The 57,671-nt window shown below is 61.8% G+C and carries 51 protein-coding genes (1 of these 51 running past the window's edge); 14 read left to right on the plus strand and 37 right to left on the minus strand.

What is annotated here, in order from left to right; genetic code table 11:
• Positions 1 to 180: 180 nt before the first annotated feature.
• The 6 genes from CIK76_RS06630 to CIK76_RS06655 all read right to left on the minus strand — a co-directional run bounded on the left by CIK76_RS06630 (position 181) and on the right by CIK76_RS06655 (position 6,198).
• The gene (locus tag CIK76_RS06630) at positions 181 to 963 is read right to left on the minus strand and encodes a GntR family transcriptional regulator (RefSeq protein WP_096284686.1); all 783 of its coding nucleotides are present in this window, start codon (positions 961 to 963) and stop codon (positions 181 to 183) included.
• A gap of 84 nt (positions 964 to 1,047) precedes the next feature.
• Positions 1,048 to 1,449 (minus strand): cytochrome c oxidase subunit 4, encoded by a 402-nt coding sequence (locus CIK76_RS06635; RefSeq protein ID WP_096284688.1) that lies wholly within the window; start codon positions 1,447 to 1,449, stop codon positions 1,048 to 1,050.
• 2 nt (positions 1,450 to 1,451) lie between these two features.
• Entirely contained in the window at positions 1,452 to 3,170 is a 1,719-nt protein-coding gene (gene ctaD, locus CIK76_RS06640) for a cytochrome c oxidase subunit I (RefSeq protein WP_096284690.1), read from the minus strand.
• A 5-nt stretch (positions 3,171 to 3,175) separates the two neighbouring features.
• Complete coding sequence (gene coxB, locus CIK76_RS06645; RefSeq protein WP_096284692.1) at positions 3,176 to 4,066, minus strand: cytochrome c oxidase subunit II; 891 nt, start codon at positions 4,064 to 4,066, stop codon at positions 3,176 to 3,178.
• A 213-nt stretch (positions 4,067 to 4,279) separates the two neighbouring features.
• Entirely contained in the window at positions 4,280 to 4,654 is a 375-nt protein-coding gene (locus tag CIK76_RS06650; protein ID WP_096284694.1) for an iron-sulfur cluster assembly accessory protein, read from the minus strand.
• A gap of 134 nt (positions 4,655 to 4,788) precedes the next feature.
• Positions 4,789 to 6,198, minus strand: a complete 1,410-nt coding sequence (locus CIK76_RS06655) for a dipeptidase (protein WP_096284696.1) — start codon at positions 6,196 to 6,198, stop codon at positions 4,789 to 4,791.
• A gap of 69 nt (positions 6,199 to 6,267) precedes the next feature.
• On the opposite strand from CIK76_RS06655, the gene CIK76_RS06660 reads away from it, so the two are divergent.
• Entirely contained in the window at positions 6,268 to 6,861 is a 594-nt protein-coding gene (locus CIK76_RS06660) for a DUF3043 domain-containing protein (protein ID WP_096284698.1), read from the plus strand.
• Positions 6,862 to 7,235: 374 nt separating this feature from the next.
• Here CIK76_RS06660 and CIK76_RS06665 read toward each other — a convergent pair whose 3' ends face one another.
• Positions 7,236 to 8,300 carry a quinone-dependent dihydroorotate dehydrogenase gene (locus tag CIK76_RS06665; RefSeq protein ID WP_096284700.1) on the minus strand — a complete coding sequence of 355 codons (1,065 nt, stop codon included), beginning with the start codon at positions 8,298 to 8,300 and terminating at the stop codon, positions 7,236 to 7,238.
• A gap of 61 nt (positions 8,301 to 8,361) precedes the next feature.
• Here CIK76_RS06665 and CIK76_RS06670 point away from each other — a divergent pair, with 61 nt between their 5' ends.
• A complete protein-coding gene (locus CIK76_RS06670) occupies positions 8,362 to 9,399 on the plus strand; it encodes an alpha/beta hydrolase (RefSeq protein ID WP_176484118.1) in 1,038 nt (345 codons plus the stop codon).
• On the opposite strand, the gene CIK76_RS06675 is transcribed toward CIK76_RS06670, so the two are convergent.
• From CIK76_RS06675 to leuA, 3 genes are all read right to left on the minus strand, one after another.
• Positions 9,396 to 10,202, minus strand: coding sequence for an isoprenyl transferase (locus tag CIK76_RS06675; RefSeq protein WP_096284704.1), 807 nt, complete (start codon positions 10,200 to 10,202; stop codon positions 9,396 to 9,398). The genes CIK76_RS06670 and CIK76_RS06675 overlap by 4 nt on opposite strands.
• The gene (recO, locus tag CIK76_RS06680; RefSeq protein ID WP_096284706.1) at positions 10,199 to 10,948 is read right to left on the minus strand and encodes a DNA repair protein RecO; all 750 of its coding nucleotides are present in this window, start codon (positions 10,946 to 10,948) and stop codon (positions 10,199 to 10,201) included. Before recO ends, CIK76_RS06675 begins: the two co-directional genes overlap by 4 nt.
• Before the next feature lie 93 nt (positions 10,949 to 11,041).
• Positions 11,042 to 12,781 (minus strand): 2-isopropylmalate synthase, encoded by a 1,740-nt coding sequence (gene leuA, locus CIK76_RS06685; RefSeq protein WP_096284708.1) that lies wholly within the window; start codon positions 12,779 to 12,781, stop codon positions 11,042 to 11,044.
• A gap of 344 nt (positions 12,782 to 13,125) precedes the next feature.
• On the opposite strand from leuA, the gene CIK76_RS06690 reads away from it, so the two are divergent.
• The 3 genes from CIK76_RS06690 to CIK76_RS06700 all read left to right on the plus strand — a co-directional run bounded on the left by CIK76_RS06690 (position 13,126) and on the right by CIK76_RS06700 (position 15,824).
• A complete protein-coding gene (locus tag CIK76_RS06690; protein ID WP_096284710.1) occupies positions 13,126 to 14,298 on the plus strand; it encodes an FAD-dependent oxidoreductase in 1,173 nt (390 codons plus the stop codon).
• 92 nt (positions 14,299 to 14,390) lie between these two features.
• On the plus strand, positions 14,391 to 14,966 hold the full coding sequence (locus tag CIK76_RS06695) for a DUF4396 domain-containing protein (protein WP_255248378.1): 576 nt from the start codon (positions 14,391 to 14,393) through the stop codon (positions 14,964 to 14,966).
• A gap of 39 nt (positions 14,967 to 15,005) precedes the next feature.
• Positions 15,006 to 15,824 (plus strand): type II CAAX endopeptidase family protein, encoded by an 819-nt coding sequence (locus CIK76_RS06700; protein ID WP_096284712.1) that lies wholly within the window; start codon positions 15,006 to 15,008, stop codon positions 15,822 to 15,824.
• A gap of 166 nt (positions 15,825 to 15,990) precedes the next feature.
• Here the strand turns inward: CIK76_RS06700 and CIK76_RS06705 are convergent, their stop codons facing one another.
• From CIK76_RS06705 to CIK76_RS06725, 5 genes are all read right to left on the minus strand, one after another.
• Entirely contained in the window at positions 15,991 to 17,226 is a 1,236-nt protein-coding gene (locus tag CIK76_RS06705) for a serine hydrolase (protein WP_096284714.1), read from the minus strand.
• A gap of 254 nt (positions 17,227 to 17,480) precedes the next feature.
• Positions 17,481 to 18,443 carry a GTPase Era gene (era, locus tag CIK76_RS06710; protein ID WP_096284716.1) on the minus strand — a complete coding sequence of 321 codons (963 nt, stop codon included), beginning with the start codon at positions 18,441 to 18,443 and terminating at the stop codon, positions 17,481 to 17,483.
• Positions 18,433 to 19,725, minus strand: coding sequence for a hemolysin family protein (locus CIK76_RS06715; RefSeq protein WP_096284718.1), 1,293 nt, complete (start codon positions 19,723 to 19,725; stop codon positions 18,433 to 18,435). Before CIK76_RS06715 ends, era begins: the two co-directional genes overlap by 11 nt.
• 3 nt (positions 19,726 to 19,728) lie before the next feature.
• On the minus strand, positions 19,729 to 20,202 hold the full coding sequence (gene ybeY / locus CIK76_RS06720) for an rRNA maturation RNase YbeY (protein WP_096284720.1): 474 nt from the start codon (positions 20,200 to 20,202) through the stop codon (positions 19,729 to 19,731).
• Positions 20,199 to 21,227, minus strand: coding sequence for a PhoH family protein (locus CIK76_RS06725; RefSeq protein ID WP_096284722.1), 1,029 nt, complete (start codon positions 21,225 to 21,227; stop codon positions 20,199 to 20,201). Before CIK76_RS06725 ends, ybeY begins: the two co-directional genes overlap by 4 nt.
• A 398-nt stretch (positions 21,228 to 21,625) precedes the next feature.
• On the opposite strand from CIK76_RS06725, the gene CIK76_RS06730 reads away from it, so the two are divergent.
• The gene (locus CIK76_RS06730; protein ID WP_096284724.1) at positions 21,626 to 22,438 is read left to right on the plus strand and encodes a GerMN domain-containing protein; all 813 of its coding nucleotides are present in this window, start codon (positions 21,626 to 21,628) and stop codon (positions 22,436 to 22,438) included.
• Between the two features lie 81 nt (positions 22,439 to 22,519).
• Here CIK76_RS06730 and CIK76_RS06735 read toward each other — a convergent pair whose 3' ends face one another.
• Genes CIK76_RS06735 through hrcA form a run of 3 tightly spaced genes read right to left on the minus strand, consistent with a single transcriptional unit; the run spans position 22,520 to position 25,485 of the window.
• Positions 22,520 to 23,293 carry a 16S rRNA (uracil(1498)-N(3))-methyltransferase gene (locus CIK76_RS06735; RefSeq protein ID WP_096284726.1) on the minus strand — a complete coding sequence of 258 codons (774 nt, stop codon included), beginning with the start codon at positions 23,291 to 23,293 and terminating at the stop codon, positions 22,520 to 22,522.
• 2 nt (positions 23,294 to 23,295) lie between these two features.
• The gene (gene dnaJ, locus CIK76_RS06740) at positions 23,296 to 24,420 is read right to left on the minus strand and encodes a molecular chaperone DnaJ (RefSeq protein WP_096284728.1); all 1,125 of its coding nucleotides are present in this window, start codon (positions 24,418 to 24,420) and stop codon (positions 23,296 to 23,298) included.
• A 51-nt stretch (positions 24,421 to 24,471) separates the two neighbouring features.
• Positions 24,472 to 25,485: a heat-inducible transcriptional repressor HrcA gene (gene hrcA / locus CIK76_RS06745; RefSeq protein WP_096284730.1), complete on the minus strand. Its 1,014-nt coding sequence runs from the start codon at positions 25,483 to 25,485 to the stop codon at positions 24,472 to 24,474.
• A 125-nt stretch (positions 25,486 to 25,610) separates the two neighbouring features.
• Between hrcA and CIK76_RS06750 the strand changes: the two genes are divergently transcribed.
• On the plus strand, positions 25,611 to 26,480 hold the full coding sequence (locus CIK76_RS06750; protein WP_096284732.1) for a DUF3097 domain-containing protein: 870 nt from the start codon (positions 25,611 to 25,613) through the stop codon (positions 26,478 to 26,480).
• Positions 26,481 to 26,571: 91 nt separating this feature from the next.
• Positions 26,572 to 26,973: a DUF4870 domain-containing protein gene (locus CIK76_RS06755; RefSeq protein WP_096284734.1), complete on the plus strand. Its 402-nt coding sequence runs from the start codon at positions 26,572 to 26,574 to the stop codon at positions 26,971 to 26,973.
• Positions 26,974 to 26,990: 17 nt separating this feature from the next.
• On the opposite strand, the gene hemW is transcribed toward CIK76_RS06755, so the two are convergent.
• Both hemW and lepA read right to left on the minus strand, forming a co-directional pair.
• Positions 26,991 to 28,220 carry a radical SAM family heme chaperone HemW gene (hemW, locus tag CIK76_RS06760; RefSeq protein ID WP_096284736.1) on the minus strand — a complete coding sequence of 410 codons (1,230 nt, stop codon included), beginning with the start codon at positions 28,218 to 28,220 and terminating at the stop codon, positions 26,991 to 26,993.
• Positions 28,221 to 30,065: a translation elongation factor 4 gene (lepA, locus tag CIK76_RS06765; RefSeq protein ID WP_096284738.1), complete on the minus strand. Its 1,845-nt coding sequence runs from the start codon at positions 30,063 to 30,065 to the stop codon at positions 28,221 to 28,223. It lies immediately after the preceding gene.
• Between the two features lie 112 nt (positions 30,066 to 30,177).
• Between lepA and CIK76_RS06770 the strand changes: the two genes are divergently transcribed.
• The 3 genes from CIK76_RS06770 to CIK76_RS06780 all read left to right on the plus strand — a co-directional run bounded on the left by CIK76_RS06770 (position 30,178) and on the right by CIK76_RS06780 (position 31,770).
• Positions 30,178 to 30,744 carry a type II toxin-antitoxin system PemK/MazF family toxin gene (locus tag CIK76_RS06770; protein WP_096284740.1) on the plus strand — a complete coding sequence of 189 codons (567 nt, stop codon included), beginning with the start codon at positions 30,178 to 30,180 and terminating at the stop codon, positions 30,742 to 30,744.
• A gap of 170 nt (positions 30,745 to 30,914) precedes the next feature.
• Positions 30,915 to 31,175, plus strand: a complete 261-nt coding sequence (gene rpsT, locus CIK76_RS06775) for a 30S ribosomal protein S20 (RefSeq protein ID WP_096284742.1) — start codon at positions 30,915 to 30,917, stop codon at positions 31,173 to 31,175.
• 163 nt (positions 31,176 to 31,338) lie between these two features.
• Positions 31,339 to 31,770 carry an SRPBCC domain-containing protein gene (locus CIK76_RS06780; protein ID WP_176484119.1) on the plus strand — a complete coding sequence of 144 codons (432 nt, stop codon included), beginning with the start codon at positions 31,339 to 31,341 and terminating at the stop codon, positions 31,768 to 31,770.
• 17 nt (positions 31,771 to 31,787) lie between these two features.
• On the opposite strand, the gene holA is transcribed toward CIK76_RS06780, so the two are convergent.
• The 6 genes from holA to CIK76_RS19780 form a co-directional block, all read right to left on the minus strand.
• Complete coding sequence (holA, locus tag CIK76_RS06785) at positions 31,788 to 32,780, minus strand: DNA polymerase III subunit delta (RefSeq protein WP_096284746.1); 993 nt, start codon at positions 32,778 to 32,780, stop codon at positions 31,788 to 31,790.
• 34 nt (positions 32,781 to 32,814) lie between these two features.
• The gene (locus tag CIK76_RS06790) at positions 32,815 to 35,085 is read right to left on the minus strand and encodes a ComEC/Rec2 family competence protein (RefSeq protein ID WP_096284748.1); all 2,271 of its coding nucleotides are present in this window, start codon (positions 35,083 to 35,085) and stop codon (positions 32,815 to 32,817) included.
• On the minus strand, positions 35,082 to 35,714 hold the full coding sequence (locus CIK76_RS06795) for a ComEA family DNA-binding protein (protein WP_096284750.1): 633 nt from the start codon (positions 35,712 to 35,714) through the stop codon (positions 35,082 to 35,084). The genes CIK76_RS06790 and CIK76_RS06795 overlap by 4 nt, the downstream gene beginning before the upstream one ends.
• 21 nt (positions 35,715 to 35,735) lie before the next feature.
• Positions 35,736 to 36,668: a DegV family protein gene (locus CIK76_RS06800; RefSeq protein ID WP_096284752.1), complete on the minus strand. Its 933-nt coding sequence runs from the start codon at positions 36,666 to 36,668 to the stop codon at positions 35,736 to 35,738.
• Between the two features lie 9 nt (positions 36,669 to 36,677).
• Positions 36,678 to 39,197 carry a leucine--tRNA ligase gene (gene leuS, locus CIK76_RS06805; protein ID WP_096285279.1) on the minus strand — a complete coding sequence of 840 codons (2,520 nt, stop codon included), beginning with the start codon at positions 39,195 to 39,197 and terminating at the stop codon, positions 36,678 to 36,680.
• A 262-nt stretch (positions 39,198 to 39,459) separates the two neighbouring features.
• Positions 39,460 to 39,744 carry a hypothetical protein gene (locus CIK76_RS19780; RefSeq protein ID WP_255248379.1) on the minus strand — a complete coding sequence of 95 codons (285 nt, stop codon included), beginning with the start codon at positions 39,742 to 39,744 and terminating at the stop codon, positions 39,460 to 39,462.
• Positions 39,745 to 39,887: 143 nt separating this feature from the next.
• Between CIK76_RS19780 and CIK76_RS06815 the strand changes: the two genes are divergently transcribed.
• Complete coding sequence (locus CIK76_RS06815; RefSeq protein ID WP_096284754.1) at positions 39,888 to 41,678, plus strand: HNH endonuclease signature motif containing protein; 1,791 nt, start codon at positions 39,888 to 39,890, stop codon at positions 41,676 to 41,678.
• Positions 41,679 to 41,789: 111 nt separating this feature from the next.
• Here CIK76_RS06815 and glpK read toward each other — a convergent pair whose 3' ends face one another.
• Genes glpK through CIK76_RS06830 form a run of 3 tightly spaced genes read right to left on the minus strand, consistent with a single transcriptional unit; the run spans position 41,790 to position 45,793 of the window.
• On the minus strand, positions 41,790 to 43,310 hold the full coding sequence (gene glpK / locus CIK76_RS06820; RefSeq protein ID WP_096284756.1) for a glycerol kinase GlpK: 1,521 nt from the start codon (positions 43,308 to 43,310) through the stop codon (positions 41,790 to 41,792).
• 17 nt (positions 43,311 to 43,327) lie between these two features.
• Complete coding sequence (locus tag CIK76_RS06825; RefSeq protein WP_096284758.1) at positions 43,328 to 44,059, minus strand: MIP/aquaporin family protein; 732 nt, start codon at positions 44,057 to 44,059, stop codon at positions 43,328 to 43,330.
• A gap of 54 nt (positions 44,060 to 44,113) precedes the next feature.
• Complete coding sequence (locus CIK76_RS06830; protein WP_255248380.1) at positions 44,114 to 45,793, minus strand: glycerol-3-phosphate dehydrogenase/oxidase; 1,680 nt, start codon at positions 45,791 to 45,793, stop codon at positions 44,114 to 44,116.
• A gap of 231 nt (positions 45,794 to 46,024) precedes the next feature.
• Between CIK76_RS06830 and CIK76_RS06835 the strand changes: the two genes are divergently transcribed.
• A complete protein-coding gene (locus CIK76_RS06835; protein WP_343252117.1) occupies positions 46,025 to 46,909 on the plus strand; it encodes a sugar-binding domain-containing protein in 885 nt (294 codons plus the stop codon).
• Positions 46,910 to 46,918: 9 nt separating this feature from the next.
• Positions 46,919 to 47,785, plus strand: coding sequence for an alpha/beta hydrolase (locus tag CIK76_RS06840; RefSeq protein WP_096284762.1), 867 nt, complete (start codon positions 46,919 to 46,921; stop codon positions 47,783 to 47,785).
• Positions 47,786 to 47,792: 7 nt separating this feature from the next.
• Here the strand turns inward: CIK76_RS06840 and CIK76_RS06845 are convergent, their stop codons facing one another.
• The 8 genes from CIK76_RS06845 to carB form a co-directional block, all read right to left on the minus strand.
• Positions 47,793 to 49,754 carry a primosomal protein PriA gene (locus tag CIK76_RS06845; RefSeq protein ID WP_096284764.1) on the minus strand — a complete coding sequence of 654 codons (1,962 nt, stop codon included), beginning with the start codon at positions 49,752 to 49,754 and terminating at the stop codon, positions 47,793 to 47,795.
• A gap of 7 nt (positions 49,755 to 49,761) precedes the next feature.
• Entirely contained in the window at positions 49,762 to 50,967 is a 1,206-nt protein-coding gene (gene metK, locus CIK76_RS06850) for a methionine adenosyltransferase (protein ID WP_096284766.1), read from the minus strand.
• 77 nt (positions 50,968 to 51,044) lie between these two features.
• Complete coding sequence (gene coaBC / locus CIK76_RS06855; protein ID WP_255248382.1) at positions 51,045 to 52,271, minus strand: bifunctional phosphopantothenoylcysteine decarboxylase/phosphopantothenate--cysteine ligase CoaBC; 1,227 nt, start codon at positions 52,269 to 52,271, stop codon at positions 51,045 to 51,047.
• Between the two features lie 76 nt (positions 52,272 to 52,347).
• Positions 52,348 to 52,626 (minus strand): DNA-directed RNA polymerase subunit omega, encoded by a 279-nt coding sequence (gene rpoZ, locus CIK76_RS06860; protein WP_096284770.1) that lies wholly within the window; start codon positions 52,624 to 52,626, stop codon positions 52,348 to 52,350.
• The gene (gene gmk / locus CIK76_RS06865; protein ID WP_096284772.1) at positions 52,619 to 53,182 is read right to left on the minus strand and encodes a guanylate kinase; all 564 of its coding nucleotides are present in this window, start codon (positions 53,180 to 53,182) and stop codon (positions 52,619 to 52,621) included. Before gmk ends, rpoZ begins: the two co-directional genes overlap by 8 nt.
• A gap of 3 nt (positions 53,183 to 53,185) precedes the next feature.
• Entirely contained in the window at positions 53,186 to 53,521 is a 336-nt protein-coding gene (gene mihF, locus CIK76_RS06870; RefSeq protein ID WP_047119171.1) for an integration host factor, actinobacterial type, read from the minus strand.
• A gap of 133 nt (positions 53,522 to 53,654) precedes the next feature.
• Entirely contained in the window at positions 53,655 to 54,488 is an 834-nt protein-coding gene (gene pyrF / locus CIK76_RS06875) for an orotidine-5'-phosphate decarboxylase (protein ID WP_096284774.1), read from the minus strand.
• A protein-coding gene (carB, locus tag CIK76_RS06880) for a carbamoyl-phosphate synthase large subunit (protein WP_096284776.1) crosses the window boundary here: on the minus strand, positions 54,481 to 57,671 show its 3' portion. The gene runs 88 nt beyond the window's last position; only the last 3,191 of its 3,279 coding nucleotides appear in the window; the start codon falls outside the window, past its right edge; it ends in the stop codon at positions 54,481 to 54,483. Before carB ends, pyrF begins: the two co-directional genes overlap by 8 nt.

Raw genomic sequence — 57,671 nt, forward strand, 5'->3', positions numbered from 1 at the left:
TTAGCGTGAATTTCCGTACCGATCTTCCTCAGACCCCAATCTCGCAGAACAATAAAGCAGGAGCGAATGCATGATTTTTGATTCGGTAGTCAGCGCAGGAGAGCTACGGCGCTGAGGGCGGTCGGAAGCAATTAGGCAATGGTGGAACACTCGCCAGAGCCGCTGTACGCGATTCTAAGCCTAGAAATTCTCCGTATAGCGAGGTGTGCGCGTTCCGAGCCGTTGCAGCGGCACAAAGAGCTTGTACCGGTCTGAGCGATACAGCGAGACCGAATAGTCGGCAAGCCGCTCGCCAATGTAGGCATATCGGGTGATCTGCAGAAGTGGGAAGCCAGGTTCAACACCGAGCAGTAGCGCTTGCGCGCTGCTTGCGGCGGTGCTTTCAACCTGGTCTTCGCCCCACTCCAGCAAGATCCCGTAGCGCTCGTGGAGCGCCTGATAGAGCTTGGATGGCGGCGGTCCGTCGGTGAAGCCTGGCACCAGGTCCGCGGGCATGTAGTTCTCATCCAGGCTCATGGGGGTGCCGTCCGCAAGCAGCAGACGCTTGAAGCGGATCACCGCCGTGCCCTCGTCAACCATGAGCTGCGCGCTGAGGTAGGCCGAGGCCTTGAGTTCGTCGAACTCCAGCACGCGTGCGTCGGGCACCATGCCGCGGCGCATCATATCTTCGGAGTACGAGTGCAGCCGTACGCGGAGATCCATTTTTTCCGGGACCACGAAGGTGCCGATGCCGACCACGCGTTTGAGTACCTGCTCATCGACCAAGGCATCAATTGCCTGGCGGATGGTCTTTCGCGCCACGCCAAAGTGAGCGGCCAGCTCACGCTCGGGTGGAAGCTTATAACCTGGCTTGCAGGCCTCCCGGGCATGCGTCTTCAGAATGTCACGGATCTGGCGATACTTGCTCGTCTTGCTCTGTGCATCGAGTGTGGCGGTAACGGCTGGCGTCGGCGAGTAACGCACGAGGATCTCCTTTGACAAGGCGGTGCTGCTTAAAATACTAACGGGGTGACAAGTAAAAACTTGTCACCCCGTTAAGAGAACTACTTAGTGGGCGTGATCGCCGCGGCTGTATTCGTAAACCCAGCCAACAAGTGCGACTACCGATAGGCCTGCTCCAATGTAGAAGACCCACCATCCAACGGCCAAGCCGAGGAAGCCAATTGCTGCGGCACCGGCAAGTACCAGTGGCCACCAGCTCCATGGCGAGAACAGACCGAGGTCTCCGGCGTTCTCGTGGATTTCGCCATCAATGCGGTCCTCTGGACGAGCACCAACACGCTTGGCGGTGAAGAACAGGTAACCGCCGACCATGGCCGACAAACCGGTGAGCATGAGCAGAGCCAGCAGGCCTACCCATTCGTTCCAATTGGTCATGTAGCCATAGACAACTGCCACTGGGGTGAAGAAGAAGATTCCACCCAGGAAAAGCCAGGATTCAACTTTCATCTTTACAAGTCCTTCTGGTCAGCCGGTCCGAAGATCTTTGCGGCACCAGCAGTAGGAGTGGAACGACCACTCAGTTCTGGGTGGTGCAGATCCAGCGCTGGGCGCTCGGAGCGGATTCGTGGGATCGAGTGGAAGTTGTGACGTGGTGGAGGGCAAGAGGTTGCCCACTCCAGCGATGCGCCGAAGCCCCATGGATCGTCAACTTCAACCTTCTTGCCATTTCGGTGAGTGACCCACACGTTCCAGAAGAACGGAATCATCGACATGCCCAGGATGAAGGCGAACACGGTCGAAACCTGGTTCATGGCGGTGAAGCCATCTTCTGGCATGTAGTCAGCGTAACGACGTGGCATACCCATAACGCCCAGCCAGTGCTGGATGAGGAAGGTGCCGTGGAAGCCGATGAACAGCAGCCAGAAGTGGATCTTGCCAAGGCGCTCGTTGAGCATCTTGCCGGTCCACTTTGGCCACCAGAAGTAGAAGCCGGCGAACATTGCGAACACCACGGTACCGAAGACCACGTAGTGGAAGTGTGCCACGACGAAGTAGGTATCCGAAACGTGGAAGTCAAGCGATGGAGCGGAAAGGATGATACCGGTCAAGCCACCGAACAAGAAGGTGATCAGGAAGCCGATGCTCCACAGCATTGGAGTTTCGAAGGTAATCGAACCTCGCCACAGCGTGCCGATCCAGTTGAAGAACTTCACGCCGGTCGGCACCGCGATCAGCATCGTCATGAAGCCGAAGAACGGCAGCATCACGGAACCGGTCACGTACATGTGGTGAGCCCAAACGGAGACCGAAAGAGCTGCAATGGAGATGGTCGCGAAAACCAGACCCTTGTAGCCGAAGATCGGCTTACGGCTGAAGACCGGGAAGATCTCCGAAACGATACCGAAGAACGGCAACGCAATAATGTAGACCTCTGGGTGACCGAAGAACCAGAACAGGTGCTGCCAGAGAACGGCGCCACCATTATCCGGGTCGAAGATATGTGCCCCGAAGCGGCGATCTGCACCCAAGGCGAACAGCGCAGCTGCCAGCGGTGGGAAGGCCATCAGGACCAAGATCGAGGTGATCAAGGTATTCCACGCGAAGATCGACATGCGCCACATGGTCATGCCAGGAGCACGCAAGCAGATGATGGTGGTGATGAAGTTGACGGCGCCAAGGATGGTACCGAAGCCCGACAGTGCAAGGCCGAAGACCCAAAGGTCTCCACCGATGCCTGGCGAGAAGGTGGTGTTCGACAATGGTGCGTAAGCGAACCAACCGAAGCTAGCGGCACCCTGAGGGGTGAGGTAGCCAGCCAGGGCGATAGTCGAGCCCAAGGAGAAGAACCAGAAGGCCAATGCGTTCAGACGTGGGAAGGCCACATCCGGGGAACCGATCTGCAGTGGCATCATCACGTTGGCAAAACCTGCGAAGAGCGGGGTTGCGAACATCAGAAGCATGACGGTGCCGTGCATGGTGAACAGCTGGTTGTACTGTTCCTTGGTCTGCAGGATCTGCATACCTGGCTCGAACAGTTCCGCACGAATCAGCAGCGCCATGACGCCACCGATGCAGAACATGATGAACGAGGTGATCAGGTACATGTACCCGATCTTCTTGTGGTCGGTCGAAGTAATGTAGTCGACAAAGAGTCGACCCTTTGACTTCGGCACGACGGATGGGGCAATCGACTTGACGTCGTCGGTAGCATACTCAAACGTAGTCATAGCGATTACTCTCCTTCCTCTGCGTGACCGTGCTCCACAACGATGGAGTTGACCTTGTTAGGCTGACGGTCGTATTCCTCACCAATGTGGCCATCTTCCAGCTTGGCAAGTTCAGCCTTGAACTCTGCGTCGCTAACGACCGCAACGTTGAAGAGCATCTCCGAGTGGTACTCGCCGCAAAGCTCGGCGCACTTGCCATCGAAGTTACCCTCAACCTGCGGGGTCAGGTAGATGTAGTTGGTCTTGCCTGGAATCATGTCCAGCTTCTGAAGGAATGCTGGAACCCAGAACGAGTGGATAACATCGCGGCTGTTAAGCTCGAGCGTTACCGACTTACCTGCAGGCAGGTACAAGGTAGGCAGTGATTCCTTCACGCCAGCCGAGCCGTCCTTGTTCAGGTGAGCCTGTTCGCCAGCGAAGTACTTCTCCTGGCCCTGGTAGCTGTAGTTGAAGTCCCACGACCACTGCTTCGCGCGGACGTCTACGACGACCTCGGAATCCACAGGTGCGTTGATTGACTTCTCAACAGTGTTATTGAAGCTAAAGAAGACCAAAACAAGGACCAAAGGAATGGCCGTGTAGAAGATCTCCAATGGCAGGTTGTAGCTCAGCTGACGTGGGTAACCAGTATCGGTCTTACGGCGACGGTAAGCCACGACGCACCAAAGCATCAGACCCCAGGTCAGAATTCCGATAATGATCACGGCGATCCAAGAGTGAACCCATAGATCCTGGATTGCTCCAGTGTGGTTCGTGGTATCGCGCTCCACATTTGGGAGCCAACCGCGTTTAGCCTCCGCTGTACATCCCGTCAGCAGCAATGCGCCGGCGCCAACCAAGGCAATAACTTTTGCCTTGGCGGATCCGAGACTGCCGGTTCGGTGTTGCGAACTCACAGACGGCCCTTCCTCTTTGTTGGTGCAGAATGTGGTCTTCATAAGTCACCTCGCGGCTAAACGAGTTGCACGGTGAGGTGGCTCACGAAGGGAAACATAGTTTTACTACTTAATGTAGAGCTTACCCTCTTCGACCCCAGAATACCGAAAAACGCCGCCGTTCTAACGAGAAATTTCTTCAACGTTTGAACGGCGGCGTTAGTTCCCTAAGGCCTAGTGGAAGGAATCTCCACAGGCACAGGAGCCGGAGGCTGCAGGGTTATCAATGGTGAAGCCCTGCTTTGAAATTGTGTCTTCGAAATCGATCGAAGCGCCGGAGAGATACGGCACGCTCATCTTGTCGACGATGACCTCTACGCCGTCGAAGTCACGCAGCGCGTCACCCTCGAGCATGCGCTCGTCAAAGTAGAGCTGGTAAATCAGGCCCGAGCAGCCGCCAGGCTGAACGGCGATACGCAAACGAAGGTCGTCACGGCCTTCCTGCTCCAGAAGTGAACGCACCTTCTGCGCAGCCACGTCGGAAATTTCTACCTCGTGGGTTGGTAGCTCGGTTGAGTCACCCTTGGTCTGGTCAACTGCTGCAGTCATGATTTTCCTCCCATACTGCTTGGTGTGACACCGTCGGCCCGAATATCTTCAGGTTATATGGCGCCTTTTCTTGATTCAATACTACGTCGCGGTCGCTGAAAATGCTCTCAGAACTTCTCCTTGTATGACGCGGTTCACAGGCCTTCGGAATTAATCCGCGCCAACAGCAAGGCTTCTGCGACAATCGCCTTCTGGAAGTCCCCAATGTGAAGCGACTCATTAGCCGAGTGCGCCCGCGAGTCGGGGTCTTCCACGCCGGTCACCAGGATCTGGGCCTGCGGGAATACGTCGAGCAGATCTGCAATGAACGGAATCGATCCACCCAGGCCCATGCTGACCGGCTCAACTCCCCACGACTGCTCCAGGGCCCAGCGTGCGGTGCCATTAGCCGAAGCTTCAAGATCCGCCTGATAGGCGCTACCTGCTTCGGTAGCCACAAACTGCACCTCGGCACCACGCAGGTCCACGGAGTTCACATGAGCTTCCAGCGAGGCCAAGGCCTGGCTTGGTTCCTGCCCTGGAGCCAAACGCATCGATACCTTGAAGCGCGTTTGCGGGATCAGGGTATTGGACGAGCGATCAACACTAGGCATATCCATTCCAATGACACTGAGCGCTGGTTTATTCCACAAGCGGTCCGTGATCTTGCCCGTGCCTGCCAGTTGAACGGATTCAAGCACCGAGCTGTCGCGGCGGAACTCGGACTCATCGAAGTCAACCTCGGCGATATCGTTCGCCACCAACCCGGGCACGGCAACCGAACCATTTTCATCATGGAATGACGCAATGAGTTTCGCTGCAAGAACCGGTGCGTCGAGCACCGGGCCGCCAAACATGCCCGAGTGAACTGCGTGCCCCAGCGAGCGCACGGTGATTTCCGCGGCCGCCATGCCGCGCAGCGAGCTGGTCAGGGCGGGAGTTCCCACGGCCCAGTTAGAGGAGTCGGCCACTACGATAACGTCGGCGGCGAGCTTGTCCTGATGCGCCTCCAGGAAGTTCCTGAAGGACGGCGAACCAGCCTCTTCTTCACCCTCGAAGAAGTAAGTGACGCCGACACCAAAATCCGCCACGGAATCCAGCACCGCGCGCAGGGAAGCAATGTGCACCATGATGCCCGCTTTATCGTCCGCGGCACCGCGGCCATAGAGCCGCTCCCCCACCTTCGTGGCTTCAAAGGCCGGAGTGTTCCAGTCTTCTTCGTTGCCAGGAGGCTGCACATCGTGATGCGCGTAGAGCAGGACGGTTGGCTTGCCAGGCTGGGCCATGCGGCGAGCCACCACCGCCGGTGCGCCCATGACGCCATCCGCGGCTGGCTCGCGCAGAATCTCAACGCTCTCCATGCCAGCGTCACGCGCCAGCGCGGCCACGGCCTGAGCGCTTTCTTCCAGATTGGCCGGATCGAAGGATTCCCAAGCGACGCCAGGGATGGCTACCAGCGAACCGAGCTCTTTGAGGATCTTCTCAAAGTTCTTCTCGATATGACTTTTCAGGGCAGTGACATCGACGCCATGGTTCGAGGCGACGACTGAAGAATTATTTGTCATGACTTCAGCCTAGCAATGACCTAGGTTGCTAATGTCACTGTGCCGCAAACAACCCGGTAGGATAGGGGCGTGTTTGGACGTAAAAAAGATGACTCTCAATCCCCCGCAAATGAGGAGCCGACTGCACTGGCTCCCGAATCAACTGACGGCCGCAAGACTGGCCCGACCCCTAAGCGCAGCGCGCAGCAAGCCAGCCGCCAGCGCCCACTAGTGCCTACCGATCGCAAGGCAGCCAAGGAAGCCGATCGTCAACGACGCATCGAAGCCCAGAACCGCTTGCGCATCGCTAATGAGACCGGTGACGAACGCTACCTGATGCCTCGCGACAAGGGTCCGCAGAAGCGCTATGCCCGTAACTTCATCGACTCGCGCTGGATGTTCAGCGAATTCATGATGTTCGTAATCTTCGCATTCCTGATCTTGTCGTTGACGTTCAATCAGAACCTCTCGGTACAGATGTACGTGCAGGGTGCCCTGTGGGTTGTCATCGCCCTGGTGATCATCGAATTGATCGTCACTACGGTGCTGCTCAAGCGCCGCTTGGTCGCTAAATTCGGCTCCATGGATCGTGGAATCCGCATGTACGCGGCGATGCGCGGCATGCAGTTCCGCAAGCTGCGCCTGCCGAAGCCGCAGATTAAGCGCGGCGCCGACATCGACTAGTTTCATTGTCCAAATCTTCTTAGGGCGGATTCCTTATGGAATCCGCCCTTCTTTTATGTCGTTCAGCCCCGCATAAAGCGAGGCCTTTCACAAAATAGAAATCTTGTGAATCGCTTTACAAGGTTATAAAAGTCGAAAGCCTGTGCCACCACTGCTGCATCACATTTGCCCTTGTAAACGGGTTTACCAGCCCTTTGCGAGTATCCACAAGGTTTGGATTTGGTAACAGATGGTGCCGATGAGCACGGCCGCATTGGGCTGGCCAGCTTCTCCCCCAGCGTTGGGCGGTTTTTCATGCGGGAAATGGCACCCAGAGACAGCGAAGCTCCCGAAACGGTATTTCGGGAGCTTCAGACCGATCCTTCGACAGCAGATTACCGGCGGCTAGCTAGTTCCTTGTTGATGGCGCGTGCCCAGAACGGACCCTCATAGAGGAACGCGGTGTACCCCTGAACGAGATCGGCGCCCGCAGCGAGCCGTGTCTCGACGTCGGCGGCGTTCTCCACGCCGCCGACGGAAATGATGGCCATCTTCGAGGGGACCAATTCACGTAGCTGGCGAAGCACTTCCAGCGAGCGTTCTTTCAACGGAGCACCGGACAAACCACCGGCGCCGATTTCTTCGACCTTGGCGGCATCGCTGGACAAGTCTTCGCGTCCAATCGTCGTATTGGTGGCGATAATCCCGTCCAGGCCTAGCTCGGTAGCCAACGTCGCGACATCGACGAGATCTTCATCGCTCAAATCCGGTGCGATCTTCACCAATAGCGGGATGTGGCGGCCGGAGACCTGATCGGCCAACTGCCCGACTTCGCTGAGCAGCGGTCGCAGCGACTCAACGCTTTGCAACAGGCGCAGGCCCGGAGTGTTCGGGCTGGAAACATTGACCACCAAATAATCCGCATGGTTGGCCAGCTGACGCGTGGACTGCAGGTAATCGCCCACCGCATCGTCAAGTTCGACCAACTTGGTCTTGCCAATGTTCACTCCGATGACCGGGCGGGTGCCGGCATAGTCGGACTTGAGCCGCTGACGTGCGGTGGCGACGCGGGCGGCGACGACCTCGGCTCCTTCATTGTTGAAGCCCATGCGGTTGATCACCGCACGGTCATCAACAAGACGGAAAAGCCGTGGCAAGGGGTTGCCCGGCTGGGCCTGACCGGTCACGGTACCGATTTCGACATGGCCGAAACCGATGTCGCTCAGCGCCAAAATACCGGTGGCCCCCTTATCAAACCCGGCTGCCAGGCCGAATGGTGATGGAAAATCTATCCCCATCACGGTTCGCTGGAGTTTCGGATCGGGGGCAAAAAACTTTCGGGCTGCCTTGGTCAATCCCACACGTTGCATGAGCTTGATGGCGTCAAAGGCGAAGTAATGGGCCTTTTCAGGATCCATCTTGGTGAAAACATGCTTGAAGACCAGGGGATAAATGCGCATGGTTACTAGTTTCTCGTGAAGTTCCCGATTCAGACAACTTGCGGTCGGTATGCTTCAACATATGAAGGTCTCATCGAATTTACCTAGCGGGCAGTGGCCGGACTTCACCACCACGACCAACCCAGGGCAATGGGTGGCAGATCCGCTAGGCGAGGGCTTCGAATATACGACCTTGGACTTCGGTACCGATTCCGAGGGGCCGGCAGTGGGCACGCTCGTGCGCTACAAGCCCGCCGGTTGGCGCAACCGCCTACCGAGAAAGTTCAACGGGGTGGTGCTCAGCGTCCACGGGTGGAGCGACTACTTCTTCAACCGCGAACTTGCCGAATTCTGGCATCAGCGTGGATACCATTTCTACGCTTTGGATCTGCGGCGCTACGGGCGCAGTCTTCGGGCCGAACACGAAATTCCAGGCTTCGTCGATGACCTCGCGGTATATGACCAGGAACTAGAAGCCGCCATGGACCTGCTCGGCACGGCCCATCCCGACCTGCCGATCATCGGGCAGGGGCACTCGCAAGGCGGGCTGATCCTTAGCCTGTGGGTGGCACGCACCGGCCCGCGCATCCAGGCCCTGGTGCTCAATGCGCCGTGGCTCGAATTTCAAGGCACCGCATTTTTGCGCGTTCCGATGCATGGAATTCTCGAAGCGATCGGCCGCACCAATGGCCGGCGTAAATTGGCACTGCCGGAATTTGACCACTATTGGAATTCTTTGAGCGATCAAGGCGTCGGGGAATGGGACATCCATCGGCTATGGCGGCCGCGGCTGGCATTCCAGCCGACTACCGCTTGGATGAAAACCATTCTCGACGGACACGCCACCGTCGCCAAGGGACTGAACCTGACGCAACCTATATTTGTGATCAGTTCTGACGCTTCGCATTTCAGCACCAGCTATTCGCCGGCAATGCAGAGCACCGACTCGGTGATTGACATACACCAGATCCGATTGCGTGCCTTGAAGTTGGGAAGTTTCGTGACGCTCGCGCAAATCCACGGGGCCATGCATGACGTCTTCACCTCGGCAGAGCCTGCCAGGGCCGCCGCCTACCGCGATCTGGCGCTGTGGCTTCGGCTCCTCGACCGGCCGCGCTAATTCTTCGGCTTATCCACTGCCCCGCCGTAACGTCGATCGCGTTGCGCAAATTGCTCGACGGCGGTGAATAACGTCCTGCGGTCCACATCTGGCCAAAGCTGATCGAGGAAGACCATTTCCGCGTAGGCCGACTGCCACAACAGGAAGTTGCTGGTGCGCTGCTCGCCGCTGGTACGCAGGAAAAGATCTACGTCCGGAAGCTCTGGGGCGTAGAGGTATTTGCCGAGAGTTTTCTCCCCCACCGCCGAGGCCTTCAGCTTCCCGGCTGCGACGTCCTTGGCAATCGCGGACAGCGCATCGCCAATCTCGGCGCGGCCGCCGTAGTTCACGCACATGGTCAGCTGGCAACCGAGATTACCTTCGGTTAGCTCCTCGGCCGCACGAAGCTCGTTGACCACCGATTTCCACAGGCGCGGTTCACGCCCGGACCAGCGGATCCGCACACCCCAAGAATTCAAGGTATCGCGCTGGCGGCGCAGCACATCGCGGGAGAACCCCATGAGGAAGCGCACCTCTTCCGGGCTGCGTTTCCAGTTTTCCGTGGAGAACGCGTAGACGGAGACGTGCTTGATGCCCAGCTGCACGGCGCCGGCCATGACATCGAGCAACGCGGCCTCCCCGGCCCGGTGCCCTTCGGTACGCGGCAGGCCGCGCTGGTTCGCCCAGCGCCCGTTGCCGTCCATGACGATCGCGATATGCTCGGGGATCAGCGCCGCCGGAATGCTTGGCATCACCGGGTTATCCGGGTGCGGGTATGGGGCGACCGGACCTGGACGGCCGGTGATGGGGCGAAGCTTGCTCATGTTCTCTCCACGTGTCTTAATGACTTCACGGCACGTTCCAGGTGCCATTGCAGGTAACTGGCAACGATATCCGCTGCCTGCTTTTTCGCTCGAGGTCCCCCCTGGGCGACCGTGTCCCAGTCGCCGGTCAGCAGGGCTTGCAGGTACCCGATGGTGATCGGATGCGGGGCGAGCGATCCCGCTGGCCGGCAGGCGGGGCAAACCACCCCGCCCAGGTGCACATTCAGTGCCTCATGCGGCCCCGCTGCACCGCAGCGCACGCAATCGGTGAACGAGGGGGCCCAGCCGGCAATGGACAGAGCGCGAAGAATATAGGAATCCAGCACGGCTCCGTCATCAACCCGATGCTTGGAGAGCAACGCGATCGCACCATGCAATAACAGATACTGCTTATTGGTCGAATCGGCATCTGCTTCAAGCAGCTTCTCGGCAATTTCAACCATGGCGGTGGCTACCGTGTAGCTCGCATAGTCGGTGACCAGCTGCTGGCCGTAGGGGGTGCGCAGCTGTGCCTGGGAGACGACGTCGAGATTTCGTCCCATCACGATCAGCGCATCAACCTCCATAAACGGCTCGAGCGTGGCGCCGAGGCGCGAAGAGGTGCGCCGTACGCCTTTGGCGACGGCGCGGACCAAGCCCGTGGGGGTGATCAGCGTAATGATGCGGTCCGCTTCGCCAAGTTTATGGGTGCGCAACACCAGACCGCGGGTGCGGTAGCTGCGCGAGGCGAATCCGGAACGTGACACATCCCCAATTCTCCCACCTCAACCGCGCAGGACTAAAAACGCCACGGGGCGCAACCGAAGTTGTGCCCCGTGGCGTTCAGCATCTTCCAGCGGTTAGGCGGCGTCGCGGATTGCCCGGTTGACTGCCGAAATGACCGCCTTCAGCGCGGCGATGTTGGTGTTGGTGTCCAAACCGATCCCCCAGAGGATGCGATCTCCCACGGCGCATTCGACGAATGCCGCGGCGCGGGCGTTGCCGCCTTCGCTCATGGCGTGTTCGCTGTAGTCCAGCACGCGCAGGTCCACTCCGTCATCGTTAAGCAGCTTCACCAAGGCCGACAGCGGACCGTTGCCCTGGGCGCTGCGCTCGTGGGCGACGCCGTCGACGATCAGCTTGACGTCCAGCTGGAAGCTGCCGTCTTCGGCGGAGGCCGCGGTCGCCGAGGCGATCTCGTAGTAGCCCCAGGCATTCAGCCCGGAGTCCTCGCTGACCGGCAGGTACTCATCCTGGAAGACGTTCCAGATGGTGGACGAGGAAACCTCGCCGCCTTCGGTTTCGGTCTTCTTCTGGATAACCCCGGAGAACTCGATCTGCGCACGGCGTGGCAGATCCAAGTTGTAGTCGTTCTTCAGCAGGTAGGCCACTCCGCCCTTGCCGGACTGCGAATTCACGCGGATCACCGCTTCGTAGGAGCGGCCGATGTCCTTCGGATCGATCGGCAGGTACGGAACCGCCCAAACCATATCGTTCAGTTCCTTGCCGGCAGCCGAGGCCTTGACCTCCATGGCTTCCAGGCCCTTCTTGATGGCGTCCTGGTGCGATCCGGAGAAGGCGGTGAAGACCAGGTCGCCGCCGTACGGGCTGCGTTCTGCCACTGGCAGCTGGTTGCAGTACTCGACGGTGCGGCGGATGTGGTCCATGTCCGAGAAGTCGATCTGCGGGTCGATGCCCTGGCCGAACATGTTCATGCCCAAGGTCACCAGGTCGACGTTGCCGGTGCGTTCGCCATTGCCGAACAGGCAGCCTTCGATGCGGTCCGCGCCGGCCAGGTAGCCCAGCTCCGCGGCCGCGACTCCGGTGCCGCGGTCGTTGTGCGGGTGCAGCGAGAGGATGATCGAATCGCGGTTGGCCAGGTTGCGGTGCATCCACTCGATGGAGTCCGCATAGACGTTGGGGGTGGCCATTTCGACGGTGGCAGGCAGGTTCAAGATCATCTTGTTTTCCGGAGTCGCCTCCAGCACCTCGGCCACGGCCTCGGAAATGCGCTTGGCGAAGGCCAGCTCGGTGCCGGTGTAGGACTCTGGCGAGTACTCGTAGGTGATCTTGGTGCCGGTCAGCTGTTCTTCGTACTTCTTGCACATCCGCGCGCCCTGCACCGCGATGTCCACGATGCCGTCCTCGTCCTGGCGGAAGACGACTTCGCGCTGCAGCACCGAGGTGGAGTTGTACAGGTGGACGATGGCCTGCTTGGCGCCTTCCAGCGCCTCATAGGTGCGCTCGATCAGGTGCTCGCGGGACTGCGTGAGCACCTGGATGGTCACGTCATCCGGGATGCCGCGCTCGATGAGCTGGCGGACGAAGTCGAAGTCGGTCTGCGAGGCGGAAGGGAAGCCCACCTCGATTTCCTTGAAGCCCATTTCCACCAGCAGGTCGAACATCTTGTGCTTGCGCTCGGGGCTCATCGGGTCGATCAGTGCCTGGTTTCCATCACGCAGGTCAACCGCGCACCAGCGCGGGGCGGTGGTGATGTACTTATCTGGCCAGGTGCGATCGGGCAGGTTGACTTCGATCTGGTCCTGGAAGGGAACATACTTGTGGATTGGCATGTTCGAAGATTTTTGCATGTTCTGCATTTCGGTGTATCCCCTAGACAATGTTGGTGCTTAGTTGTGTGGGGCCAGACAAGAGCTACTCCGCGGCGAGAAGGTCGGCCGAATAGACCACTAACGGTCTCTTGGATCCTCGCAGCGGCAGATTAGAAGTAGAAGCTCGAAATGCACTTTTTGAGCATAACACCGCTTTGAACTGCGACGGGATTTGCTACTCAATTGTGTCAAATAGTGGACATCGGCCGGTGGAAGCGATCTTCGGGATCGGCTCGATGGCCATGGACAGCTCGGGGCAAACGTGCGAACAATGGGATTTCAGGCCCGGTTGCACGCGGGCCCGGGCGGTGGAGCTGAGGGAAGGGCTACGGATGAAGGCGATCATCATCGGAGCGGGAATTGCCGGGCTTGTGGCGGCGCGCCAGCTCGGGTTGGCCGGCTGGCAGGTGCTGGTGCTTGAACGCTCTAAGGAGCCGCGCCCCGAGGGCTACCTGATGGACTTCTTCGGCCCCGGCCTGCGCGCCGCCGAACGCATTGGGCTCTACCCCTATCTGACTGAGGTTGCCTACCGGGTGCAGGCCGCCGAATACGTTGACGCGAAGGGCCGGCGCACCGCAAGCCTGGATTACCAGAAGTTCTCGGACCTGGCAGGCGGGCGAGTGCTTACGCTCTTGCGCCCGGATATGGAAGGTGCGGCGCGCAAGGCCTTGCAGGATGTTGCCCCGGGCCGAGTGAGCATCCGCTACGGCGCGTGGGTTGAGCGGATCGAAACGACGGATGCTCGGGTACAGGTGCAGCTTGCAGGCCAAGAGCATCCGGAATCCGGGGAGCTCCTGGTAGGTGCCGACGGGATCCATTCAATGGTCCGGGCCGCGGTCTTCGGACCCGAAGAAGACTACCTGCGGCCCTTGGGGATGCGGGCGGCGGCCTTCATCGTTGAAGAGCCACAGCTGAATCGGGAGTTCAAGAACCGTTTGGTGCTCAGCGATACGGTCAACCGCACCGCCGGGATCTACGGGCTGCGTTCCACCGAGGTTGCCGCCTTCCTGGTGTATCGCCAACCGGAAGACGCGACGCCCAGCGATCCCCGGCAGCGGCTGCGCAAGGCCTTCGCCGGAGTTGATGGACGGGTGGATCGGCTTCTTCGGCTATGCCCGGAGCATCCCTACGACGATGCCGTAGCGCAGGTGGTCATGCCCGGCTGGCACCGCGGTCCGGTGGTGCTGCTCGGAGATGCGGCGGCCGCGGTATCGCTGCTTGCCGGTCAGGGCGGCTCCATGGCCATTGCCGGCGCCGCAGCCCTCGGCGAGGCCTTGGCCGCAGTCACCGAACCGGCGCGGCTGCCGAACGCGCTGGCCGGCTATGAACGGGCCATGCGTCCGGTCATCGCCACCGCGCAGGCCTCGGGGCGGCGTGCGGCGAATACCTTCCTGCCGAAGAACAAGCTGCAGCTGCTGGTGCGCCGTTGGATCGTTCGGGCAACCCATCTGCCCGTAGCAGACCGGCTGGTGGCCAAGCAGATCCTCAAGCGCATCGCCACATAGCGTGGGCACGTAGCCGGCCACGGTGCCGGCGGTATGATGCTGAACAACCGCGGAAGGCTAGCCGATTCCTGAAAGCACCCGGAAGGAGATCCATGGAACACGATACGAACGGTGGGCACGCCGGGCACGGCGCCGGGCATGACATGTCGTCGATGGCGGTGGGCGCAACGCTGCACTGCCTGACCGGTTGCGCCATCGGGGAAATCATCGGGCTGCTGGTGGGCACCGCGGCCGGATGGGCAAACCTGCCGACGGTGGCGCTGTCCATCTCGTTGGCCTTCCTCTTCGGCTACGCACTGTCGGCCATCCCGCTGGTGCGCGGCGGCATCGCCCTGTCCGCCGCCCTGGGCCTGGTCCTCGCCGCCGACACCCTGTCCATCGTGACGATGGAGATCGTGGATAACCTCGTCATGCTGCTCATTCCCGGAGCCATGGACTCCGGGGTCCTCAACCCCGTTTTCTGGGTTGCCATGGCCCTCGCCCTGACCGTCGCCTTCTTCGTCGCCTGGCCGGTGAACCGGGCCCAGCTGCGCCGCGGCAAGGGGCACGCGGTAACCCACCAGGCACTGGGCGGAGGCGCGGGCATGGACAACCGGCCGCTGGCCATCGGCGTCGGCGCTTTTCTGCTCGGCGGCTTCGTCGCCTCGCTCGGCACGCTGCTGCACTGAACCCTTTTGCGCCGCGGGCGGAGGTGGCATGCTGGTGGTGTGAAGCTCACCCTAGATGATCCGCCCCGCACCGCGCTCAGCTGGAAATTGCTGCCGGCGGTACTGCTCTCGCTCTCCGGCGTGCTGCTCTTCGCCGTAGCCAATGACCCGGCGGGCTACACTACGCTCGTGCTCAGCGTGCTCACGGCAGCATTTATCGATCGCCAGCTCGCCCGCCACCTGGGACTGATCGCGGCGGGGCTGGCGATCATCAGCTTCGTTCCGCTCAATGCCGATTTGAGCATCGGGCACATGCTCCAGATGGGTGGTGCGCTCGGCATGGCCGTGCTGGTGCCCTGGCTGGTCTCACGGTTTGCCTACCGCGAGCAGATCATCAAATTTCCGGTGAACACCGGACGTAAATGGCCGTTGGCCGCCAAACTGTATCTGCTCGGCGTGGTAGCGCTGGGCTTCCTCATTTTACCGGTGTACCTGATCAGCACGGGGGTCTTCCAGAACTGGCCGGACGCCTCGGATCCGACCATCTTCTGGCGGCTCTTCCTCGGAGTGAACGCCGTGGGCATCTGGGATGAGCTGTTCTTCATCTGCACCACCTTCACGCTGCTGCGACGCCACTTCCCCGACTGGCTCGCCAATATCCTGCAGGCGGTGATCTTCTCTTCCTTCCTCTGGGAGATCGGCTACCAGGCTTGGGGTCCGCTTCTCACGTTCCCCTTCGCCCTGCTGCAGGGCTATACCTTCAAGCTGACCAAGTCGCTGACCTACGTCGTCTCGGTGCATTTGATCTTCGACTTCGTACTGTTCCTCGCGCTGGTGCACGCGCACAACCGTGACTGGCTGCCGATTTTCTTCTACTAGGTTCCGGGGCGCACGTGCAGTTTCAGGGCAGCGGGCTGGCCATAATCCGTGCCCTCGTCTTTGGCTGAAGGCAGCCTTCGGCCAATTGCCCGATCCGCGCACGAGCGCTGCACTGCGGCATCGCGGCCGAATCGCTGGCCAACCTGGGATCCCGTATCCCGGGCAGCTAGTTGCCGGCTGGTGCCGCCGAGGCAGGTGGTGCGGTGTTGGCCTCCACCAATAGCGCCGCGGAGATAGCGTCGAAGGCGCGCAGCGTGCGGGAGAGCTTGGCAGGTCCCTGCGGGGTCGGCCAGCTGGAGAGCTTCACCGCCACCACCTCGGCGGGCCGGTTGATGTAGACCATCTGCCCGTGTATGCCCAGGCAGAGCACCACATCATTGCCGGGGTACGGGAACCACATCTGGTTCCGGTACATCCCGCCGGGCATGAGGTTGTCCACCGGGCCGTCGGCAAAGGCGTCGCGGGAGTCCGGGGCGCCGGCCAGCGTTTGGGCGATCCATTCTTTTGAGAGCACCCGTTCGCCGCTCGGCGCGAGTCCGTCGTTCAGGAAGAGCGAGCCGAAACGGGCCATATCGCGCATCGTGGCGTTGATCCCGCCGTCGAATATTCCGGTGCCGAACTGGTCGACGCCGATGGTGGCATCCGATTCGGCGCCGAGTTTGCTCCAGAGCAGCTCGCTCAGCAAGGTGGCCATGGGCTTCTTGGCCGCGGACTCGCAGATCCAGCCGAGCATGTCGGTCTCGCAAGATCGGTACTCGAAGACCCCGCCGTGGGCGGTCTTGCGCACCAGGGTTCTCAGGTACGGGTACATGCCGGTGGGCCCCGGGGCCTTGAGCGCAGACCATCCGATGGCCTGTCCTAGCATCCGCACCCCGGCGCTGGGGTCCAGGTAGTTCTCGGAGAAATCGATGCCGGAACGCATATCCAGCAACTGGCGCACCCTGGCCCCGGCATAGCCGTTCTCGGCTACCTCCGGCAGGTAATCGGTCAAGCGCGCGTCGGAGTCAAGCACCCCGGAATCGATCAACGCTCCGGCCACCGCGCCGATCAGCGACTTGCTCATGGACATCAGCAGGTGCGGGGTGTCGGCCTTCATCTGGCCGAAGTACTGCTCGGCCAGCACCGTGCCGCGGTGCATGAACATCCACCCGTCGGTTTCGGTGGCGGCCATCACCGAGCCCACGCTCAGCGGCGCTTCTGAAGGGAATGCCGGGGCCAGCCTCACCGAGTCCAAGTCACGGTGTGCCGCGGGAAGCGGCGCCACCGTTCCTTCGCCCCGGGATATCAGTGCCGTGGGCAGGAAGTCGGCCATATGTTGGAAGGACCAGCGCAGGTTCTTGGGAAGCCGCCAGTTGTTCATGTTCACTCCGGCGGGGGTGTGCTCCTGCTGTGTGCCGTCCATATGCGTTCCCTATCGATTGCTGCGCGAATTATTATCTGGACATTACCATCGAGTAATCTTTCCTCCCCCGTTCATTTTCGCGCCGTGCCGAGAACTACGGAATATGAAGCCGACCCAGTGCATCCAACTCGTGTCGCGGAGCGCCGAACCCGCTATCCCGCAGGGTCAGATCACTGGGGCCGGTTAAAAGCCAACCCCCGGATCGCCTCTCGAGGAGAGGGGATCCGGGGGTGGGGTAATCTACCGGGCTGAGCTTAGAAGCCCAAGCGGCCGAGCTGCTTCGGGTCACGCTGCCAGTCCTTGGCAACCTTCACGTGCAGGTCCAAGAAGACCTTGGTGCCCAGCAGCTTCTCGATGCCCTGACGGGCGTTGGATCCCACCTCGCGCAGGCGTGAGCCGCCCTTGCCGATGATGATGGCCTTCTGGCTCGAGCGTTCCACGAAGAGCGAGACGTGGATGTCCACCAGCTGGTTGCCTTCGCTGCGGCCCTCGCGTGGGATCATCTCCTCGACGACCACGGCCAGGGAATGCGGCAGCTCATCGTGCACGCCTTCCAAGGCGGCCTCACGGATCAGTTCGGCGACCATCTTCAGCTCGGGCTCGTCGGTAAGCTCGCCATCCGGGTAGAGCGGCGGTCCCTTGGGCAGGTGCTGGACCAGTACGTTGGCAACCTCTTCGACCTGGAATTCCTTCACCGCGGACACCGGAATGATCGCTGCGAAGCCGTCTTCGCCGAAGCTCTCCACACCCAGTTCAGCGACGGACATCAATTGCGCGGCGAGCTGTTCGCGGTCCACCAGATCGGCCTTGGTCACCAGGGCGACAATCGGCTTGCGCTGCAGCTGGGCCAGCTGGGAGGCGATGAAACGGTCGCCGGGGCCGATCTTCTCATTGGCCGGCAAGCAGAAACCGATCGCATCGACCTCGGAAAGGGTCTGCGCGACGAGGTCGTTCAACCGCTGCCCCAAGAGGGTGCGCGGGCGGTGCAGGCCCGGGGTGTCGACCAGGATCAGCTGCGCGTCATCACGGTGCACGATCCCGCGGATGGTGTGCCGGGTGGTCTGCGGCTTGGCCGAGGTGATGGCCACCTTCTGGCCCACCAGCGCGTTGGTCAGCGTGGATTTGCCAGCATTCGGGCGCCCCACGAAGGAGGTGAAACCCGAACGGTAGTTCTCGGGCCAGCCGCTGGTGGCCAGCAATTTGTCTTTATCGCTCATCTGAGGATTCCTCGTCGTTCTCTTTATGATCGGATGCGTCCGTTTCCAGACGCTCTACATGGATTTTGCCGATGCGGTTGCGGCGGCCGGCCAGGGCCACCACGGTCAGGCGCAGACCGTAGACATCGGCGGTGGATCCGAGCACGGGCACGGATTCCAACGCCTTGGAGAGCAGGCCACCGACGGTGTCTACATCTTCATCATCGATGAACACATCAAAATGATCTGCGACGTCATCGATGGATACCGAGGCCATTGCGAAGAGCGAGCCATCGGGGTTTTCGATCAGCTCGGTGCGCGAGCGGTCATACTCGTCGTCGATCTCGCCGACGATCTCCTCGAGCAGGTCCTCCAGGGTGATCAGGCCCGCGGTGCCACCGTACTCGTCGATGACCACCGCCAGGTGAATTGCCTCTTGCTGCAGTTCCTGCAGGAGTTCTGCAGCGTTTTTCGACTCGGGGACGAAACGCACCGGACGGGAGAGATCCTCGAGGCGCTCGGCCTGCTGCAGGCCGTGGATCTCGGAGATCACATCCTTGAGGTAGATGATGCCCTGGATGTCATCGGTGTCTTCGCCGATCAGCGGGATCCTCGAATAGCCCGAAGCCATGAACAGTTCCAGCGCGCCGTTGATCGTATGTTCGCCGGTGAGCACCACCATGTCTGTGCGCGGCACCATGACCGCACGGACGTTGGTTTCCTCCAGATCCATCACCGAGGAGATCAATTCCGCGGACTCTTCGTCCAGGTCCTCTCCCTCGCTGGCACGGTCCACTATGTCGCGCAGGCGCTCCTTGCCGAGGTAGCCGTCTTCATCGTTTCCGGGCCCCGGGCTCATCGCGGTGCCGATGCTCGCCAGCCAGTTGGTGATCGGGCCGAGCAGCACCCGCAAGAGCCGGACCATCGGTGCGGTTGCGCGCACGACATTGCGCGCATTGGAGCGGCCATAGCGCCGCGGGGAGACACTGACCAGGACGAATCCGAGGGCCGCCATAACCATAGTCGCCACCAAGCCGACCATCCAGATATTATCAATCCAACGGGCCACCAGCAGCGCGACGGCCACCGCGGAGGCCGTCTCGAACCAGATACGCCAGAAGCGGATCGCCTGGGCGTGCGATTCGCTGTCGTCCAGGATATGGCTTATCGCTTTGGAATTCGACTCGATCCGCAACCGTTCGGCCGCATTGCGGGACAAGGCGTAAAAGGCGGAATCGGCGGCGGTGAGAATTGCGGCACTGGCCATGAAGGCCAACGCCACGACTAATAGGACTATGCCCACCGGCTATTCCACCGTTTCCTTCGGCGCCGGGCGCCCGGTGTAGCTCTCGAGCAGACGGCGCTGCAGACCGAACATTTCGGCCTTTTCGGCAGGCTCATCGTGGTCGAAGCCCATCAAATGCAGCATGCCGTGGGTGGTGAGCAGCAAGATCTCATCGTGGACCGGGTGCCCACCGGCCTTGGCCTGGGCCTCGGCGACGGTGGGGCAGATCACGATATCCCCGAGGATGCCGCTTTCCGACGGGGCCTTCTCCGACCCCGGACGCAACTCGTCCATCGGGAAGCTCATCACATCGGTGGGACCTTCCAGGTCCATCCACTCCACATGCAATTCGCTCATGGCCTCTTCGTCGATGAAGACGACGGAAACTTCCGTTTCCGGGTGAATGAACATCGCCTGGGTGATCGAGTCAGCGAGTTTCTGCACGTCCTGCAGATCCACTTCGTAGTCTGTTTCGTTATTTACTTCGACGCTCATGACTTGTGCCGTCCCCGGGATTGTGCTTTGCGCTGTTGGGTGTCCCAGCGATCGTACGCCGTGACGATATCTGCAATGAGGCGGTGGCGCACCACGTCGCCGGCATCCAGCCGGCACAGGGCGATGTCGTCGATACCCGCCAACACGTCGATCACCATGCGAAGCCCGGAGACCGAGTTACCGGGCAGATCCACCTGAGTGACATCGCCGGTGATGACCATCTTGGAGCCGAAGCCCAAACGAGTGAGGAACATTTTCATTTGTTCGCTGGTGGTGTTCTGCGCTTCGTCGAGAATCACGAAGGCATCGTTCAAGGTGCGCCCGCGCATGTACGCCAAGGGAGCGACCTCGATGGTGCCTGCCTCCAGCAACCGTGGAATGGTCTCCGGGTCGATCATGTCGTGCAGCGCATCATAGAGCGGACGCAGATAGGGATCGATTTTCTCCGTGAGGCTTCCGGGCAAAAAGCCCAGTTTCTCCCCGGCTTCTACGGCGGGACGAGTCAAGATGATGCGGCTGACTTCTTTCGCCTGCAAGGCTGCCACGGCCATAGCCATGGCCAGGAAAGTTTTGCCGGTACCGGCAGGACCCACGCCGAAGGTCACCGTGTTGTCTTCGATGGCGTCGACATAGCTTTTCTGATTCAGCGTTTTCGGCCGGATCGCGCGTCCCCGTCCGGAGAGAATCTTCAGCCCGAGGACGTCGGTGGGCGCATCGGCACCACCGGCGGAGAGCATCTTGATGATCTGCTCAATGGTGTCTGCGCTCATCCGGGAGCCGCGGCTGGCAAGTGCACGGGCCTCTTCGGTCACACGCTGAGCCTTGCGCACCTGCACGGGCTCGCCAACCAGGGTCAAGGAAGCGCCATTGGGGCGAAACTGCACCAGCGGGTAGGCGCCGGTCAGAATGCGCAACAATTCATCGCTTGGACCCAGCGTGGCAACCATGAGTTCGGGAGTGTCGAAGGTGATCGTCAATGACGCGGGGCCGGATTCGACCGGCATCTTGTTCTGTTCAACCTGCATGCAGTGCTTAGTGCCCCTTTGCTGAGCTTGGCAATGATTATTGTTCTTGTCCCCTACAGTCTATCTAGTTCAGCACGCTTAGGGGATAATTTCGCAGGTAGCTAGAGCACAAAAATCTGAAGTGATTCTAAAGCATCTGTGGTGGTAAAGGTATAGATTTGGTTACGAATCCTTCGTTAGACTCCTTTTTGGCGATCCCGGGCGCCATCATGTGCCAAACTATTTGAGCGCCAGAGCTGGTTTACAGCAAGGTGTCAAGTGAATAATCAACGGATTGGTAAGTAGTGCAAGGAAGAATTACGAGGTTGATCTCCAAGCGGGTAACCGTCACCGGAGTCTGTTTAACTCTCGTCGTAGCAGCTGGCTGCGGTCTTGCCTCGCGCGAAGAATCCCACGAAATGCCGATCAGTACTGCCGCGGGTACCGTGGGACTGCCTCCTGCCAACGATTCGGTGGAGCACCATTCCCCGATCGACAGGCTCCCGATCTACTGGCTTGAAAATATGGACCTCGGGGTTTTCCTCTACCGCGAGTACGCCACAAAAAACGCCACTGGCGAGCCGATCGGCGATTCAATCTCCTACCTGCTCAACGAAAAGCCGGCCAATGCCGAGTGGTACACGCATCTGAAGCCTTCGGGTGAAGTTGGCGTGTCCATGAACCAGGACAATGTGATCACCCTGGACCTACCGGAGAAGGTCTTCGGTGCAAAGCTTGATCGTGGCCTTTCCGAACGCACAATTCAGCAGCTGGTGTTCACCGCCACCGCCGCCGCGTCCAACGCAGGCCTCCTCGTTGGCTCGCTGCCACCGAAAGTGAGAATTCTGGTTGACGGCCGGGCCAACGCCACGGTCTTCGGCGACTTGCGACTGGCGGACTCCTACGACCGCGATGCCTCATTCATGGCCCCGATTTGGATTATCGACCCGCAATACGGGTCGACCCGCAAGGCCGGTCAGATCCAGTTCAATGCTCGCGCCTCGAAGTTCAGCGACGGCATCTATTACAGCTTGGAGAGCAAGGACAAGTCGGGAAAGCTCACCGTGCTCACCGCCGAGAAGCCAATCCCGGAAGATAAGGTCAATCCCGATGGCTCCTTTGATTTCACCAAGCAGCTGAGCGTAGGCGCCTACAAACTCACCTTCTGGGGCAGGGAATCCGGATCCGAAGAAAAGATCGCCTCGGTATCCAGCGAGTTCACCATTAAATAGGCTGCGAATATTCGCTACCAATTAAAAAGTTCCGCAGGCCGTCGGCCTGCGGAACTTCTTAATTGCTGAACCTTTCGGCGGCTACAGTTCTCCGAGCAGATGCCGAACCAGAACGAGGGCTGCCGGCCCGGCCGTCGAAGCGCGTAGCACGTGCTCGCCTAAGAGCGCGGCCTTGGCTCCGGCGCCGACAAACTGATCGAGCTCCGCGTCGCTGATCCCGCCTTCGGGGCCCACTACCAACGTCACCCCCGCATGCGCCGGGGCCGAATCGAGCCACGACCGGGTTTCCTCGGCCACCGAGCATTTAGCTGATTCATGCAGGATCAGAACCAGCTCGCCCTGGGCAGCAAGCTGCGCGATCTGTCCGGCCAGAGCCTTGGACCCGAGCGGGTCCAAGACCTTTGGTTCGAAGGCGCGGCGTGACTGCTTCTGTGCCGAACGCACCTGCGAACGCCATTTAGCTAAGGCCTTTTCGGCCTTCGGCCCATTCCAACGCACAATCGATCGATCGGCCTGCCAGGGGCGGACCGTGAAAATTCCCAGTTCCACCGCCGATTCCACGGCCTGTAGATCCCGGTCGCCCTTGGCCAGCGCCTGCACCAGGCCGACCGGGTGGACCGGCGGCGCTTCTTCGATGCGTTCCACCACGGTCACGCTGAGCAGGTCCTTGGCCGCGGCACTGACCTTGACTCGCAACCGGAGCCCGGTGCCGTCGAGCAAGTCCAGCTCCTCGCCGGGCGCCACACGCTTGACCGCAACCGCATGGTGGGCCTCGGGCCCGGTGAGCTCCAAGCTGTCCCCCACCATGGCCTCAGCTGCTTGCTGAGCGTCGATCACGAAGCTGTGATTGCTCATGCTCAGCGTTGGTTCAACTTGTCACGCAGTCGCGAGAACATTCCACCGGACTGTTCGACGCGGCCGGCGGTCATCTCTTCGCCACGCAATGCCGCCAGCTGCTCGAGCAGCTCACGCTGTGCGGCGTCCAGCTTCGTCGGAGTCTCCACCTGCAGGTGCACCACGATGTCGCCACGCTTGCCACCGCGCAGGCGCGGCACACCCAGCCCTGGCAGAGTGATGGTGTCCCCGTCCTGGGCGCCCGATTCCACGGTGATCTGCTGTTCACCATCGAAGGTTTCCAGCTTCAGCTCGCAACCGAGGGCGGCGCCGGTCATTGGGATGGCCATCTTCGCGTGCAAGTCGGTCTGCGCGCGTTCGAAGACCTTGTGGCGGCGTACGTCGATTTCGACGAAGAGGTTTCCGTTCGGGCCACCGCCGGGACCGGCTTCGCCCTGTCCGCGCAGCTGGATACGAGTGCCGGCATCGACACCGGCCGGAATGTTCAGCGACTTCGAGACGTGCTCGCGCACGCGTCCCTCGCCATTGCATTCATTGCATGGATCCGGAATGGTCGTGCCAAAGCCACGGCAGGCCGGGCAAGTTTCCACGGTCATCATCTGGCCGAGGAAGGAACGCACCGGACGCTGGATCTGGCCCGCACCGCGGCAGGTTTCGCAGGTAACCGGGCTGGTGCCGGGCCGGCAGCAAGAGCCTTCACAGACCTTGCAGGTGACGGCCGTTTCCATCTCGAGCGGGTATACGGTGCCCTTGACAGCGTCGACCAAATCGATGGTGATGGTGATCAGCGCGTCGCGGCCGGCCTGCGTGCGCGAGGCCGGCCCTTGGGCTTGCCCGCCGCCGAAGAACTGTTCGAAGATGTCGCCGAAGCCACCGAAGTTCTGGCCTCCGCCGCCGAATCCCTGCTGGCCGTTGCCGTTCAGGTCGCCGGTGGCGTCGAAGTTGGCGCGCTTCTTTTCGTCGGAAAGGACTTCGTAGGCTCGTGTGACGAGCTTGAACTGCTCGGCTGCCCCCTCGCCTGGGTTGACATCGGGGTGCAGCTTGCGCGCCAGCTTGCGGTAGGCGCTCTTGATTTCCTGCGGGGTCGCGTCCTGGGCAACACCCAGCGTCTCGTAATGCGAGCTCACGATATTCGCCGTGTCCTTTCGTAAAAATATAAAACGTTGTTGCTGACGAAACTAGTTCGTCAAAATCTTTGACAGGTAACGGGCAACCGCCCGGACCGAAGACATGGAGGTTGGATAATTCATCCGCGTCGGACCGAGCACTCCAAGCTTGTTCCTGGTGTCCGAGCCATAGGTTGTCGCGATGACCGTTGCGTCGGAAAGCTGCCCGTAATGGTGCTCGGTGCCAATGGCTACCGCCACGCCCCGAGAGTCCGCTTCCAACTCGGAGAACAGCTTCAGCAGCACCACCTGCTCTTCAAGCGCTTCGAGCACCGGGGTGAGCGTCAGCGGGAAATCTCCCACCGAACGGGCAAGGTTCGCGGTCCCCGCCATCACGATGCGCTGGGTGTTAGCCGCACGTGCCATCTCCTGCAAGGAACCGAGCACCGTCATGAACAGCGTATCTTCCAGAAGCTGGAGCGGAATTGATTCGGTGGTCAGCGAACCTACGAGATCTGCCAACTGCCGACCGCCAAAGGCCTTGAGCACGCCTTGCTTCATACCCTGCAGTTCGTCGTCGCTATACGCCCTGGAAGTGCCGATCATCCGCTGGTCGACGGTGCCATTGGAGGCAATCATGACCATCAATACCTGGGATGAGCCAAGTCCGACTAGGTCCAGATTGCGCAGCGATGCGGTGTCATAGTGCGGCACCTGGATCAACGCCACCTGATTCGTCAAACGTGCCAGCAAGCGCACGGTGCTATGCAAGACTTCATCTAAATCCTGGGAATTATCCAAGATTTTGTTGATGGCCTCGCGCTCCGCCCGAGACAACGGCTTAAGCTCGCCGATCTGGTCAACGAATCGGCGATAGCCTTTTTCCGTGGGTATTCTTCCCGAGGAGGTGTGCGGGGCAGCGATGAGCCCCTCTTCTTCCAGCAAGGCCATATCATTGCGAATCGTGGCAGCAGAAACTCCCAGGTTATGCCGATCAAGCAAAGCCTTTGAACCTACCGGTTCATGCGACTGGACGTAGTCCTCCACAATGGCGCGTAAAACGTCCAGACGTCGAAACTCGCTCACGTCAACACCTCCTATGAACTCCGGCAAGGATTTGGCACTCTAACCTATCAAGTGCCAAGTCTAATACCTACATCGGTTGCTAGCATTGGATTTCGAGCGTATTCGATCACAGCGAAAGGCAGTACGTGACCAATTACTCCTGGGGAGCCCACGACCTCAGTGCACCTGCACCGAAAAAACTGCGTCAAGTTCCGATATCAATGGGCCTACTACTCGAAGACGTGGACAGCGGTTGGGTCGGCGAAGTGGTGCGTACCGAGAAGTCCGGAGGAATGCGGGTGATCGTTTTAGAAGACCGGCGGGGCAAGACCCGCTCTTTCCAAGCGGGCTTCGGCTTCCTGCTCGAAGGCGAGCCGGTGGAGATCGTTGAGCCACAAGCCAAGGCATTGGCGCCAAAGAACATGGTTTCAGCTTCCGGTTCCCGGGCGGTCACCGGTTTGAAGGCCCGCGAGGCACGCGCCAGCCGGATCTGGGTCGAAGGCAAGCACGATGCCGAACTAGTGGAGAAAGTCTGGGGCCATGACCTGCGCGTGGAAGGCATCGTCGTTGAGCCTCTGCATGGCGTCGACGATCTTGCCGGCGCCATTCGCGCTTTCAATCCCTCGCCCGAACGGCGTCTGGGGATCTTGGTTGACCACCTGATTGCGGGCACCAAGGAAGAACGTATCGTGAAGGAAGCGATGGCGGTTCCCGGTGCGGCGAATCATGTCCTGATTCTTGGTCATCCGTATGTCGACGTGTGGCAGGCGGTGAAACCGGCAGCACTTAATATTGAGAAGTGGCCGGTGATCCCCCGTGGAACGGATTGGAAAACCGGAATATTACGCGCGTTCGGCTGGCCGCATTCAACTGCCGAGGACATCGGGCTGGGTTGGCAGCGCATCCTTTCCCGAGTTGACCACTACGCACAGCTTGAACCGCAGCTGCTGGGTAAGGTCGAGGAGCTCATCGATTTTCTAACCAGCGAAGATTACGGTTTCCTAACGATTGACTAATAGTTGGATTTTTAGGGCGGGTTGTACTCTGCGTCGCTAGATCCTCGATAGAATCAGATCGACCACCCACTGCTAAACAAGGAAGCGCCACGTGACTGCACGCAAGACCGTACCGCCGGAAAATTCACGTTTCGAAGGTTCCAAGGTCTCGGCTTTGCCCTTGACTCCTTCCGAGGATCGCCAATGGGCCATGATGTCGCATTTCGGCGCGGTACTGGGATGCATTCCCGCGGCCATCATCTTCGCCGTGTACCGCGACCGTGGACCTTTTACCTCGCAGGAGTCGAAAGAAGCCTTCAACTTCACGTTTCCGCTGACCATTTTGGCCATCGTGCTGAACGTGCTCACCCTGGTTCCCGGGTTTGGCTGGGCGTTCGCGGTAGCCACCGTGGCGCTTTGGGTCTATATGACGCTGATGGGCGCCCGTGCAGCCATCCAGGCTAACAAGGGACGCCCATACCGCTACGCATTCAACCTGCGGCTAATGAAGTAACAATCCTTGCTGAAACTTTAGAAGTCCAACAGTTCCCGCACTACAAGGTCGGCCAGGAGCCGACCTCGTTGCGTTAACACGATCGTTCCGGCAAAGGCCGACTGCGGTTCGATCAGCTCGTCGGCAATGAGTCCGGCAACTGCCCGACGGCCATGCTCATCCAATTCGGCGATCGGCATGCCGCTGCCCAACCGGGTCAGCAGCATCGTGCGCTCCAGTTTGACTGCCTCGGCATCGGGGAACTCGCGGCCGTGGCCCGGGGAAATCCCGCCGTCGATCCGCTGCTGGTAGGCCGAAGGATGCTTCACATTCCACCAGCGCAGGCCACCAACATGCGAATGGGCACCCGGTCCGGCGCCCCACCAGTCTCCGCCTTGCCAGTAGGCAACGTTATGCCGGCAAGCATGCCCTTCGCCCTTGGCCCAGTTGCTAACTTCATACCAGCGGAAGCCCGCGGCCGCGAACATTTCATCGGCCAGCTGATACTTTTCGGCATGATCGTCATCGTCGATGTTCGGTACCTGTCCGCGGCGAATCTGCGCCGCAAGCTTGGTGCCCTCTTCAATAATCAGCGCGTAGGCCGAAATGTGATCCGGTTCATAGCTCAAAGCCGCTTCCACGCTGGTGCGCCAATCCTCCAAGGACTCCCCCGGAGTCCCATAGATCAGATCGACGCTCACCTGGAGACCCACTTCGCGAGCCCAGCGGACCACCTGCGGCACGCCCTTGGGATCGTGGGTTCGCTCCAGCACCGCCAGCACATGTGGCACCGCCGACTGCATGCCAAAGGACACGCGGGTGAACCCGCCGTCCTTGAGCTCTTGCAGGCTTTCACGGGTCACCGAATCCGGGTTCGCCTCGGTAGTGACCTCGGCGCCGGGCTTCAGCCCGAATTCGCTGTTGATGCGTGCCAAAACCGACACCAGGTCGCTGGCTGGCAGTAGGGTCGGGGTGCCGCCACCGAAGAACACGGTCTCGATTTCACGATGCGGCAAGCCAGATTTGTCCATCACTTGCCGAGCGAAGCTGATTTCCTGGCTGACGGTGGCCGCATAGCTGGCTTGGCTCGCCCCGGAACCAAGTTCCTTTGCGGTGTAGGTGTTGAAGTCGCAGTATCCGCAGCGCACCGTGCAGAACGGAATATGTACATAAAAGGACATGGTCCGCTCCTGCGCATTGTGTGAACACAATGCGGGGAGCAGACCATCGGCCGGAGCCGGATCGCCATCAGGCAAAACTGAGGGCATTTACTTCTTTTTCTCTTCGCCGGTGGACAACGCGGCGATGAAGGCTTCCTGGGGAACCTCCACGCGGCCGACCATCTTCATTCGCTTCTTACCGGCCTTCTGCTTTTCCAGCAGCTTGCGCTTGCGGCTGATATCGCCGCCATAGCACTTGGCCAGCACATCCTTGCGGATGGCGCGAATGGACTCGCGGGCGATGATGCGCGAACCGATGGCAGCCTGAATCGGCACCTCGAACTGCTGGCGTGGAATCAGTTCACGCAGCTTGCCGGTCATCATCACGCCGTATGAGTACGCCTTGTCGCGGTGGGTGATCGCGCTAAACGCGTCCACCTGCTCACCCTGCAGTAGAATATCGACCTTGACCAGGTCTGCAACCTGACTTCCGTCGGCCTTCCAGTCCAAGGATGCGTAACCACGCGTACGTGACTTCAGATGGTCGAAGAAATCGAAAACGATCTCGGCCAGCGGCAGCGTGTAGCGCATTTCTACGCGTTCTTCGCTGAGGTAATCCATACCGCGCAAGGTGCCGCGACGTCCCTGGCACAATTCCATGACCGAGCCGATGAATTCGGATGGAGCGAGAATAGTTGCCGAGACCAGTGGTTCGTGAACCTCGAGGATCTTGCCTTCGGGGAACTCCGAGGGGTTGGTCACGGTGGTCAACTGCTTGTCTTCGCCCATGACCTCATAGACCACGTTCGGAGCGGTAGAAATCAGGTCGAGGTTGAACTCGGCCTCCAAACGCTCACGGGTGATTTCCAGGTGCAAGAGCCCCAAGAAGCCAACGCGGAACCCGAAGCCCAAAGCGACGGAAGTCTCTGGCTCGTACACCAGGGCGGCGTCGTTGAGCTGAAGCTTATCCAAAGCATCGCGCAGCGCCGGGTAATCAGTACCGTCCATCGGGTAAAGTCCCGAGAACACCATCGGCTTCGGATCTTCGTATCCGCCGAGGGACTCAGCGGCAGGCTTCAGGCTATTGGTGACAGTGTCTCCGACCTTGGACTGGCGTACATCCTTCACACCGGTGATCAGGTAGCCGACCTCACCCACGCCCAGTCCCTTACTTGGAACCGGGTTGGGGGCGGAGACGCCAATTTCGAGCAGTTCGTGCGTGCTGCCGGTGGACATCATCTGGACGCGTTCGCGCGGACGCAACATGCCGTCGACGACACGAACGTAGGTGACCACACCGCGGTAGGTGTCATAGACGGAGTCGAAGATCATGGCCCGTGCAGGAGCATCGGCCACGCCAACGGGCGGCGGAAGCTGCTTGATGACCTCATCCAGGAGAGCCTCAACGCCTTGGCCGGTCTTACCTGAAACCTTCAAGACGTCATCGGGATCGCAACCGATGAGGTTTGCCAGCTCTTCGGCATACTTCTCCGGCTGCGCGTTTGGCAGATCGATCTTGTTGAGCACCGGAATGATGTTCAGATCGCTCTCGATGGCCAGGTAGAGGTTCGCCAGGGTCTGTGCTTCGATGCCCTGTGCTGCGTCAACGAGCAGGACCGCGCCTTCACAGGCCGCCAGGGAACGGGAAACCTCATAGGTGAAGTCGACGTGGCCAGGCGTGTCGATCATGTTCAGCGCGTAGGTCACGCCATCGACTTCCCAAGGCATACGGACAGCCTGGGACTTGATGGTGATACCGCGTTCACGTTCGATATCCATGCGGTCCAGGTACTGGGCCTTCATGTCGCGTGCGGAGACCACGCCGGTGGATTGCAGCATGCGGTCGGCCAAGGTGGATTTACCGTGGTCGATATGGGCAATGATGCAGAAGTTACGGATGAGCGACGGATCGGTCGCGGCTGGCACCTGGGCGGTGCGGGCCAATGGAGACACCTAAACAGACCTCATTTGCAAACTAAGAATAGACGCGGAATTAGGCTCCATTCTGTCATGATTTACGCGTCACTACCTATTTGGTACCGCGCGCCCTGATAGTTTGTCGATCATGGCTTTGAATGTGCAGAAGATTCTTTCCCTCGTTGTGCGTGCAGTTAAGGTTTTCAACTCCACTCGCGCCAATGGGTCAAACACCTCCCCCACTACCCGCCGGCCGAGCAATGCTCCGAGCCGGGCTCAGCAGCGGCATGGCAGCAGCAATGGCGGGAATAACCTCCGCGAATCGGCCTACCCGGGCGATTTCCGCGGCACCGTCCACTATGAATACAACCCGAGCCTCGACGGCGAGGCCGATCCCGGCGAAGTGGTTTGGGGCTGGGTTCCCTACGAGGAAGACCACAGCCAGGGAAAGGACCGCCCGGTGCTGATTATCGGCCGCGATGACAGCTGGTTGCTTGGCCTGATGCTGACGAGCAAAGACAAGAACAATGGCGGTCACAGCAATCCGGACTACATGGACATCGGAACCGGCGCCTGGGACCGCGAGCGCCGTCCCAGCGAGGTCAAGCTCGACCGAATCATCCGCCTGTCGCAAAGTGCAGTACGTCGCGAAGGGGCCATTCTCGACGAGCAGCGTTTCGGCAATGTGGTGAACGCCCTAAATAACGGCCGCTAGGCGTTGGTCGTTGCCGCGGCGTTCTGCTAGAGTTAATTCTTGTGTGTCACGCAGGTTGGGTGACACGCCCCCTTTGGGTCGCCATAGGTGCCCCACACCGCTCAGTCGATGGCCCGAAGGATGAACCCTCTACCGACCGTATTTCGCAATAAACGAGAGAGTTTATTAAAGTGGCAAACATCAAGTCCCAGAAGAAGCGTAACCTTACCAACGAAAAGGCTCGTCTGCGTAACGTAGCAGTCCGCTCGGAAGTTAAGACCGTGGTCCGTAACGTCAACGACGCAATTGCCGCCGGTGACAAGGATAAGGCAACTGACGCATTGCGTCTGGCTGGCAAGAAGCTCGACAAGGCTGTTAGCAAGGGTGTTCTTCACAAGAAGAATGCTGCTAACCGTAAGTCGGCCATTGCCAAGAAGGTTAACGCCCTCTAAGCAACGCTAAACTTCAGCAAGATCCTCGAAGCCCTTGGGTTTCGGGGATCTTGTGCTTTAAGCACCGCTTCTCTGCCCTGCGGCACTGCGCTAGTGTTCAGCTATGCCATTAGTCGGTAGATCAGTAAATATTTTCGCAGGACGTGTCCTGCACCATTGGGAAATGCCAGCCACGGCAGACCAGGTGTGGCACGCGCTGACCGAGTCCGCGCCGTTATCGGGGTGGCTCGGGACGCTGGTCTCTGGGACCTTTCGCTCCGGTGAAGTAGTCACGGTCGAACACGCACCGAATTACCCCTGCACCTCACAGGTGCGAGGAATTGATCCGCTCAAGCTCTTGGCCATGTCCTGGAAGTTCCCCGACGAAGAGCCCTCGGAGTTGCGGATCGAACTTACCGGGCGAGAATCCAGCACCGGGTTGCACCTCGAACACCGGGGGTTAGCGGATAAGGCCGCCGACTACCTGATCGGTTGGCATACTCATCTGCGGTATCTGGAAGATCTGCTCGCCGGCAAGCCGCGCGACATGGTGGATTTTTGGACGCTCTACGAAGAACTGGCCCGTTCCACCGATCCCAAGCGGAACGAAAGCTAAGTGCCAGGCAAGCCGAGCTATCGCTGCGGTGCTTTGGAAGCAATAAATAAGATCGCACGTTCCAAGGCATAGCCTGGTGACCGCCCGCCGCCTTTGACCATGCGATCTGTTTGGGCGATGTTCTCAATGCATTGCGCGACATCAGCGCGTTTCCAACCGCGTGCTTGCTGCTGCGCTGACTGAACCTGCCACGGCGCCATGCCCAGCTCGGAGGCCAAGGACGCCGCCGGCTCGTTGACTCCGAGCACCTTCGCCAGCTGACGGATCTTCATCGCCAAGGTCGCGACGATGGGAATTGGATCTGTTCCGGTATCCAGGGAGTGGCGCAACGTGGTCAAGGCCAATTGCGCATTTCCGGCCAAGGCGGCGTCCGCCACTTTGAAGGCCGTCGCTTCGATACGGCCACCATAGTACCGATCGACCACCTCTTGATCGATGGTTCCGGTGGTGTCCTGAATCAGCTGGTGACAGCTGGATCCAAGCTCTGCCAAGGAATTGCCAACCGCGGCGACTAGTGACTTCACCGCGTCATTGGTGATCCGGCGCTTTGCCGACTTGAATTCGGCTTGCACAAAGTCGATTTTCTCGGCGTCGCGTTTAATCGGCTGGCAATTGACGAGCAACGCGCCGGCGGCCTTTATGGCATCCAGTAATTTCTTGCCGCGGGTACCCCCGGAGTGGTGCATGATCAGCACATTCTCCGGTGCCTGATCCTTCAGATAATTCAAGGCATCTTTGAGGAAGTACTCGTTCATTGATGCCAGGTCGTGTACCTCGACGAGGTTCGCGCTGGAAAACAACGAGGAGCTCGTGGCCAGCAACAGTTCGCCTGGCTCGTAGCTGGCCGCGTTGAGCCGAGTATGCTGGATGTCCTCGCGCGTAGCAGCTTGGCTGCGCAACAGCTCGAAGGCGCGCGAAGCCAGATATTGTTCGGATCCGGTCAGCAGAATCAAGGGTTGGGGTGTTAAATCCCGCCAAGAAATTCCCGGAGATGCTTGCGCGCGTGCCATCGAGCTCCTTCATGCGTCGTGCGTTACCTCGATCCTACCGAACTGCAGGCCCGATCGCTGTGGCGAGCACCTTGTCCGGTTCGAATGTGAGCAGAACCGTACCCTCGAGGTCGGATCTGATCACGCGCGCGCCGGTGGCTCGCGCGGCATCGAGTATTTCTTGATGCGGATGACCATAGGAATTGTCTTTTCCGGCAGATATCAAAAGGACCTGCGGCCGCAGTGTTTCAATGACTTCCGTGCCGCCATTGCGCGCGCCGTGATGCGAAGCCTTGAGCACCTGGACCGGAGGTTGCGGCAGCTCGGCCAGCAGCTGATGCATCGCTGCTTCCTCCAGGTCGCCGGCGGTAAAGAAGCTCAGCACCTGCCCTTGGACAAGAAAGTCGAAAACGATCACCAAGGAGGTGTCATTGGGTTCGGCATAACGCGCACGGATGTCATTTGGCCCGATCACCCGGTAGTGCACCGCGTCCGTGCCACCGCTATCCCCCGGTTTGAGCACTGTGGTCTCGGCCCAGCGGCTAGGGTCGAAGCCGGTCGAAACCAGACGCTGATCGATTTGCAATCCCGTCCCTTCCACCGCGGCGATCCCGCCAAGATGATCGGCGTGTTCATGCGTGATGAAAATCTTGGATAACTTTTTGATTCCCAGCTGATTCACGCAGTCAGCCACGCCCCCATCGGTGGGTCCGGCGTCCAAGAGCCACCCCTCAGCGGGACCAGTACGAATCACGAACGCGTCACCCTGGCCGACATCGCACATCGCGATATTCCAGGTCACCGGGATGGCCGGACGGTAGAACAGGGTCGCCGGGAGCACCAGCGACACGAGGAGCACCACGAGCACCGCCAATCCGGCGCCGGCCAGCCGATGAATACTCGCGTGCTCGCTTTCATAGGTGCTCAGCAGCAGGACGGCGAACACCACCGAGAATCCCACTGCCAGAGAGATGCCGGCAATCCCAGGAGGCCATGGACGTGCGGCACCGGGCAGCTCGACTACCCAGAGCGCGAGCTTTCCAATCCATCCCGCCGGAAGGCCAGGCACCCATAACAAGATGCCGGTGACCGCCGGCAATGGAGTGCAGCACAGCAGGCAGATCACCCCCACGCTGGTGATCAGGGGCAGCAATGGTGCGACCAAGAGGTTGGCCGGCAGCGAGTACAGGCTGAAATTTGAGTTCAAGGCGATGATCACCGGCAGACAGGTGAATTGCGCGGCGCAGCAAATTGCCGTCAATTGCGCAAACCACGACGGGAAGAGGCGTGAAAGGATGTCGGTGAGGGCCGGTGTCAGTACGATGATGCCCAAGGTGGCCAGTACGGATAAGGCGAAGGCCGGTTCCACTGCTAGCGACGGATCGATCAGCAGCAAAATGGTCCCCGACAGGCTCAAGATGCCCAAGGACCCGCGCCCGCGGCCCAGCATGAGCGAGATTGTTGCGATGATTCCCATTAATCCGGCGCGGAGCACACTCGGGTCAGGGCCCACGAACCAGATGAATAAGGCCAGGAAGCCGATGCCCAGCAGCGCGGCCAGCACCCTGGGCACGGCGCAAAGCCTGAGGATCACCAGCACCATGGCACCGAGCAACGCCACGTTTGACCCGCTGACGGCGGTGAGGTGGCTCAGCCCGCTGTCTTTCATTGCGGCGGAGAGTTCTTCGCCCTGCCCCGAGCGGTCCCCGTAGAGCATGCCCGGAAGGAGCCCGCGGGCCTCGTCGGGTAGTTCTTTCAGGCTCGACGCGAATCTGGTTTTCAAGTGATCTGCCGGTGTCGGTTCCTGCCAGGTCTTCACCACCGGTTCGCTCTGTGCCCGAGCCCACCAGTGGAATGCACCTTTTGCCCCGGTAGATTGCAGGTCCAGAATTGTTTCGAAACTATCCGCGCCGGTTTCCAGCGGGTAGGGCAGGCTCAGATATATCGGAATGGGGCAAGCAACCCACTGCTCCTGGTGCCAATATTCTCCGATCTGCGCAATGCCCTTGTTCGTTCCGTCTTCGCCGAGGCGCGGCGGATCGTTAAAGGCCACGATGACCCGCCGCTGCTGTTCTGCTCCCTCGGGCAGCCGGCAGTCGTTCTGCCCCTGGGCGGCGAAGCTGATGCTGATCGAGGCCAGGAGCAGCAGCAGCGGTCCGGTGAACCAGGGAGCCGAGGAGGGAGCATCGTGACGCCGGCGCAGCAGCAGCGCGAAGCCCACGAGGAAGAGCAGCAGCACGATGATGGTGACCAGCAGCGGCGGTTGCAGGTATGCGGTCACCCAGGCCCCGGCCAAGATCCAAAGCCCGCGGAAGTCCGTCTTCATGGGATCACCAATTCCGAGAGCTCCCCCAAGAGCACCGGGCCTATTCCAGAGACAGCGTCGAGTTCCGCGACGCTGGTGAACGGGCCATTTTTGTCCCGGAAGTCGATAATGCGTTTGGCTAGTGCTGGGCCGATGCCCGGCAGGGTCTGCAGGGTCTGCGCATCGGCCTGGTTCAGCGAGATCTTCGCGTTTGGTCCTTGGGCTTGCGGTGCGCCCGGAGTTGCCGAGGCATCACTAGTTCCGGGCAGGATGATCTGCTGCCCGTCGGCGAGTTTGGCCGCCAAATTCAATAGCTCCGGGCGGGCTTTTTCGCTCATCCCGCCGGCTGCTTCGATCGCATCGGTGATCCGCGAACCATCGGGAAGCTCGTAGATGCCGGGCTTTTTCACGGCCCCGACCACATGCACGGTGAGCGTAGCCAGCGGTTCGGTGGCGGCCGGGTGTTCGGGGTCGGCCACCAGCGGAATGGAATCCAGCTCTTCGGCCGCCGGCGGAGGCGAGAAGATGATCGAGAAGGCCACCCAGGCCAGGACCACGAGGACCAGCACGAGGGCAGCGACCCGCGACACGGCGAAGCGCAACCTGGTCGGCCGTGGCGCAAATTTACTGAAGAAGTCGTGGCGCCCCATGGCCGATAGTTTGCGCCACTACTACGAAGGGAGGGTGTCCTCCGGCTCGGATTGTGGATTCAGCGGTCCCACGGCCACGGCGAGCACCCCGATGCCGGTATGCGCCGCGAGCACCGCCGGCAGGGATTCGATCAGCACCTGCTGCGCGCTGAGCGGCGCGAGCTCGTTGGCGATCTCGGTGGCAAGTTCGGCCGCGCCGAAGTGCATGACGCCGATGCGTACCGGCCCTTGGGCCGCGGTAGCAGCCTGGGCGCCAAGCGCCACCAGCCGCGCCTGGGCCCGGGCGAAGGAGCGCGGCTTTTCGATGGGCTGGATCACACCCGCGTCGATGCTCAGGATCGGTTTGACGTTCAGCAGGTTGCCCAGCACCGAAGAGATGGTGCTGATCCGTCCCCCGCGGCGCAGCTGCTCCAGGCTCGGCACGGCGAAGTAGACGGAATTCCGCGCCGCGCCGCGGGCGATCTGCTCGAGCATTTCCAGCGGGGCTCCGGCATCGCGCGCGGCCAGCACGTCGGTGACCGCAAAGCCCTGGGGCATCGCGACGGTGCGCGAATCGATGACCTGCACCGGGATTTTGATGTCGGCGGCGGCCAGGCGCGCGGCCTCCACCGTCCCGGAAAGCTGCCCGGAGAGGTGAATGGAGATGATCGACTCGCAACCGGCGGCGGCCAGCTCCCGGTAGGCCCGGGCGAATTCTCCGGGCGCCGGACGCGAGGTCTTGACTGATTTTCCCATGGCCAGGCCCATCATCAGGGCGTTCAGATCTTCGCCGTGCACGTGGTTGTCCACGATGATCGGGATTCCCAGGCAGGCGAAGTCTTCGCTGTCCAGCAATTGTGCTGGCAGGCAGGCGGCGGAGTCGGTGACCACGCCGATTCGGGTACGCGCAAGCCCACGCGGGGCCAGCCATTTAGGCAGCCAGCCCGCGCGTGGGCCCTTGGTGCGTTCGTTCATGCCTTGAGCTTACGGTGCCGGAACCACATTCACGAGCTTCGGCGCACGGACGATGACCTTCAACGGCTCCTTGCCGTCGAGCATGCGAATCACCGTCTCATGGGCCAAGGCCTGCTCGCGCAGGTCATCCTCGGAAATGTCGATCGGAACTTCCAGGCGTGCGCGGACCTTGCCCTTGATCTGGACCACGGCGGTGACGGTATCGTCAACCAGCAGCGACTCATCGACCTCCGGCCAGGCGCTGTTCACGACGCTCGGTGCGTAGCCGAGCTCGGCCCACATGTCCTCGGCGGTGTAGGGGGCGAACATGCTCAGCAGCTGGGCGGTGACGGTGGCCGCCTCGCGGACGGCCGGGTCGGCGGCGCCGGCTCCCGAATCGATGGTCTTGCGCGCCGCGTTGACCAATTCCATGGTCTTGGCGATCACCACGTTGAACTTGCCCGAATCCAGCAGCGCGGCTGCCTCGTGCACGGTGCGGTGGGTGACCTGGCGCAGCGCCTTCTCACCGGTGGTGTAGTCCACGTCCTGTGCGCTGGTGACGTCCTGGGCGATGCGCCAGGCGCGGGCCAGGAACTTCTGCGAACCGCTTGGGGACACATCGGCCCAGTCCACGTCGTCCTCCGGCGGGGAGGCGAAGATCATGGTCAGCCGCACCGCGTCGACGCCGAACTTGTCCAGCTGCTCGCCGAGGTCCACGCCGTTGCCCAGGGACTTGCTCATGGCCTTGCCGCCGTTGAGCACCTGGCCCTGGTTCAGCAGCGCGCTGAACGGCTCGGTCGCGTCGATCAGGCCCAGGTCGTGGATGACCTTGGTGAAGAAGCGCGAGTAGAGCAGGTGCAGGATCGCGTGCTCGACGCCGCCGACATACTGGCCTACCGGCATCCAGTCGCGGACCGCCTGCGGGTCGAAGGGGCCCTCGGTGTAGTTCGGGGAGACGAAGCGCAGGAAGTACCAGGAGGAGTCCACGAAGGTGTCCATGGTGTCGGTGTCGCGCTTGGCGTCCGCCCCGCACTTCGGGCAGGGCACGTTGACCCACTCCGCCACGGCGGCCAGCGGGCTGGTGCCCTTCGGCGCCAGCTGCTCACCGCGCAGGTTATCGGGCAGGCGCACCGGCAGCTGGTCATCGGGTACCGGGACCTCGCCGCATTCGGCACAGTGGATGATCGGGATCGGGGTGCCCCAGAAGCGCTGGCGGCTCAGCAGCCAGTCGCGCAGCCGGTAGTTGACCGTGTGTTCGCCGGTGCCGGCGGCTTCCACGATTTCGATCGCCTTGGCGACCGCTTCGGTCTTGTCCAGCCCGGTCAGCTCACCGGAGTTGACCAGCTTGCCCTCGCCGGCGGTGGCGGTTCCCGACACGGCCGGGTCCTCTTCGCCGGTCTCCACGACCACGCGCACCGGCAGGTCGAAGGTGCGGGCGAAGTCCAGGTCGCGCTGGTCGTGCGCGGGCACGGCCATGATCGCGCCGGTGCCGTAGTCGGCCAGCACGTAGTCCGCCGCCCAGACCGGCAGCTTCCCACCCGAGAGCGGGTTGATCGCGTAGCGGCCGGTGAACACGCCGGTCTTCTCGCGCTCGCTGGACTGGCGTTCGATTTCCGAGAGCGTCTTGACCTGCTCCTGGTAGGCTTCCAGCGCTTCGCGGTGCTGCTCGGTGACCAGCTCGTTGGCCAGCGCGGCATCCGCGGCGACCACCATGAAGGTCGCCCCGTAGAGGGTGTCCGGGCGGGTGGTGAAGACCGGGATCTGCACCTCGGCCAGTTGCTCGTGGGCTTCGATCTGGAAGGTGACCTGGGCGCCTTCGGAACGGCCGATCCAGTTCTTCTGCATCAGCAGCACGCGCTCGGGCCAGTGGCCCTTGAGCGCATCCATGTCCTCGAGCAGGCGGTCGGCGTACTCGGTGATCTTGAAGTACCACTGGTTCAGCGACTTCTTGGTCACGGCGGTGCCGCAGCGTTCGCAGGCGCCGTTGACTACCTGCTCGTTGGCCAGCACGGTCTGGTCCTTCGGGCACCAGTTGACCGGGTGGTCCTTGCGGTAGGCCAGGCCCTTTTCGTAGAACTTGTTGAACAGCCACTGCGTCCAGCGGTAGTACTCCGGATCCGAGGTGTGCAGCCGGCGATCCCAATCCGCGGAGATGGCGTAGCGCTTGAAGCTCTCGGCCTGGGTGTCGATGTTCTTATAGGTCCACTCGGCCGGGTGCGCATTGCGCTTGATCGCGGCGTTCTCCGCCGGCAGGCCGAAGGAATCCCAGCCGATGGGGTGCATGACGTCAAAGCCACGCAGGCGCCAGTAGCGTGCGACGACATCGCCCATGGCAAAGGCCTCCGCGTGGCCCATGTGCAGGTCACCGGAGGGGTAGGGGAACATATCCAGCACGTAGCGACGTTCACGGGTGCCATCGTCGGCCGGCTTGAACACTTCTAGTTCATCCCAAACCGGTAGCCACTTGGACTCGAGGTCCTTGAAGTCGTAGGTTCTGGTCTCGTTCGTCGATGATGTCACTGAGCTCGTCTCACAAACTTGCGGAAAAATTTCCTGACGGAAAAACTTGGTATTGTCTCCAGACACAACAAAAGCCCCCAAATATCCACTCGGGGGTACGGCCGCAGGCCGCTCTTAGACTAGGTCGCGCTGAAAATGCATACAGCGATTCTATCGCAGTTCCAGCCGCAGAGGTGCATCGATGAAGTGCGCGCTGCGCCACGGCAAAAACGGCATGCCCACGATCGCTTCCCCGGCCGCCGGCTGGCACCGCAGCCCAATGAACCCCCTACCCGTCGGCAAACATGGATCCCTACGCTTCGACGCCGCGGATACTCGGCGAATCCAGCAGCCCGTGCATGGGGCCGATCCGTTCGATCATGGCGGGCAGCGGCCTGGTAGCCGTCGAGGAACGCGCTGAGATCCGCCGGGTCATTGCCCGAAAAGCCTGCGCGGCATAGGCCAAGTCCCCCAATCTGGTACTCGGCTCGCTAGCATCCCAGTCGATGAACACCCAGCGCTCCCCTGGCCAGATTCCACGGGGCCAGATCGGGCTGTCGAAGTCCTCGCCCAACGCGGACCATTCTGCCGCATGCATCCAGCCCAGGGGCTCCCCGCTGGATACGAAATGCCGGGGGTTTCCATCGCGCCCAAGGCCGGCGCAAGAAATATTCCGCCACGCTATCCACAACCCGCGGACGAAGCCGCGGCGCAGGGCCGCCCCGGCGTAATCATGGAGGCATGAACACGCCAGCACTCATCTCAGCGCTGCACACCCTGTGCAGGGCCCCGCTTCAGCTCGGGGCGCACCTCACCGGTGCCATGCTCGTGCGCCTGGGGATCCTCTGTCTGGCCTTGTTCACCGCCATCGGCCAGCTGGTCCACCAGACCCGCGACCCGCGCCTGGTCCTGGCCCATGCGGATCTGGTCGAGAAGTTCTCCCAACAGGTCCACCTCGCCCAGCTCACCACCGCACTGGATGCAGAGGCCAGCGGCGCGCACGCGCTCAGTCTGGAAACCTACGACGGGCTGCGCGACGGCACCTGCAGCTTCGAGGCGCAGCCCGAACTAGCCGCCGGCCGCACCTGCTATCAGAGCACCGGCGATCTGCTCGCCGCCTGGCTTGGACTGAATTACTTCGAGGCCCAACGCCGTATCGACGATGCCCACCTGCTCATCGGCCGCCGTACGCCGCAAGGCACGATCTGCGAGCCGCGCTTCGCCCAGCTGGCCGAGGTCTATGCCAAGGGCGGCGCCGACCGCCGCAGCATCGCAGCCACCGCACGTCGCCTGGAGAAGCTCGAAGCCACCGACACCACCTTCGACGGCGTGCCCACCGAGCTGAAGGCGCGCGGCACCGACGGCCGCTTCCTGGAGGAGCATGCCGCCGAGTCACTGCGGAGCCTGGGGCCAGATGAAGCACGCAAAGACATCAGCTCCCGGATCAGTCTCTACAAGCAGCTCAAAGGCGACAAGCTCCCACCGAAGCTCGGGCTGTTCATCGGCCCGGTGGTCCAAGGCGTGCACGAATTCACCCTTCGCACCCTAGCCACGCAGGCCCAGCTGATCCGTTCGATCGCCGTGCAGGCCAGCGCCCCGCGCACCAAGGCCGGCCAGGCAGCCCGGACCCCCGTGCAGCCCGATGGCAGCACCGAAGCAGCCGATCAGCCCGCCACCGAGCCAACGGCTGCCCGGGCGGCGGAATCCGCCGAATCTATCGACCGGTCCGGCACCGCCGAGGAACCAACAGCCGGAGCACCAACATGGCTGCGCACCGAAAATCCCATGCCCGACTGGGCCCGCGCAGCGGAAGAACCCTCCGGAGCCAAACCCGAGCTGCCAGCGGACGATGCTGAAGCAACGCCCGGGAAGAGCATCCCGGCCAACGCAGAAGTTGCCTCGGACCGCGAGGAGGTCAGCGTCGCACTGCGCAGGCTCAACGCGCTCATGGCGATTCTCGCCACCCCCGCAGGAGGCAAGGCCAAGGCGGTCATCCCGCGATTCATTGTCTACATGTGGCTCAGCGATCTGCAGAATCTGGACCGCGCTTATGGGACTACTTCCAACGGCGTTCGGCTCCCGCCCGGCGAGCTCAGACGGGCTCTTGCCAAAGCCAATGTGATCCCCGTGGTGCTCGGCGGCAACAGCCAACCCCTGGACATGGGAAGATCCAGACGCTACCACGAGGGCTACGTGCGGGCGGGTGTGCTGGCGCGTGATCGCGGATGCATTGTGCCCGGCTGCACCACGGCTCCCGATCACGTGGAGATCGATCACTATAAGCTGCCCTGGGCCGAGGGTGGCACCACAAGTGTTAAATCCGGGGCGGCGGTCTGCCCCGATGGCCACCATAGCCGCCATCTCGGACAGCTTAAGATCGTGGACGTCAACGGCCTGCCGCACGTCATCCTGCCTCCGCATCTGGACCCGGAGCAGAAACCGCGGCGCAACACCTATTGGGATGCGCTGCAGCTCGGTGATGCTCCCGACCCCGATGTAGCTGGTCCGGAGCCACCGGAGAACGACGAGTGATGTCCCGGCGTTGAGGGTTAACGACAGCGGGACCCCGAATCAACGATTATCAGTTGATTCGGGGTCCGCTGCTATCGGCTCATCGACAAGGTCGAGGGCGGCGAGGCCGAGTTAGGCCTTCGTGTCCTCATCCACCCAATCGAAGGTGCGAGTCACTGCCTTCTTCCAAAGGCGCAGGCTGCGCTCGCGCTCTTCTTCACCCATGGCCGGTTCCCAACGCTTGTCCTCGGACCAGTTGGTTTCCAGCTCGCCCAGGCCCTTCCAGAAGCCCACGGCCAGGCCTGCGGCATATGCGGCGCCCAATGCCGTGGTTTCGGTAACCTTTGGACGGACCACCGGGACACCTAGGATGTCCGCCTGGAACTGCATCAGGCTCTCGTTGGCAACCATGCCACCGTCAACCTTCAGCTCGGTCAGAGGCACCTCGGCGTCGGCGTTGACCGCATCAAGCACCTCGCGGGTCTGGAAGGCGGTGGCCTCCAGCGCCGCGCGGGCAATATGGTTCTTGTTCGCGAAGCGGGTCAGGCCCACAATGGCGCCACGAGCCTCGGCACGCCAATACGGGGCGAACAGGCCCGAGAACGCCGGGACGATGTAGACCCCGCCGTTGTCCTCCACCTTGGCCGCCAGCTCTTCAATCTCGGGAGCCGTGGCGATCATGCCGATATTGTCACGCAACCACTGCACCAGCGAACCGGCCACGGCGATCGAGCCTTCCAAGGCATAGACCGGAGCGGCATCGCCCAGCTTGTAGGCCATGGTGGTGAGCAAACCGTTAGAGGAATGCACGATCTCGGTGCCGGTGTTGAAGATCAAGAAGCAACCGGTGCCGTAAGTGTTCTTCGCGGTACCGGCGGTGAAAGCGGCCTGGCCGAAGGTGGCTGCCTGCTGGTCGCCCAGGATGCCGGCCACGGGTACTTCGCGCAGCAGCTGATTGCCGGCCACGGTGCCATACACCTCTGAGGAAGAGCGAATCTCGGGCATCATCGAAGCTGGCACACCGAAGTCCGCCAGGATCTGCTCATCCCAGGTCAGCGTCTTCAGATCCATGAACAGGGTGCGCGAAGCGTTGGTCACGTCGGTGACGTGCACGCCGCCGTCCACGCCGCCGGTCAGGTTCCACAGTACCCACGTATCAGTGGTGCCGAAGATCAGGTCGCCGGCTTCGGCACGCTCCCGAGCGCCTTCGACGTTGTCCAGGATCCACTTGATCTTGGTTCCGGAGAAATACGTGGCCAGTGGCAGGCCGACGCGGTCCTTGTAGCGGTCGACTCCCCCGTCCTTGGCCAACTCGTCGACGATGTCCTGGGTGCGGGTGTCTTGCCAGACGATCGCGTTGTACACCGGCTTGCCGGTGTTCTTGTCCCAGACCACGGCGGTTTCGCGCTGGTTGGTGATGCCGACAACTTCGATGTCGTGGCGGGTCAGGTTTTGCTTGGACAGGGCTTGGCCGATGACTTCTCGGGTGTTGTTCCAGATTTCCGCTGCGTCGTGCTCAACCCAACCAGCGGCCGGGAAAATCTGTTCGTGCTCCAGCTGGCCTACCGAGACAACCTCGCCTGCATGATCGAAGACGATGGCTCGGGAACTGGTCGTTCCCTGGTCAATGGCGATGACATATTTTTCACTCATGATTCACATCTCTCTTTCTAGAACAGGAAGCCGGCAGCGACGCCGCCAAGTAGACCACCGATGACCGGACCGGTGATGGGCACCCAGGAGTAGGCCCAGTCGGAAGAACCCTTGCCCTTGATAGGAAGGATAGCGTGTGCTAGTCGCGGACCGAGGTCACGGGTCGGGTTGATGGCGTAGCCGGTAGCTCCACCGAGGGACAGGCCGATGGCCACCACGAGCAGTGCGACCGCTAGCGGGCCGAGCTGGTGCGGGGTCTTTCCCAGACCGGCGATGACGAAGACGAGCACAAACGTGCCGAATACCTCGGTGACGACGTTCCAGCCATAGGAGCGGATCGCCGGACCGGTGGCGAAGACGCCAAGCTGGCTGCCGGCGTTCTGCTTGTCATCGAGGTGCTTTTTGTAGGCCAGCCAGACGCCAACGGCGCCAAGGAAGGCACCAACGAGCTGCGCCAGGAAATAGAGCATGGTGTTGGCGAAGGTGATGGCGACGCCCGGTGCGTATTCGGTGATATCTGGGTTGATCATCAAGCCCAGGGTCACCGCAGGGTTCAGGTGAGCACCTGAAATACCGGCGATCCAGACACCGCAGTAGACGCCTAGACCCCAGCCGAAGCTGATGGCAAGCCATCCGGCGGCGCTACCGAGGGTGCCTTTCAACGCGACGTTGGCGCAGACACCGCCGCCCATGAGTAGGAGAATGAATGTGCCGGCTAATTCGGCAAGAAACACGTGAGTGGACAACATTGACCTCTTAGTGATTTCGTAGGCCGACGGCAACCTGCCGCCGGCCGGTGCAGGTTACGCGAGGATGACCCCATGGCTATCTGCAAGTACCGAGAGCGAATGGTCGATCTCGGCTTCGGTCTGGGACTGATCCCAGCCCATTGGCGTCACGAGGTGCGAGGCGACCTCGATGACCAAACTTTTGGTGACCAGCCCGCGGAAGGCGAGGTTGGTGCGCCGGATGAACACGTCGATCAGGCGACCGACCTGCTCATGCTCGGCTAAGTAGGCAAGTTCTTCAACGGACAGTTCGCTGCTGTGCTCCAGGAGCTGCTCGTGCTGGCCGAGCTGCTCCAGCACGCTGTCGGCCCCGGTGCCGTAGCGCTCGAGCAGCACGCGCAGGCGTGAATGCGGCGCACGCTGCTCGCGGGCGGCATACCAGGCGGCAAGTTCGCCGTCGTTCTTCGGGAAGTTCTTGCCTCCGCCGATGGCCACACCTTCGGTGCTGACCTTCGCGCTTTCGCCCAGGAAATCCAACGCCTTGCCCCCGAGGTTCTCGGCCAGCGCGCGGAAGGTGGTCCATTTGCCGCCGATCAGCGAAAGCATCGTAGTGCTATCGGTCAGGCGGGTTTCCTTCACCTGGTAATCGCGCGAAACGAAGCCCGGAGCGGTATCGTCGTGGTTTGGCAGCGGACGCACGCCGGAGAACTTGTAGACGATATCTTCCTTGGCCACCTCGATCCGCGGGAAGACCTGTTGGATCAGGTCGAAGAAGTAGTCCACTTCCGCCTCGGTGCACACCGCAGGATCACGCATATCGTGTTCCAGGTCGGTGGTGCCCACCAGGACGCGGCCGAGCATCGGGTAAATCAGCACGATGCGGCCGTCTTCGTTTTCGAAGAAGATCTCACGCCCGCCGGTGGCGGCAAGCAGTTCCGGGTGGTCCAGCACGATGTGCGAGCCCTTGGTGCCGCCGGTCCATTTGGTTTCCTTGCCAAGCTCCGCGTTGGTCAGGTCAACCCAGGCGCCGGTGGCATTGATGATGACCTCGGCGTCGAAATCAAATTCCGCGCCGCTGAGCACATCGCGCAATTTCGCGGTTCCCGATTCAACGCCGGCAAGCTCCACGTAGTTCGAGGCGCGCGCTTGGTCGCTGGCCTTCAGTCCGTCGCGCAAGACGTCCAGGGTGAGCCGCTCGGGGTTATGCACCGAGGCGTCGAAGTAGGTGGCGGTGTACTTCACATCGTCGCGCAAAGCGGGCAGATCCTTGCGGGCGGCCTTGGCTCCCTTGAAGTTATGCCATGGGGTATTGCGTCCGCCGATGCCGGCGAAGACGTCATACATGATCAGGCCGGCCTTGATCAGCGCCGCACCTCGTTCGGTGGGCTTTCCCGACTTGTGGCTCAAGAAGCGCATTGGAGCGCTGAGCATGCCGGAGAAGGTGGAGAAGATCGGAATCGTGGTCTGCAGCGGTTTCACATAGTGCGGGGCGATCTCCAACAGGGAGTTGCGTTCCTGGACCGATTCGTGGACCAGACGGAACTCTCCGTTCTCCAGGTAGCGGATGCCACCGTGGATCATATGCGAGCTGGCACCCGAGGCGCCTTGGCAGTAGTCCCCGCGTTCCACCAGCGCCACATCGATTCCCTGCATCGCCAGGTAGCGGAAAGTTGCTACGCCATTGATGCCGCCGCCGACAACGAGCACGCGCGCCTTTGGCCGTGCACGAAGTTGCTCTAGCTGGTCCCGATTCACGATTACATGCCCCTTTATTGACGATTGGTACGTGTCAACAGTTAGTCTGGTCACCATGGAACGAAACGGTCAAACGAAATGCACAAACGTGCAGAAAAGGTCCCATTGATGCAGATATCCCCCAGCTCCGGTCCGTACAAACTGCCAAATCCTGGCACATCCGTGCAAGCCAGCCCCAAAGCGAAGGATGCGTTGCGGGCGGCCCAGCTGTATTACCTGCAGGACATCAAGATGGAGGTAATCGCCCGTGAACTCGGGGTTTCACGCTCCACGGTCTCCCGCCTGCTCGCTCATGCCAAACGCACCGGCATGGTGTCGGTGAAGATCAACCCTTCCGCAAATATGTCCGCGCTGCTCGGCAACCAGCTCGCCGAGCAATACGGGATCAGCGTGCATTTGGTGCCTACCGACGGTTCGATGGACGATACCGAACTCCTCCAACGCGTGTCGGCGCACGCCGCCTACCACTTGGGCACCATGGTCTCCTCATCGATGACCATTGGCGTGGCCTGGGGGCAAACCATGCAAGCGGTTTCCGCCGCCTTGAACAGCCATCCCACCCATGATTCGGTGGTCGTCCAATTGAATGGGGCCGCCAACCCGGTATCCAGCGGTGTGCGCTATGCAAGCGAAATCCTCACCCGCTTCGGCCAGGCCTTCACCGCGCGCACCGAACAGTTCCCGGTCCCGGCCTTCTTCGACAAGGCCAGCACGCGGGAAGCGATGTGGCAGGAAACTTCCGTGCGACGCGTGCTGAATATTCAGGAGGAAATGAACCTGGCGGTCTTCTCGCTCGGCGCGGCCGACTCAAAACTCGCCTCCCAGGTGTACCGCGGTGGTTACCTGAGCGAAGCCGAAACGAGGCAATTGCGAGAGAAGGGTGTGGTGGGCGACGTGGCCACCGTGTTCTTCGACAAGCATGGAAATGACGCAAAAATCGAGATCAATGCCCGGGCTACCGGCCCCACCCTCGCCGCGCTGCGCCAGGTGCCACGGCGCTTCTGCGTGGTGGCCGGCCGAGGCAAGATCAACGCCGTTCGCGGCGCACTCAATGGCGGGCTGATCACCGAACTGGTCATAGACGAGGGCACCGCGATGGCCCTCTTGGACGGGTAGGCTTAAGCTATGAGCCCACGCACCGAATTGGTCACCACCCACGCCCTGCACGGCTCGAACACCAGGGTCTTCAGCTATCCGGCCAGCACCGCAAGCAGCGCCGGGGTCATCTTTGCGATCCATGGATTCCGCGGGGATCATCACGGACTGACCCGGATCATCGAGCAGCTGCCGCAATATACGATCATCGTGCCGGACCTGCCGGGGTTCGGCGCATCCACCTCGATGCAGCTGGCTCACGACGTCGACGGCTATGCCCTGGCGCTCAACGACCTGGCCGACGAACTTCACCTGCCGGCGCACAGCATCTTGCTCGGGCATTCCTTCGGCTCGCTGGTCGCCGCCAAACTCGCCACACAGCGCGGCTTCTCCGCCCTGCTGCTGCTCAATCCCATTTCCGAGTTGGCCCTCGAATCCTCCCAAGCCTTCATCGCCAAGCTCACCGGCTGCTACTACACGCTGTGCGCCAAACTCCCTGCGCCCCTTGGCGAGGCGGTGCTCCGCTCGAAGCTCTTCTCCGACGCGATGAGCCTGGTCATGACCAAAAGCAAGGATCCGGCAATGCGTGCGTACGTGCGCGAGCAACACCGCGCCTACTTCGGCGGTTTCCATTCACGCGACACCCTGGCCCAGTCCTACCAAGCATCGATCAGCTGCACGGTGGGCGGGTACGCCGGGACAATCGGCATCCCGGCCTTGCTGGTTGGCGGCATGCTCGATGAGCTGGGCACCGCGCAAACCCAGGAAACCCTGCGGGCGAGCTTCGCGCACGCCGAACTGGTGATGCTCGAAGACGTCGGACACCTGATCCACTACGAAAAAGCACCCGAGACCGCCGCGGCGATCACCAAATTCCTGGCTCGGATCGACGCCTAAACGGGGATCAGAGCACCTCGTCGGGATCCACCGCGATATTGACCACCGGGTCCTTGGCCGCGGACATCCGCGCGCGCAGGGCGCGCAGCGCCGAGGTCACTGCCGCTCCCTCGGCGTAGGAGTAGAAGACCACATAACGGTGTTCGATCGGTGGCCCGTCGATAATGGTCGGCCCATGGATTTGAAGCCGTTCGCGCATTGCCGGGTCCAGTGCGGCGATCAGCCGTTCGGCCCCGGGGCCGGAGATCACGGCGCTGCGCACCGCTGGCGGCAGGCCAAGTTCACGCCGCTCCCCCAGCTCCCGCTCGGCAAAGCTCGCCGGGTCGTACCTGACCAGCGCGGCCCCGGCCGGGCTGGGCGTTCCGGTGAGCACCACGACCCCGGAGCTGCTGGCCAGAGAGGCTGCGGTGAACCACCGGCTGAGCACCTCTTCGGTGTTGCGCAAGGAGTCATGGGCCATCATCTTGTCGGCGTCCAAGAGGAGCACCGCACGGTATCCGGCTTCCACGAAGGGTTCGACCCCCGGAGTGGCGACGACAAGCGCCGGCTTGCCGCTCAGCCGGCGCACCGGCTTCGCACCGGTGGAGGAAATCACCGGCACCTTCGGGAAGGCGAGGCCCAACTCGTCGGCGGTGCGGTCGGCGCCGATGCTGGCGGCGCGGATGCGCGGAGAGCTGCACTCTGCGCACCGGTACTCGCGATACTGCTCTCCGCACCATTTGCAGGCCACATGATGACCGGAGCCGCCCAGCTGCAGCGGACCTTGGCATTGCGGGCAGCGCGCGAGCGTGCGGCAGTCCTGGCAGGCCAGGGCGGGCATGAACCCGGTGCGGGCCACCTGGACCAGCACCGGGCCGGTTTCCAGGGCCTTGGTGGCCTCACGCCAGGCGAGGGACGGGATTCGGGCCCGGGCCAGCACCGGATCTCGTTCCAGTTCAAAATCATTGGTGGTCGCCACCACGCGGGCGGTGTGTGCGCGTAAAATCTCACGCGGCATCTTCAACTCGATGGCCCAGCCGGTAGCGACCAGGCGTTGGGCCTCCACCGAACGTGATGGCGAGGCGATCAGCAACGAGCAGTTTCCGTGCGTGCTGCGCAACAACGCCACCTCGCGCGCATGCTGGTAGGGCGCGCGTTGCTCGCGATGGGATTGGTCCGAATCCTGCCACAGCACGATCAGCCCGAGGTCCGGCACGTGGCATTGGGCCGCCGAACGGGTGCCGATCACGATGTGCACGTGGCCGCCGATGGCGCGCAAGAAATTCCGGTAGCGCGGAGTCGGCCCGTCATCGGCCTGCAAGCGCGCATAGCAATCCTTGCCATAGTGCTCGTCCAGATGCTCGGCTAGGCGTTCCAGATCGCTGGCATCGGGCACCAGGAGCAGGACCCGTTCCTTGCGCGCCAGCACCGGGCGGCAGGCATCCAGCAGGAATCCTGGCCAGGAGCCAAAGAAGTTCGGCACCCAGGTGGCCACCGCCCGCAACGTGTCCCCATTGGCCCAGGCTTGCAGCGCTTGGGCGCCCTGCTCGTAGTGCTCTAGCTGATTCGGTGATTCGGGCAGGGTGGGCAGCTGGTCGAGCAGCTCTTCTTTTTCCACCTTCGCCGCGCGCGGCGGCACCGCAAGGCGCACCACATCCCACACGGTGCCGGCATAGCGGTTGGCCACCAGCTCGGCGACCTCGAAGACCGGACGGTGCAATACAACCTGGTCGCTGACTAGTTTCGCCAGCGCCTTCAGCTTGATTGGCGAGGGATGGTCTTCGAGGATTTCGGTGATGAACCCGGGCAGCTGCTGCGGGCCGAAGGGCACCTTGACGCGCGCACCCACTCTCGCGCCTTGAACCATCGAGGGCGGCACCTCATAGTCGAAGAGCCGGTCCAGGTGCGGGACCGAAGAATCAATCAGCACCCGGGCAACCCGTTTGATACGGGCCGGCTCGGGTGCTGAGATCAGGGCATCCTGCTGCACCTGGTTCCTAGGCGTTGAACCAGTTGCGCAACGCGTCCACGCGGTCCAGACGCTCCCAGGTGAAATCGTTGTCGTCGCGGCCGAAGTGGCCGTGCGCGGCGGTCTTGCGGTAGATCGGACGCAAGAGGTCCAGATCTTCGATAATGCCCAGCGGGCGCAGGTCGAAGATCTCGTTGATGGCGTGGGTGATCTTGGCCGGGTCAACCGTTTCGCTGCCGAAGGTCTCCACATAGAGTCCCACCGGACGCGCCACGCCGATGGCGTAGGCCACCTGCACCTCGGCGCGGCGGGCCAGGCCTGCTGCGACGACGTTCTTGGCTACCCAGCGCATCGCGTAGGCCGCCGAACGGTCAACCTTCGAAGGGTCCTTGCCGGAGAACGCGCCACCACCATGGCGGGCGAAACCACCGTAGGTGTCCACGATGATCTTCCGGCCGGTCAACCCGGCATCCCCCACCGGACCGCCGATGACGAACGGGCCCGAAGGGTTCAGAATGATTTTCACGTTCGAGGTATCCAGATCCACGCGCTCCAGAATCGGCGCAACCACCTCTTCGGCGAGATCGGCCTTCAGCGTCTCCAGCTCGTACTCGGCGGCGTGCTGGCTGGAAACCACCACGGTATCCACCGAGACCGGGGTGTCCCCGTCGTAGCCGATGGTCACCTGGGTTTTGCCGTCCGGTCGCAGCAACGGCATGCGTCCGTTCTTGCGCACCTGGGTCAACCGCTCGGAGAGGCGGTGAGCGAGGAAGATCGGGGTGGGCATCAGCGAATCGGTTTCATCCGAGGCGTAGCCGAACATCAGGCCCTGGTCGCCGGCGCCCTGCAGGTCGCGCGGCCCCTCGGCGGTACCCTCGCGGGATTCCAGCGAGTTGAACACGCCGTCGTGGATTTCCTGGGACTGCTGGCCGATGGAGACCGACACGCCGCAGCGGGCGCCGTCGAAGCCGTTGGCCGAGGAGTCATAGCCGATATCCAGGATGGTGCTGCGCACGATCTCGGGGATCTCGACATAACCGTTGGTGGTTACCTCGCCGGCCACATGCACCAGTCCGGTGGTGGTCAGCGTTTCGACCGCAACCTTGGAGTTCGGATCCTGCGCCAGCATGGCGTCGAGGATTGCATCCGAGATCTGGTCGCAAATCTTGTCCGGGTGTCCCTCGGTGACGGATTCCGAGGTGAAAAGACGAAGTTCGGGGCTAGTTGAAGTCACCTTTTTACTCTATCTGGTCTGACCGACCGATTGCTTTTAGTTGCGACGTTACGTGACCAAGCGCTATATGGCGCGGCTCACTTTGTGACGCGTGAATGTCCGATTATTGCGTCGGCGATCTGCTCTATGACTACCCGTGCCACGTCCAGCTTGCTTCCCTGGGCCTGCACGCTGGGCGCCTGCGAGGCGAAAAGCACCTGAACGCTATTGGTGTCCTCCCCGAAGGTCAGCTGCGCGCCGACCTCGTTGACCACCAGCATTTCGCAGCCCTTGCGTTCGAGCTTGGAGCGGCCGTAGTCCAGCACGCTGCCGTGCTCATCGCCCGTCTCGGCGGCGAAGCCAACGATCAACCCGGGCAGGGTGGCGTCCGCGGAACGCGCCTGGACCACCTCGGCAAGGATGTCCGGATTGCGCACCAGGGTGATCACCGGGGCGGAGTGCTCGTCGCGTTTCTTGATCTTCGAATTCTCGATGGAAGCCGGTCGGAAGTCGGCGACGGCCGCGTTCATGATCAGCACATCGTTTCCCGGCGCTTCGGCAAAAACCGCAGCACGCAGTTCCAGTGCGCTGGAGGCGTGGACCAGGCGGACCCCATGCGGGGCCGGAACCTCAAGGTGCGTCGCGAGCAGCGTCACCTGCGCACCGGCATCACGGGCGGCCTGCGCCAGAGCGACGCCTTGGCGGCCCGAGGAACGGTTGCCCAGGAAGCGCACCGGATCCAGCGGCTCGCGCGTGCCCCCGGCGGTAATCAGGACGCGCTGTCCGGCCAGCAGGGGGGTGCTCAGCAATGGCGCGATCTCGGCGAGGATCTCTTCGGGCTCCGGAAGCCTTCCGGGGCCGGTGTCCTTGCCAGTCAGGCGCCCGCTGGCGGGTTCGATAACCTTCACTCCGCGGCCGCGCAGCGTGTCGACATTTGCTCGTGTGGCCGGGTGCTGCCACATTTCGGTATGCATGGCCGGGGCCATTACCACCGGGGCGCGCGTGGCAAGCAGCGTGCCGGTCAACAGATCATCGGCGATCCCGGCCGCGGCCTTGGCCATGATATCCGCGGTGGCCGGGACGACGAGCACCAGATCTGCCTGCTGGCCCAGACGCACGTGGTTCACCGATTCGACGGCGTCGAAGACCTTGGAGGTCACCGGGTTGCCGGAAAGGGCCTCCCAGGTGGCGTTGCCTACGAAGTTAGCCACGTTCTCGGTGGGGATCACGTCCACGTGATGCCCGGCCTCGCGCAGCAAGCGAAGCAACAACACTGACTTATAGGCGGCGATCCCGGCCGAGACGCCCAAAACGATACGCTTCACGCAGTTCATCCTTGGTGATTTATAACCTGGTGGTTAAAGAAAAAGATGGCGTCCGCTCGGGACGCCATCTTTGCTATTAGTCTTCGGTGGCCTCGGCCCGCGAGACCTTGAGCAGCTGATTGTCCAGTTCGCGAAGTGCGATGGTCAATGGCTTCTCATTCAACTTGGTCTCAACCAATGGACCAACATACTCGAACAGGCCTTCGTTCAGCTGTGCGTAGTAGGCGTTGATCTGGCGTGCGCGCTTGGCCGAATTCAGCACCAGCGCGTACTTCGAGTCGTTGGTCTCAAGCAACGAGTCGATCGATGGGTTAATGATTCCCTCTAGATTGGACACAGGACTCCCTTTAGTCATTCTTCAGCCCCATGAGGGCAACAAGCTCTTCGGCGGCACGTGGAACATCGTCATTAACGATGGTTACATCGAATTCCGATTCGGCCGCAAGTTCCAGTTTAGCGGTTTCTAGCCGGCGCTGCTGCTCTTCGGCGGTTTCGGTACCGCGCCCGATCAGCCGGCGCACCAATTCGTCCCAGGATGGCGGGGCCAAAAAGACGAACTTCGCATCGGGCAGCGTCTCTTTAACCTGCCTCGCGCCCTGCAAATCTATTTCCAGCAGTACTTTCTTGCCGTTGGCCACCGCGTCATTAACCGTTGAGCGAATGGTGCCGTAGCTATTGCGCCCGTGCACCACCGCCCATTCCAGCATGTCGTCGTTGTCCACCAGCTGATGGAACTTTTCCGGGCCCACAAAGAAGTAGTGGACTCCATCTTGTTCCCCCGGCCGAGGCTCCCGTGTCGTTGCCGACACCGAGAGCCAGACATCAGGATAATTGTCACGGATGTAGGTAGAGACGGTGCCCTTGCCTACGGCCGTAGGGCCGGCTAGAACGGTTACCGACGCAGCGGTCATTGACTACACTTTCGTTTTTGGCGGAGATTGTTTGAAGTGTTCGGTGATTGCCGTGCGCTGCTTGCGTCCCAATCCGCGCAAGCGACGCGAAGGGGAAATGCCAAGACGCTCCAGCAGATTCGCTGCGCGCACTTCGCCGACACCCGGCACCGACTCCAAGAGGTCCATGACACGCATGCGTCCCACAGCCTCATCTTCGTATACCAAGTCTAGTACCTCCGTGATGGAGATTTTGCCGGCACTGAACTGGGCTTTAATTTCCGCACGGCGGGTGCGGGCGGCCAATGCCTTGGCGCGGGCCCGGATGCGGTCTTCGTCTGAGAGTTCTCGCAGTACCATCGTTCAGCCATCCTTAATGTGTAGTGGACTATGGCTATGTTGTGAACATAGCGATCAAACGCGGTTTTTGCAAGAGTAATCGCGTTGTGGCTACCAGAAACTGTAATAGCCACAACGCGATTCTGCTATTTATTTAGCCGGCGGCCAATAATTCATCGCGTACTTGCAACGCTTTTGCGCGCAATGCGTTTACACTAGGCCCGGCCTGGAGGATGTCGCGGCTGCTCGTGCCTAGCACCTGGCGGTAGCTGCCGGCGAAAGCGGTGGCGATATCCTGTGCTGTAGCCCCTTGGGCGCCGAGACCCGGGGTGAGCAAGGGAGCCTTGGTCAGACTCAGGTCGATGCCCAATTTCTTGGGGGCATCTCCGATCGTTGCGCCGACCACCAAGCCCACATGGCCCATATCTTCAGCATCCGCATTTTCGGCACTGACTTGGTCAATAATCGATTTTGCAACCGACTTTTCCCCGCCTACATGCTGCACGGAGGGCCCCTCCGGGTTCGAAGTCAGCCCCAAGACGAACACTCCGCGACCGGTCTGCGCGGCCAGGTCTATGGCCGGGCGCAGGGACTCGTAGCCCAGGTATGGGCTCAGCGTCACCGCGTCGCTGGCCAGTGGCGAGGCATCGTCCAACCACGCGGTCGCATAGGCTGCCATGGTCGATCCGATGTCGCCACGCTTGGCATCCGCGAGGGTTAAAATTCCCGCGGATTTTGCTGCGCGCAGAGTTTCTTCCAGGGCGGCGAATCCGGCCGAGCCAAATCGCTCATATAAAGCGACCTGCGGCTTGAGAATTGCGGCCGCCCCGGCCATGGCTTCCACCACGGTCAGTGAGAAAGATCGCACTCCGGCGGCGCTGTCCTCCAGCCCCCACGCCCGGAGCAGCCCCGGGTGCGGGTCGATGCCCACACACAGGGGCCCCGAGGCCTCCATCGCCGCCCGAAGGCGGGTTCCGAAGTTAGGCATTGCGGGCCCCGCGCAGGTTCTTGTCGTGCTCCTGCAAGCTGGTGACGTCCCACTCGTATTCGCGCAGCGCGTCGATGGCCTGCACACAGGCGCCGAACTCGGCCACGGTGGTGATGATCGGGGTGCCCACCGAAACGGCGGCGGCACGGATCTCGTAGCCGTCCCCACGGGCTTCGGAGCCCGTCGGAGTATTCAGGATCAGGCCGATCTGGCCGGCGTTGATCAAGTCCACGATCGACTCGCCGCCTTCGTGGACCTTGCCCACCACCTGGGTCGGGATGCCGTTGCGGCGCAGCACCTCGGCGGTGCCGCCGGTGGACAGGATCTCGAACCCGATGTCGGCCAGGTGCTTGACCGGGATCACGATGGAGCGCTTGTCGCGGTTGGCGACCGAGACGAAGACCTTGCCGCCGGTAGGCAGCGGGTTGTTCGCCGCCGCCTGGGACTTGGCGAAGGCGGTGTCGAAGTACTTGTCGATGCCCATCACCTCGCCGGTGGAGCGCATCTCAGGGCCCAGCAGCGAGTCGACGACCTTGCCCTCCGGGGTGCGGAAGCGAGCGAACGGAAGCACCGCTTCCTTCACCGCGATCGGTGCCGAATCCGGCAGGTGGGTGCCGTCGCCGGTGGCCGGCAGCGAAGTGCCGCGCATTTCGGCGATGCTGTGCCCGACGCCGATCAGGGCGGCGACCTTGGCCAGCTGCACGCCGGTGGCCTTCGAGGTGAACGGCACGGTGCGCGAGGCACGCGGGTTCGCCTCGATCACGTAGAGGATGTCGCTTGCCAGCGCGAACTGGATGTTGATCAGCCCGCGCACGCCCACGCCCTCGGCGATGGCCCGGGTGGCTGCCGCCACGCGGTCGCGCACATCCGGGCCCAAGGTGATCGGAGGCAGGGTGCACGACGAGTCGCCGGAGTGGATGCCGGCCTCTTCGATGTGCTCCATGATGCCGCCGATGTACAGGTCGGTGCCGTCGAACAGGGCGTCCACGTCGATCTCGATGGCGTCTTCCAGGAAGCGGTCCACCAGCACCGGGTGGTCCACGGTGATCTCGGTGGCGTTGGCGATGTAGCGCTCCAGATGCGCCTCGTCATACACGATTTCCATGCCGCGTCCGCCGAGCACGTAGCTCGGGCGCACCAGCACCGGGTAGCCGATGGAGTCCGCAATGGCCTTCGCGTCGGAGAAGGACACCGCGGTGCCGTTCTTCGGGGCGATCAGCCCGGCGTTGTCCAGCACCTGCTGGAAGGCGCCGCGGTGCTCGGCCAGGTCGATGGCCTCCGGGGAGGTACCCAGGATCGGCACGCCGGCGGCCTTCAGCTCGGCGGCGAGCTTCAACGGGGTCTGCCCGCCCAGCTGCACGAAGACGCCGAGCACCCCGCCGGACTGCTCTTCGGCGTGGATGATTTCCAGCACGTCTTCCAGGGTCAGCGGCTCGAAGTACAGGCGGTCGGAGATGTCGTAGTCGGTGGACACGGTTTCCGGGTTGCAGTTGATCATCACGGTGTCGTGCCCGGCGGCGCGCAGCGCCATCACCGCGTGCACGCAGGAGTAGTCGAATTCGATGCCCTGGCCGATGCGGTTCGGCCCGGATCCGAGGATGATCACCGAAGGCTTCTGATGCGCGACCACCTCGGTTTCCTCGTCATAGGTCGAGTACATGTACGGGGTGAACGCCTCGAACTCGGCAGCGCAGGTGTCCACGGTCTTGAAGACCGGGCGCACGCCCAGCGCGTGGCGGATCCCGCGGATGACCGCCTCGGACTTGCCGGTCAACGCCGCGATCTGCGCGTCGGAGAAGCCGTGGCGCTTGGCCTCGCGCAATAGCTCCTCGGACAGGTCCTTGTTCGCGGCGATCAGCTGCGCGGTCTCGTTGATCAGCGCCAGCTGATCCAGGTACCACGGGTCGATGGCGGTGGTTTCGAACAGGCGCTCGATGGACACTCCGGAGAACAGCAGGCGCTGGACCAGCGACAGGCGCTCGGTCGAGCCCTTCACGATGGAGGCCAGCACGGCCTCGTGCTCCGCTTCCGGGATCGGCTCGAAGGACAGCTCGGAGCCCTTCTGCTCCAGCGAGCGCAGGGCCTTCTGCAGCGCCTCGGTGAAGTTGCGGCCCAGGGCCATCGCCTCGCCGACGGACTTCATCGTGGTGGTCAGGGTCTTGTCGGCCGCCGGGAACTTCTCGAAGGCGAAGCGCGGAACCTTGACCACCACGTAGTCCAGGGCCGGCTCGAAGGAGGCCGGGGTCTTCTTCGTGATGTCGTTCGGGATCTCATCCAGGGTGTAGCCCACGGCCAGCTTGGTGGCGATCTTGGCGATCGCGAAGCCGGTGGCCTTGGAGGCCAGCGCACTGGAGCGCGAGACGCGCGGATTCATCTCGATGACCACGACGCGGCCGGTGTCCGGCTCGATGGCGAACTGGATGTTGCAGCCGCCGGTGTCCACGCCGACTTCGCGGATGACCGCGATGGAGATGTCGCGCAGGTTCTGGTATTCACGGTCGGTCAGCGTCATCGCCGGGGCGACGGTGATCGAGTCGCCGGTGTGCACGCCGACCGGATCGAAGTTCTCGATGGAGCAGACGACCACGACGTTGTCGTTCTTGTCGCGCATCATCTCCAGCTCGTATTCCTTCCAGCCCAGGATGGACTCCTCCAGGAGCACCTCGGTGGTCGGCGAGTACTGCAGCCCGGCGCCGGCGATGCGGCGCAGGTCTTCGGCGTTGTAGGCCATGCCCGAGCCCAGCCCGCCCATGGTGAACGAAGGACGCACGACCACCGGGTAGTTCAGGATCTCGACGGCGGCGAAGGCCTCCTCCAGGGTGTGCACGATGACCGACTTGGCGGACTCGGCGCCGCAGCGCTCGACAACGCCCTTGAACTTCTCGCGGTCCTCACCCAGCTCGATGGCTTCGATATTCGCGCCGATCAGCTCGACGTTGTACTTTTCCAGGGCGCCGGACTTGTCCAGCGCGATGGCGGTGTTCAGCGCGGTCTGGCCGCCCAGGGTGGGAAGGATCGCATCCGGGCGTTCCTTGGCGATGATCTTCTCCACAACCTCCGGGGTGATCGGCTCGACGTAGGTGGCGTCGGCGAATTCCGGGTCGGTCATGATGGTGGCCGGGTTGGAGTTGACCAGGATGACCCGCAGGCCCTCCTCCTTGAGCACGCGCAGGGCCTGGGTGC

This window comes from Glutamicibacter sp. BW80, assembly GCF_002332385.1.
Taxonomy (GTDB): Bacteria; Actinomycetota; Actinomycetes; order Actinomycetales; family Micrococcaceae; genus Glutamicibacter.

Bases quoted from the DNA above. Each gene is read 5' to 3' on its own strand.
- CIK76_RS06635 (WP_096284688.1), bottom strand. From the start codon at position 1,449: ATGAAAGTTGAATCCTGGCTTTTCCTGGGTGGAATCTTCTTCTTCACC.
- ctaD (WP_096284690.1), bottom strand. From the start codon at position 3,170: ATGACTACGTTTGAGTATGCTACCGACGACGTCAAGTCGATTGCCCCA.
- CIK76_RS06650 (WP_096284694.1), bottom strand. From the start codon at position 4,654: ATGACTGCAGCAGTTGACCAGACCAAGGGTGACTCAACCGAGCTACCA.
- CIK76_RS06655 (WP_096284696.1), bottom strand. From the start codon at position 6,198: ATGACAAATAATTCTTCAGTCGTCGCCTCGAACCATGGCGTCGATGTC.
- CIK76_RS06665 (WP_096284700.1), bottom strand. From the start codon at position 8,300: ATGCGCATTTATCCCCTGGTCTTCAAGCATGTTTTCACCAAGATGGAT.
- CIK76_RS06670 (WP_176484118.1), top strand. From the start codon at position 8,362: ATGAAGGTCTCATCGAATTTACCTAGCGGGCAGTGGCCGGACTTCACC.
- CIK76_RS06675 (WP_096284704.1), bottom strand. From the start codon at position 10,202: ATGAGCAAGCTTCGCCCCATCACCGGCCGTCCAGGTCCGGTCGCCCCA.
- leuA (WP_096284708.1), bottom strand. From the start codon at position 12,781: ATGCAGAACATGCAAAAATCTTCGAACATGCCAATCCACAAGTATGTT.
- CIK76_RS06690 (WP_096284710.1), top strand. From the start codon at position 13,126: ATGAAGGCGATCATCATCGGAGCGGGAATTGCCGGGCTTGTGGCGGCG.
- CIK76_RS06695 (WP_255248378.1), top strand. From the start codon at position 14,391: ATGGAACACGATACGAACGGTGGGCACGCCGGGCACGGCGCCGGGCAT.
- CIK76_RS06705 (WP_096284714.1), bottom strand. From the start codon at position 17,226: ATGGACGGCACACAGCAGGAGCACACCCCCGCCGGAGTGAACATGAAC.
- era (WP_096284716.1), bottom strand. From the start codon at position 18,443: ATGAGCGATAAAGACAAATTGCTGGCCACCAGCGGCTGGCCCGAGAAC.
- ybeY (WP_096284720.1), bottom strand. From the start codon at position 20,202: ATGAGCGTCGAAGTAAATAACGAAACAGACTACGAAGTGGATCTGCAG.
- CIK76_RS06725 (WP_096284722.1), bottom strand. From the start codon at position 21,227: ATGCAGGTTGAACAGAACAAGATGCCGGTCGAATCCGGCCCCGCGTCA.
- CIK76_RS06730 (WP_096284724.1), top strand. From the start codon at position 21,626: ATGCCGATCAGTACTGCCGCGGGTACCGTGGGACTGCCTCCTGCCAAC.
- CIK76_RS06735 (WP_096284726.1), bottom strand. From the start codon at position 23,293: ATGAGCAATCACAGCTTCGTGATCGACGCTCAGCAAGCAGCTGAGGCC.
- hemW (WP_096284736.1), bottom strand. From the start codon at position 28,220: ATGCCCTCAGTTTTGCCTGATGGCGATCCGGCTCCGGCCGATGGTCTG.
- CIK76_RS06770 (WP_096284740.1), top strand. From the start codon at position 30,178: ATGGCTTTGAATGTGCAGAAGATTCTTTCCCTCGTTGTGCGTGCAGTT.
- CIK76_RS06780 (WP_176484119.1), top strand. From the start codon at position 31,339: ATGCCAGCCACGGCAGACCAGGTGTGGCACGCGCTGACCGAGTCCGCG.
- holA (WP_096284746.1), bottom strand. From the start codon at position 32,780: ATGGCACGCGCGCAAGCATCTCCGGGAATTTCTTGGCGGGATTTAACA.
- CIK76_RS06790 (WP_096284748.1), bottom strand. From the start codon at position 35,085: ATGAAGACGGACTTCCGCGGGCTTTGGATCTTGGCCGGGGCCTGGGTG.
- CIK76_RS06795 (WP_096284750.1), bottom strand. From the start codon at position 35,714: ATGGGGCGCCACGACTTCTTCAGTAAATTTGCGCCACGGCCGACCAGG.
- CIK76_RS06800 (WP_096284752.1), bottom strand. From the start codon at position 36,668: ATGAACGAACGCACCAAGGGCCCACGCGCGGGCTGGCTGCCTAAATGG.
- CIK76_RS19780 (WP_255248379.1), bottom strand. From the start codon at position 39,744: ATGCATGCGGCAGAATGGTCCGCGTTGGGCGAGGACTTCGACAGCCCG.
- CIK76_RS06815 (WP_096284754.1), top strand. From the start codon at position 39,888: ATGAACACGCCAGCACTCATCTCAGCGCTGCACACCCTGTGCAGGGCC.
- glpK (WP_096284756.1), bottom strand. From the start codon at position 43,310: ATGAGTGAAAAATATGTCATCGCCATTGACCAGGGAACGACCAGTTCC.
- CIK76_RS06825 (WP_096284758.1), bottom strand. From the start codon at position 44,059: ATGTTGTCCACTCACGTGTTTCTTGCCGAATTAGCCGGCACATTCATT.
- CIK76_RS06835 (WP_343252117.1), top strand. From the start codon at position 46,025: ATGGAGGTAATCGCCCGTGAACTCGGGGTTTCACGCTCCACGGTCTCC.
- CIK76_RS06840 (WP_096284762.1), top strand. From the start codon at position 46,919: ATGAGCCCACGCACCGAATTGGTCACCACCCACGCCCTGCACGGCTCG.
- rpoZ (WP_096284770.1), bottom strand. From the start codon at position 52,626: ATGACTAAAGGGAGTCCTGTGTCCAATCTAGAGGGAATCATTAACCCA.
- gmk (WP_096284772.1), bottom strand. From the start codon at position 53,182: ATGACCGCTGCGTCGGTAACCGTTCTAGCCGGCCCTACGGCCGTAGGC.
- mihF (WP_047119171.1), bottom strand. From the start codon at position 53,521: ATGGTACTGCGAGAACTCTCAGACGAAGACCGCATCCGGGCCCGCGCC.
- pyrF (WP_096284774.1), bottom strand. From the start codon at position 54,488: ATGCCTAACTTCGGAACCCGCCTTCGGGCGGCGATGGAGGCCTCGGGG.